The sequence below is a fragment of the Cytobacillus sp. T106 genome (assembly GCF_040492155.1).
Lineage (GTDB): Bacteria > Bacillota > Bacilli > Bacillales > Cytobacillaceae > Bacillus_AB > Bacillus_AB infantis.
On record NZ_JBEUMK010000001.1, the window covers coordinates 1 to 56,383 of the forward strand.

Here is a 56,383-nt window from a genome sequence, read left to right on the forward strand (position 1 = left end):
GATTGCCGGGGTGGCGGAACTGGCAGACGCACAGGACTTAAAATCCTGCGGTAGGTGACTACCGTACCGGTTCGATTCCGGTCCTCGGCACCATTAATTTTATTTTAACTATGCGCCCGTAGCTCAATTGGATAGAGCGTCTGACTACGGATCAGAAGGTTATGGGTTCGACTCCTTTCGGGCGCGCCATACTATTTATGTAATGAAAGCCAGAATATAAGCCAACGAGTGAACACCTGACTGCTATTGCAGGATGATGTGAATAAGGAAGCACTGAAGAGATTCGACGCTTATCATTTACATGACGGGGAGTAGCTCAGCTTGGTAGAGCACTTGGTTTGGGACCAAGGGGTCGCAGGTTCGAATCCTGTCTTCCCGACCATTTTAAAATTAATATGGGGCCTTAGCTCAGCTGGGAGAGCGCCTGCTTTGCACGCAGGAGGTCAGCGGTTCGATCCCGCTAGGCTCCACCATATAACCTTATAAAAAATACTTGATTTGGCGGTGTAGCTCAGCTGGCTAGAGCGTACGGTTCATACCCGTGAGGTCGGGGGTTCGATCCCCTCCGCCGCTACCAAATTAAGGACCTTTAGCTCAGCTGGTTAGAGCAGACGGCTCATAACCGTCCGGTCGTAGGTTCGAGTCCTACAAGGTCCACCATTTACTTGAAATATGGAGGTATACCCAAGTCTGGCTGAAGGGATCGGTCTTGAAAACCGACAGGCGGGTAACACCGCGCGGGGGTTCGAATCCCTCTACCTCCTCCATTATATTTTTGAATGATTTATATCGTCGCGGGGTGGAGCAGTCCGGTAGCTCGTCGGGCTCATAACCCGAAGGTCGCAGGTTCAAATCCTGCCCCCGCAATACTGGTCCCGTGGTGTAGCGGTTAACATGCCTGCCTGTCACGCAGGAGATCGCGGGTTCGATTCCCGTCGGGACCGCCATTTTCACTTGTACAATCCATATCCAGTATAGCTCAGTAGCTCAGTCGGTAGAGCAGTTTGATACCTTATCTGAAAAGCTTCTGCGGCAATCTGTGAGGAAGTCCGTGAGAATTGATGAACAAAGGACTTAAACCATACAAGGTTTAGGAAGTGAATTTTATTGTGGCTCAGTAGCTCAGTCGGTAGAGCAAAGGACTGAAAATCCTTGTGTCGGCGGTTCGATTCCGTCCTGAGCCACCATTTATTATTTTATCTAATAGCATTGAACAGTGGCGATTGTGGCGAAGTGGTTAACGCATCGGATTGTGGTTCCGACATTCGTGGGTTCGATTCCCATCAGTCGCCCCATAAAATTGCGGGTGTAGTTTAATGGTAAAACCTCAGCCTTCCAAGCTGATGTCGTGGGTTCGATTCCCATCACCCGCTCCAAAGTGGGCCTATAGCTCAGCTGGTTAGAGCGCACGCCTGATAAGCGTGAGGTCGATGGTTCGAGTCCATTTAGGCCCACCATTCCGCAGTAGCTCAGTGGTAGAGCATTCGGCTGTTAACCGAACGGTCGCAGGTTCGAGTCCTGCCTGCGGAGCCAATCTATGGGGAAGTACTCAAGTGGCTGAAGAGGCGCCCCTGCTAAGGGTGTAGGTCGGGCAACCGGCGCGAGGGTTCAAATCCCTCCTTCTCCGCCATAAGGCCCCTTGGTCAAGCGGTTAAGACACCGCCCTTTCACGGCGGTAACACGGGTTCGAATCCCGTAGGGGTCATACAAAAAAGCTGTCAGCATCATGCTGGCAGCTTTTTTGTATGCATTATTTTCTTTTAAGCATTTGCTTGATGCTTAATCTGGAAGCTCTTCATTGTTTTGCAGCCGGTTTCCCGGATTATTTAGATCTATATCCGAAACAACTCCTGTATAAGGCCCCCGGAACGTATCTCCTGTCGCCAGGATTTTTCCATCTGCAGGACCGAACAGCGGCAGTTTTTCTTCAGCAGCCTCTCTCTCCCGCAGGAGAAATTCTTCTTCCTGATTTGCCATCTTCATTCCACCCTTCATAAAAACATATGCTTATTATAGGCAATTCCCGCTAGAACCATTTCTATTTTACAAAAATAATCGAATTATAAGAGAAAATATCGAAAAATTTAAATTATTTTTACAAGGTATTTTTACATTGAACACGAATATAAAAAAGAATGTCAATGAACTAAAATCTGTTGGAAAGAAGGATGGCTGTGAAAACGATGTTACCCACCGACTATCAGATGCATTTATTTCATGAAGGCACCCTTTTTGACAGCCACCGTCTTTTTGGTGCCCACGTAATATTTGAAGATGGCAAGACCCTAACCAGGTTCGCTGTATGGGCTCCTAACGCCAAGGAAGTCAGGGTTGTAGGGGACTTTAACAGCTGGAATGGGGATGATTTCAAATTACATAGAATGAATAATGAAGGGGTATGGCACATAGTAATTGAGAAGGATTTGGCAGGCTGCCTCTATAAGTATGAAATATTGACACAAGAAGGCACCAGGCTGCACAAAGCTGATCCATATGCCTTCTATTCAGAGAAAAGGCCAGGCACAGCTTCAGTTGTATGGCCGCTTGAAGGCTATAAATGGAATGACCAGTCATGGCTGAAAGGAAGGATGAAGAAAAATACCTTTGCAGAACCGGCAGTCATCTATGAAATGCATGCCGGAACGTGGAAACGGAATAATGGCAACAGTCTGCTGAATTACAGGGAGCTGGCGGATGAAATTGTGCCTTATGTCCTTGAACATGGTTTCACACATGTAGAATTGCTCCCTCTTGTCGAGCATCCGCTCGATGCCTCCTGGGGCTATCAGGGGACAGGGTATTTTTCTCCGACCAGCCGGTATGGGAAGCCGCAGGATTTCATGTATTTTGTCGATCAATGCCACCAGCATAACATCGGTGTCATCCTGGACTGGGTTCCCGGCCACTTTTGCAAAGATGCCCATGGACTCTATAAATTCGACGGAACCCATCTCTTTGAATATAAGAACGAGAAGGATAGGGAGAATTATGTATGGGGCACTTCAAACTTTGACCTGGGCCGAAATGAAGTGCAGAGCTTTTTAATCTCCAATGCATTATTCTGGCTGGAAACCTATCATATAGACGGGTTCAGAATGGATGCAGTTTCTAATATTATTTATTGGCCCAATTCCCATGAACAGCATCAGAATCCGTATGGAATTGAATTCCTCCGCAAGCTCAACAGCACTATCAGGCAATATGATCCCTCCATTTTTTTAGCAGCTGAAGATTCATCCAATCTCCCTCAGGTGACCTCTCCTGCCCATTATGGCGGCCTGGGCTTTCATTACAAATGGAATATGGGCTGGATGAATGACGTACTGGCATATATGGAAACCAGTCCAGAGGCGAGGTCTGGAAAGCATGGCAATATTACATTTTCACTCTTATACGCTTTCAAGGAAAACTTTATATTGCCTCTCTCCCATGATGAAGTTGTACATGGAAAGAAGTCTCTCCTCAATAAAATGCCTGGAGATTATTGGAGAAAGTTTGCCCAGTTCCGGCTGCTCCTGGGCTATATGATGGCACATCCAGGTAAGAAACTGCTGTTTATGGGCTTTGAAATCGCCCAATTTTCAGAATGGAAAGATTCAGAAGAGCTTGACTGGAATCTGATGGATTATGAAATGCACCAGAAAGCAAACAGGTATACAAAGGATTTGATACGGCTTTACAGGAGGTCCAGGCCCCTATTTGAACTGGACCATGTCCAGGAAGGCTTTGAGTGGATTGATGCAGATAACCGGGAACAATCGATTTTCTCTTTCGTCCGCTTCAGTGCTGCCGAGGGTGAACACCTCATTGCAGTATGCAACTTTACAGCCGACCCGTATCGGAATTTCAGGATCGGAGTCCCGCATGCCGGAAGCTACAGGGAAATATTCAACAGCGATAAGGAAGAATATGGGGGATCCGGCTGGATCAACAAAAAAGTAGTCAAAACAGAAGAACTGGAATACCACGGCCGGCCTTATTCAATTCAAATGGCTATCCCGCCGTTTGGTATTACTATTCTGCGTCCTGTTAAACATAGAAAGGAGAGGAAAGGGAATGGCAAAGACAAAATGTGTGGCCATGCTGCTGGCAGGGGGAAAAGGATCAAGGCTTAACTCTCTGACTGAGAATCTTGCAAAGCCAGCTGTACCATTTGGAGGCAAATACAGGATCATTGATTTCACCTTGAGCAATTGCACAAATTCAGGGATTGATACAGTCGGGGTCCTGACCCAATATCAGCCTCTTGTACTTAATTCTTATATCGGCATAGGAAGCGCCTGGGATTTGGACAGAATGAACGGAGGGGTAACCGTTTTGCCGCCATATGCCGAATCTTCAGAGGTCAAGTGGTATACAGGCACGGCGAGCGCAATATTCCAAAATATAAACTATCTTAAACAGCATGAACCTGAGTATGTGCTCATCCTGTCAGGTGATCATATCTACAAAATGAATTATGACCTGATGCTTGATTATCACATTGAAAAGAACGCTGATGCTACCATTTCCGTCAAAGAAGTTCCCTGGGAGGAAGCCAGCCGCTTCGGAATCATGAATACGAACGATGATCTGAGCATTGCAGAGTTTGATGAGAAGCCGGAGAATCCGAGAAATAATATGGCTTCGATGGGAATTTATATATTTAAATGGGACGTACTTAAGGAGTATCTGGAACTGGACGATCTGGATAAGGACTCTTCACATGACTTCGGAAAGGATATTATTCCAAGGCTTCTGAATGACCGCAAAAGTCTCTATGCCTATCCTTTCAGCGGTTACTGGAAGGATGTGGGGACTGTGCAAAGTCTTTGGGAAGCCAATATGGACTTGCTGGATGACGATTGCCAGCTGGATCTGAATGACTATTCCTGGAGGATCTATTCTGTTAACCCCAACCATCCGCCGCAATATATCGCACCGATGGCGGAAGTGGATGAATCCATGATCAATGAAGGCTGTGTTATTGAGGGGGAAATTTATAAAACGGTCCTCTTTCAGGGAGTAGAGGTCAAAGCGGGTTCAATTATAAAAGAGTCGGTCATTATGCCGAATGCTGTCATCGGAAAAAATGTCTTTATTGAAAGAGCAATTGTTCCTTCTGATATGCACATACCGGACGGAACGGTTATCAGAGATGATGAAAATGAGGGTGAAATAATCCTTGTGACAGAGGAAATGATTAAGGAAATCCATTCATAGGAATATAAATCAGGAGGGGATATAGTTGAATAAGAGATTGCTGGGCGTTATAGATGCAACAACCTACCATGAAGGATTGGAAGAACTGATAGTCCACCGCTCTCTTGCGGCAGTGCCCTTTGCAGGCCGCTACCGGTTGATAGATTTTGTTCTCTCCAGCATGGTGAATTCAGGGATTGCCAGTGTGGCCATTTTCCCAAAATTTCAATACAGGTCACTGATGGACCATCTTGGATCAGGAAAGAACTGGGATTTGAACAGAAAGAGAGACGGCCTCTTTTTCTTTCCATCTCCGCTCCTTGATGGGCCTAGGCAGGGGGTAGGTTCCTTCAATCATTTTGCAGCCAACCTTGATTATTTCTACCGCAGCAATCAGGAATATTCTTTAATAGCAAATTGCTACACTGTTCTTAATATGGACTTTCGGCCGGCCCTTGAGAGGCATATCCAATCCGGATGTGACATTACGGAACTCAGGCATAACGGAAAATCCCTTGAAATGTATCTTGTGAAAACTTCCCAGCTGATCGAATTCATCGAAAACAGAAATGAAACAGGCTATTCCTGTATGAGCGATATAGCAGCCGACCTGAACCATGTTTATAAGGTCTGTGCGTACGAATATACAGGGCATGTTGCGAGGATCGACTCGATTGAAAGCTACTATCTGGCAAGCATGAGCATGCTTGAGCCCGAAACCTTCAACAAGCTGTTCCGTAAAGATCAGCCAGTTTATACGAAGGTAAAGGATGAGCCGCCTGCGAGGTACCTGAAAGGCGCAGGGGTGAAGAACAGCATGGTGGCAAACGGATGCCTTATAGAGGGAACGGTTGAAAACAGCATCATCTCCAGGGCTGTCAGGATTGGAAAAGGATCAGTTGTGAAAAATTGCATCATTATGCAAAAATGCCAGATCGGAGAAAACTGTATATTGGATTCAGTCATCATCGACAAAGATGTCAGAATTGAATCAGGGACTTTCATGGAAGGTTCTCCTGTGCAGCCAATCGTAATCCGGAAAGGAACTATACAAGGGGCGCTGATGAATTCATGAAAGTCTTATTCGCTGTATCTGAATGTGTGCCATTCGTTAAATCAGGGGGGCTTGCCGATGTGGCAGGCTCCTTGCCGAAAGAATTGAAAAAGCTGGGAACGGACGTAAGAATCATTCTGCCAAAGTATGGGAGCATACCGGAAACTTATAAGAAGAAAATGAAAAAGGTCAGGGAGTTCAGCGTTTCCGTGGGCTGGCGAAACCAGTACTGCGGAATCGAAGAGCTTGTCCATGACGGTGTCATTTTTTATTTTATCGATAACGAGTATTATTTTTTACGGGACCAGCTTTACGGATATTTTGATGATGGAGAAAGATTTGCTTACTTCAGCAGGGCTGTCCTGGAAAGCATGAGAGAGCTTGATTTCTATCCTGATATTATTCATTGCCATGACTGGCATACAGGCATGGTCCCCTTCTTGCTGAGTGTCCAATACAGACACATAAAGGAATATGCTTCTATAAAAAGCGTATTTACCATTCATAATCTTCAGTTCCAGGGCATCATGCCAAAAGAGGCGCTAGGTGACTTATTTGGCCTTGAAGAGTTTTGTTTTAATGCAGAGCAGCTCGAATTTTATGGCTGCATCAATTTTATGAAGGCGGCCCTTACATCTGCCGATAAAATAACAACCGTCAGTCCTACCTATAAAGCTGAAATTCAGAATGAATATTATGGAGAGAAGCTTGATGGGCTGCTTAGGATGCGGGACGGTGACCTGGCCGGCATACTTAATGGGATTGATGCTGATTTTTATGATCCGGAAAATGATCCGATGATTGCTGCGCCGTATAATGTGAATCTATTAACAAATAAAGGCAAAAATAAACGCAGCCTTCAAAAGATGGCCGGCCTCCCGGAACACCCGGAAGTACCCATTATTGCAATGATTACAAGACTGACGAGCCAAAAAGGCCTTGATCTTGTAAAGTGTGTCTTTCAAGAGCTGATGTCAGCGGAGGTACAATTCATTGTCCTTGGCACCGGAGAAGAGGAATTTGAACAATTCTTCGCCGGAATGGAGCAGGAATATCCGGAAAAGGTGAGAGCGTATCTACGCTTTAATGAGGATTTGGCCCATAAAATATACGCAGGCGCAGATTTATTCCTGATGCCTTCAAAGTTTGAGCCATGCGGCCTCGGACAGCTGATCGCCATGAGGTACGGGACGATACCGATTGTCAGGGAGACGGGGGGATTAAACGATACAGTCCATTCATATAATGGGGAGGCAGGAGAAGGAAACGGCTTCTCCTTTACTAATTTTAATGCCCACGATATGCTCTATACCATTAACCGGGCCATTTACTATTATAGCCGGAAAGAAGAGTGGAAAGAGCTGGTCAAGAGGACGATGAGCCTGGATTACAGCTGGGCCCAGTCTGCGTTCAAGTACAGCAAGCTTTACGAAGGGCTTGTTTCAGGGGAGTGAGAGGATGTTTTCGGATAAGGAAGAGTTCAAGGAGGTCTTTTTGACAAGGCTTGAAATGACCAGCGGGAAAAGCTTTCCTGACAGCACGAAGCGCGATCAGTACCAGACCCTCGGACATATGGTGAGGGAATATGTCAGTATGAACTGGATCAACACAAATGAGCGCAGCAGGATGATCAAGCAAAAACAGGTCTATTATTTATCCATTGAATTCCTTCTTGGACGGCTGCTGCGCAATAATCTGCTTAATCTCGGCATTCATAAAGTCGTTGAGGAGGGGCTGCAGGACCTTGGCATTGAACTGGGCGATCTTGAAGAGTCAGAGCCCGATGCGGGCCTGGGGAACGGGGGGCTTGGCAGGCTTGCGGCCTGTTTCCTTGATTCCCTTGCATCGCTCGATCTGCCAGGGCATGGGTGCGGTATACGCTATAAGCATGGGCTTTTTGAGCAGAAGATTGTCGACGGATATCAGGTCGAGCTGCCGGAACAGTGGCTGAGGCACGGAAACGTCTGGGAAATAAGAAAGGCTGATTCTGCAGTGGAAATCCCTTTTTGGGGAAGAGTGGAATGCAGCGAGGAGGAAGGCAGGCTGGTTTTCAGGCATCTGCCTGGTGAAACGGTTACTGCAGTTCCGTATGATATGCCGGTTGCAGGGTACCAAACTGAGACAGTCAATACATTGAGGCTCTGGAGTGCAGAGCCTTCTCCTTTTCCTCAGCATAAAAATATTATGCAATACAAAAGGGAAACTGAGCTGATTTCGGAATTCCTGTATCCGGATGACACACATGATGAAGGGAAAATCCTCCGTCTTAAGCAGCAGTATTTTCTTGTATCAGCGAGTATCCGGTCGATTATAGAGTCCTTTAAAAAGCAGCATGGAAATATGAAGGATTTTAATCAGTTTATCAGCATCCATATAAATGATACCCATCCGGTGCTTGCGATTCCGGAATTGATGAGAATTCTTGTAGATGAAGAAAAGATGGCCTGGGAGGAAGCGTGGGATATTACGGTTTCAACCATTTCCTATACAAATCATACGACGCTTTCCGAAGCATTGGAAAAATGGCCGATCCGTCTATTTCAGCCTCTTCTTCCGAGAATCTTTATGATTGCGGAAGAAATCAACAAGCGGTTCTGCCTGAAGCTGGAGGAAAAGTACCCCGGTGATTGGGAGCGGATCCGGTCAATGGCCATCATCTCCGATGGAGAAGTGAAAATGGCGCATCTAGCCCTTGCCGGAAGCCACAGTGTCAATGGAGTGGCGGCTCTTCATACAGAAATTCTTAAACACAGAGAAATGAAACAGTTTTACGAATTGTATCCCGAAAAATTCAACAATAAAACCAATGGCATTACACACAGACGGTGGCTGCTGAATTCCAACCCCCGCCTTGCGGGCCTGATCTCAGAAGCCATCGGTCCCGGCTGGATAAAGGAGCCCCAGCGCTTGGGAGAGATGGCCAAATTTGCTGAAGACAGCAGTATGCTCCTGGAGCTTGAGCTGATCAAAGAGGAAAATAAACAAAGGCTTGCCCGCCGGGTCAAGCAGCAGACAGGCCTTTCCATTGATACGTCATCTATTTTTGATATCCAGGTAAAGAGGCTTCATGCCTATAAAAGGCAGCTGTTGAATGTGCTTCATATTATGCATATGTATAATAGGATAAAAGAGGGGGATTCCCACATTCAGCCCCGGACTTTCATATTCGGTGCTAAGGCGTCTCCAGGCTATTATTATGCGAAAAAGATCATCAAACTCATCAATACAGTTGCTGAAAAAGTGAATAATGACCCGGCTGCGAATAAGCTGATTAAAGTCGTATTTCTTGAAAATTACCGGGTATCCCTTGCCGAAGAAATTTTCCCTGCTGCAGATATCAGTGAACAGATTTCCACGGCCAGCAAGGAGGCATCAGGAACGGGCAATATGAAATTTATGATGAATGGGGCACTGACCGTCGGTACTCTGGACGGCGCCAATGTAGAGATACTGGAGAGGGTTGGGGAAGAGAATATTTTCATTTTCGGGCTGGCTGCCGAAGAAGTTCTCCGTTATCAGCAGAATGGTGAATACCGGTCAATGGACTATTATCATCTTGATAAAAGGATCAGCACCATCATCAATCAGCTGACCAATGGATTTTTCCCTTATGCCGGGGATGAATTTGAAAGCATCGCGGATTCGCTGCTGATGCATAACGATCAATATTTTGTCCTCCGCGACTTCGATTCCTATGCAGCCATACAGAAACAGGCAGCTAATGCGTATGGAGACAGGCTTGGCTGGCAGCGGAAAAGCCTGATGAATATAGCCGCATCAGGTCATTTCTCCAGCGACCGGACCATTCGTGAATATGCCGAAGAAATTTGGCATATCCAGCCGGCAGCAAGCCATTCTAAATAAATTTTGCAGACGAAGCAAAAGGCCTGGTGGTTACCCACAGGCCTTTTGTTTGCCGTTTTTCAGCTGTCATTTGTTTTCCTTATCCTCCAGATAGCTGTCCCCTTTTTTATAAGGGACCTTGCCGAACGGCGCATCCAGATTTTCATCTTCCAATTCCTGCTGGTATTGCTCTTCTGTATCCGAGCGGACAACCCTTCGATTTTTCCCTTCTATATCAGTCGCACTGAAGGTTTCATATTCTTCTGTGAATCCTTCATCATTATGATCCGTATCATACAGACTGTTATAATCCTTATGCTGACCGTTGAAATCGGACGGTGTTTCGGAGGTGCCATAGCTGGCAGCCTGTTCAAAGCTGTCCTGTTCATCATTAATGTCTTTGTAATCATCAAAATTAAAATGGTTGTCATGATTGGGACTCAGCACGTCTTCCTCTGCAGGCCGGTCTGATGCAGGATGCTGAGAAGGAGCATGGTCAACACAATATAAAGCCGTTGGGACTGCCTCAAGTCTTTCAAAAGGAAGGTCCTTTCCACACTCCCTGCACTTTCCGTAAGTCCCATCCTCAATTGCCTGGAGGGCTTTGTTCACTTTATCCAATTCCTCGTTCTGATGCTCTTCGATTGCCTGATCTTTCTCTCTTTCAAAAAGCTCAGTGCCCGCATCACCGGGGTGGTTATCGTACATCGACAGTTCACCGACTGTATCCCTTGCGCTTTCATTGTCAAAGCGGCTGTTCGTATCACTGTCCAGCTGTTCTTCAATGGTCTTCTTATCTTCTTCCAGCATAGACTTCAAATCGTTGATCTGATCCTTTGTAATCATTGTTCCACATCCTGTTCCATTAGTAGTATTTATTAGAATAAAAGGCCGTTTCCGGCTAAAGAGACAGTTGCATGCAGGCCTATTTGCCTTGCTTAGAAATTACCCTTTATTCAGCCAATGAAACATGGCGGGAAGACCGCAAAAAAAGCCCTCTGCACAGTGCAGAAGGCTATAATATCAATTTTTTACAGCAGATATCCCAGAAACAGGCCGACAGACAGCAGAAAACCGAAAATGGTGTTCGTCTGAGCGGTAGCCACCATGGCAGGCATCATTTGGGCCGGCTTTGTTTTGCCGATGAAGCCCTTTGTTGCCTTCACAGCCTTTGGGGTGCTGAGAGCGACAATGGCCAGCCACGGAGAGATATAGCCTGCAGCTATCATTACGAATATCCATATATAAGAAATGGTGAACATGATCCCAAGGAAGTATATTGCCTTGTCCCTGCCGAGCAGAATTGCCAGGGTCTTCCTGCCAAATTCCTTGTCTCCATCCAGATCCCTGATATTGTTGGCCATCAGAATCAGTCCGACGAGGATGAAAATAGGAACTGAAATCATCACACTAAGCGTGGTAACTGTGCCTGTCTGGATAAAGAAGGATATGAGGATGATCATCATACCCATGAAGAAGCCTGCTACAATTTCCCCAAATGGCGTATAGGCAATCGGGAAAGGGCCTCCAGTATACAAATAGCCGGCTGCCATACAGACAAGTCCTACCGCGGCAAGCCACCAGCTGCTGTTCATGCAGATATAAACGCCAAGGAGCAGCGCGATGAAGTAAAGGGCAAAGGCAAGCTGAATCACTGTCTTAGGTTTAATCCCTTCACGCACGATGGCGCCGCCAATCCCAATGGATTCAGCTGTATCAAGGCCGCGCTTAAAGTCAAAATATTCATTGAACATATTCGTAGCCGCCTGGATCAGAAGGCTGGCCACGAGCATGGCCAAGAAAAGGCTGAAGCTGATATCTGTTGTATCTATTGCCAAAGCAGTGCCCAGCAGGACGGGCACAAAAGCTGCCGTCAAGGTGTGCGGCCTGGTTAATTGCCACCAGACTCTCCATCCGCCCGATTTCATGGCAGGCGAAGGATCGGGATGCGTTTGTGGTTGCATTTTTGACTCTCCCCTTAATATATTCTTTGTATAACAAACCTTTATATTTTAGCTTAAAATCAGCTGCAGGTCAAAAATGTCCTGACATACTCAAGTTTAGCAAAGATCAATGGGGTGTCAATGGATTTTTGCATACTGCCGAGGCGGGAATTACCTGATTTTCCGCCTTTTTTCAGGCATCGTGCTGCCAAACATAAGATATGGAAGGAAAACGTGAAGAGCGGCTTTTATAATATTGATGATACATGCATCCTCAGGCCGATGTTGTTGACATCATATAATCATGAGGTGTATCTTAAAATAAGCTGAAAAACGAAAGAATAACAGCGGTTAAGCTGTTATTGGAGGGATTTTCTTGGTTACGATACAGGATACGGAACTTAAGGAAGGAATCCTGGAAGCAATTAAAAGGGCCGGGGCTTTTTCGGAGCCTATCCTTGTCAGTGAAGTCCATAAACTGGACCATATTGACCCATTATCATTTTTTGCTTCAGGAAGACAGGCGTTTTTTGGTGAACGCTTTTACTGGAAAGATCCTTCGAATGAAACCATCCTAGCCGGTTTGGGAATATGCAAACTTATTCAGTCGGATATGGCTTCCGGCCGTTTTTCTCATGTAGAAAAAGAGTGGAAGCGCTTTATCCGCAATGCAGTCATATATAATGAATACTCTGCCGCCGCTGCAGGCCCTGCCCTGTTCGGGGGATTCTCTTTTGATCCGGAAAAGGAAAAGACCGCATTATGGTCCAAATATCCGGATTCTCTTTTTCATGTTCCGAGGTATTTGCTGACGCAGACTGGAGGACAAACATTCCTGACGACAAATGTTGTCTGCACGAAACATGATGATGTGTCGCTTGCTGAGAAAATCAGGGAAGAAAGGCGCCTCCTGCTCGAAGGGATTGGGGCATCTGTTCAGGAGGAGGAAAGCAGGCTTATCTCTGAAGAGGAAATTCACCCGCAGGAGTGGATGGATTCAGTCACTTCAGCGGTCGAAAATCTAAAGGCTGGAAAGCTTAAGAAAGTGGTGCTTGCAAGGGAACTCCGGCTTTCTTTTTCCGGGAAAATAAAAGCGGAGCAGGTACTGGGCAAGCTTCACAATGAACAGAATGAAAGCTTTATCTTTGCTTTTGAATCCCAAGGGGACTGTTTTATCGGGGCTTCCCCTGAACGGCTTGTTAAAAAGAAAGGAAAAAGCCTTTATTCGACCTGCCTTGCCGGGAGCATTCCGAGGGGAAAGACTCCTGCGGATGACCAGGCACTTGGGGAGGCATTATTATCGGATGAAAAAAATCTCATAGAACATCAGTATGTGGTTGAAATGATAAAAACGGCCATGGATGAAGCCTGCGAGGAGATTATAATTCCTTCAAAGCCCCGGCTAATGAAAATGAAGCATATCCAGCATTTGTACACACCAGTGGAGGGGATGACGAAAGAGGAAGCTTCATTGCTCCTGCTGGTTGACAAACTTCATCCGACCCCTGCACTCGGCGGACTGCCCAAGCAGGAAGCTGTGGATATGATCAGAGAGATTGAGGAACTTGACCGGGGCTATTATGCGGGGCCGCTGGGCTGGCTTGATTACAGCGGCAATGGAGAATTTGCTGTATCGATTCGTTCCGGCCTTCTTCAGGGAAATGAGGCTTCTTTATTTGCCGGATGCGGAATCGTGGAGAGTTCAAACGCTGAGAGCGAATTCATGGAAACCAAGATCAAATTCCGTCCTATGCGGTCAGCTCTGGGAGGACTAACAGAATGAATCATCAAGAAGCATTAACAACTTATATTGCTGCATTTGTCTCGGAGCTGGCCAAAACCGGTGTCCGGGACGTTGTTGTCAGCCCGGGATCCCGTTCTACGCCGATGGCCATGATTATGGCGGAACATCCGGAACTCAATGTTCATATTCACGTCGATGAGCGTTCGGCCGGCTTCTTTGCCCTCGGAATCGCCAAAGCATCAGGCAGACCGGCTGCACTGCTTTGTACTTCAGGGACAGCCGCGGCGAATTACTTTCCGGCTGTTGTTGAGGCAAAGATCTCGAGAGTCCCGCTCGTCGTCCTGACGGCAGACCGTCCTCATGAATTGAGGGATGTAGGAGCACCTCAGGCAATTGATCAGATCCACCTTTACGGCGGGCATGTTAAATGGTTTGCAGAAATGGCTCCGCCCGAGAGCTCACATGAAATGATCAGATATGCCAGGACAGTATGTGCCAGGGCATATGCAGAGTCAGTGAAGGCCCCTGCCGGTCCTGTCCACCTCAACTTTCCTTTTCGCGAGCCCCTTATACCTAAGCTCGATGAAAATCTGTTCGAAAGCCGGGAAAGGCCTGAGGGTTTTGTTTCCATCCAGCAGGGGGAGCTTGCTCTTCCGGATTCTGTTTTCAGAGAGATGGCAGACGACCTCTCATCCTTCCAAAAAGGCATCATCATTTGCGGACCCCATGAAGACAGCCGCTTTGCAGCTGAAGTGGTCAAGCTGGCAGAGACGCTGGATTTTCCGATTTTAGCGGATCCGCTCTCACAGCTGAGAAGCGGCAAGCATGATAAAGCGCTTGTTATTGACGGATATGACAGCTTCCTGAGGACAGATGCAGCGAAAGAAGCCCTGAATCCGGATGTGGTAATCCGCTTCGGATCGATGCCTGTCTCAAAGGCACTCACCATATTCTTAAAGGAAAACAAAGATAGCAGGCAAATTGTTGTCGATGGCGGTGCAGGCTGGCGTGACCCGTCCCTGCTTTCTTCAGAGATGGTCTATTGCAGTGAGGCCCTCTTTTGTGAGAAGGTACAAAGCTTTGCTGGTCGCAGGGAGCCTGGGGGCGAATATAGTGCGCTATGGAAAGAGGTTAATGAAAAAACGAAGCTGGTGCTTGCAGAGGCCGGCTCGGCTATAGAGATGAGCGAGGGGAAGCTGTTCCTCCAGCTTGCAGAACTACTGCCTGATGAGAGTACACTGTTTGTCGGAAACAGCATGCCGATCCGTGATCTCGACACCTTCTTCCATAATAATGACAAAAGCATTCGCGCGATGGGCAACAGGGGTGCTAACGGAATCGATGGAATCATTTCCACTGCACTGGGTGCCGGCTTATATTCTCAGCCGCTTTATCTGGTGCTGGGGGATTTGACATTTTTCCATGACCTTAATGGCCTGATTGCTTCAAAGCTCCACAATATCAATGTCCATATCCTGCTCATCAATAATAATGGCGGCGGTATATTCTCATTCCTGCCCCAGGCAGGCGAGAAAAAGAATTTTGAGCTCCTTTTTGGCACGCCTTTGGATTTAGATTTTGAGCATGCGGCAAAGCTTTACGGCGCGAAATACGACCGCGCTGAAACTTGGGAAGAATTTGAGCGTGCCATTAAAGAGGGCTATGGTGATCACAGCCTAAAGGTAACCGAAATAATGACAAACCGGGACAAAAACCTTGCTGAGCATCGAGAATTGTGGAATCGTGTTTCCCGGGAAATAAACCTGTTCCTAAAAGGAGAATAAGAATGAAATTTGTAAGCGGCGGAGGCTCCTACCATGTCGAAATAGAAGGCAGCGGTTTTCCTCTAATCCTGCTTCACGGGTTCACAGGCGACCGTTCCACCTGGGACCCATTCATTCCCTGCTGGAAATCAGAATACATGCTCATATCCATAGATATCGCCGGACACGGAGACACTGTTATGCCTGCTTCGGAAGAAAGCTATACTGTCACTGCAGCTGCCCGGATGATCCATGAGCTGATGAAATCGCTGCAGATACCAAAGGCCGATCTATTGGGCTACTCAATGGGCGGGCGTCTGGCTTTGTCATTTGCCGCCCTATATCCCGGCAAAGTCAGAAAGCTGATCCTTGAGAGTGCTTCGCCTGGATTAGAGACTGCTGAAGAAAGAAAGAATAGGCGTAATCAGGATGAGCGGCTTGGGGAATACATAAAAGAGAACGGAATTGAAGCATTCGTTGATTACTGGGAAAACATCCCTTTGTTCAAAACGCAGAAAATGCTGCCGGCTGATGTCCAAATGCAGATCAGGGAGCAGCGGCTTCAGAACAGCCCCGAAGGACTTGAATTCAGCCTGAGGGGGATGGGGACAGGGGCCCAGCCATCCTGGTGGGGCAAGCTCCCGCATATAAAGGCAGACACCCTTCTGGTCACAGGCACTGAGGATATAAAATTCTGCACCCTGGCTGAAAGGATGTCCAAGCTGATTCCAGTATGCCAATGGGAGACTGTATTTGGAGCCGGACATGCAATACATGTGGAAGAACCAGAAAAGTTTGGTACAATAGTAAGTGAGTTTTTGCAGAAATTATAAAAAGGAGGATTCCGTTATGACTGTAGAATGGATTGCTGGACGCAATTATGAAGATATTTTATACGAAACTTACAACGGAATTGCTAAAATCACAATTAACAGGCCAGAAGTACATAATGCCTTCCGTCCGAAAACCGTAATGGAGCTGATTGATGCTTTTGCTTATGCGCGCGATGATGCAAGCGTAGGTGTTATCATCCTGACTGGTGCAGGGGAGAAAGCATTCTGTTCCGGCGGCGACCAAAAGGTCCGCGGGCACGGCGGATATGTGGGCGAAGATGAAATCCCGCGCTTGAATGTCCTGGATTTGCAGCGACTTATCCGTGTCATTCCAAAGCCTGTCATTGCGATGGTAAAAGGCTATGCAATCGGTGGAGGCCATGTCCTTCATATCGTATGTGACCTGACTATTGCTGCTGATAATGCGGTCTTCGGACAGACAGGCCCTAAAGTCGGAAGCTTTGATGCAGGGTACGGATCAGGCTATCTGGCAAGAATCGTCGGCCATAAGAAAGCACGCGAAATCTGGTTCTTATGCCGTCAATACGGCGCACAGGAAGCTCTTGATATGGGGCTTGTCAATACAGTTGTGCCGCTTGAAAAAGTGGAAGAAGAAACAATTCAGTGGTGCGAGGAAATCCTTGAGAAGAGCCCGACAGCCATCCGCTTCCTGAAAGCAGCGTTCAATGCAGACACAGACGGACTGGCTGGAATTCAGCAGTTCGCCGGGGATGCTACGCTTCTTTACTATACAACAGATGAAGCGAAGGAAGGCCGCGATGCGTTCAAAGAAAAGCGCAAGCCGGACTTTGGGCAATTCCCGCGTTTCCCTTGATTAATAGGATAATAAAAACAGCTTGATGGCAAACCATCAGGCTGTTTTTCTATGGCATTTTAAAACGCTGGATATGCAAGGAAGGTGAAGCCAATGGGTGAATTTCTCCCGCAATTTTTAAAGAAAAGAGCCGATTTAACACCGGACAGGCACGCCCTCTATTTTGAAGGAAATGCCTATACTTTCAAACAATTATACGATGCAGCCTCCCAGGTGGCCGGAAAGCTGGCTGGTGCAGGGGCAGTCAGGGGCTCATATACCGGGGTGCTCCTGAAAAATCATTCTGATTCTGTCTTCATCCTGCTTGCCCTTCAGCTATTGGGAGCCACAGCGGTTATCCTGAATAACCGGCTGACTGCTGAGGAGATCGGCTGGCAGCTGGCAGATTCCAATGCTACGCTTCTGATTACAGAGGCAGCATTTACAGATAAAGCCCGGGAGCTGTCACTGGATGGCTGCAGCTTGGTGATGAAGGAGGTGCTCGCTGAACAGCCTTCAGCTGCCATTATGGCGGTGGAGGAAGTTTCGCTGGATCAGGTGTGCACCATCATGTACACCTCCGGGACGACCGGACATCCGAAAGGAGTTCTTCAGACATATGGAAACCACTGGTGGAGTGCCTCGGGATCAGCCTTCAATCTTGGCGTCAGGGAAGATGACTGCTGGCTGTGCGCCGTCCCTTTATTCCATATCAGCGGCTACTCCATCCTGATGAGAAGCCTGATCTACGGAATCCCCGTCGTTCTGCACGGATCTTTCAGCGAGGAGCAGATCATCACGGACATTCGGGAGAAAAAGGTGACGATCATGTCTGTCGTCAGCACAATGCTTTCAAGGTTTGCTGCTTCAATTGGAGATAACGGGCTGCCATCTCATTTTCGCTGCATGCTTCTTGGCGGCGGACCCGCTGCGCGCGATCTGCTCGAAAAATGCACGGCAAAGGGTCTGCCAGTCTATCAAAGCTATGGCATGACTGAAACTTCATCCCAAATCGTGACACTTGCTCCTGAATACAGCTTCTCAAAGCTCGGTTCGGCCGGGAAGCCGTTATTTCCTTCCCAACTGAGAATCATGGAGGGAGACAGGGAAGCAGAAAGAGGCCAGGCTGGTGAAATTGCCGTTAAAGGACCTAATGTCACACCTGGATATTTGAACAGGGAAGCGGAGACGGCCAAGGCGATGAAGGACGGCTGGTTTTACACAGGAGATATCGGCATGCTTGATGAGGAAGGTTTTCTTTATGTACTTGACAGGAGATCCGACTTGATCATTTCCGGCGGGGAAAATATATACCCGGCAGAAATCGAGGGAGTGCTCACTTCACATCCTGCAGTTGCTGATGCAGGTGTCATCGGTGTGAAGGACCCGGATTGGGGAGAAGTGCCGGCTGCTTTCATCCAGACCATGAATGGTGCAGAACTGTCATCTCAAGAAATCGAGGAATTCTGCCTCGGAAGGCTGGCAAAGTATAAAGTACCGAAAGCCTGCTATTTCGTTGAAGAAATTCCGAGGAATGCATCGCGAAAAATTTTGCGAAGAGAGCTGCGCACCATGCTGGGGAAGGGCGGAGAAGAATCATGAATATAAAAAAGGCTGTATTGCATGTGATCAGCATGCAGCTGAAAAAGCCTTTTTCCACCCATCTTGGCACTGTCAGCAGCAGGGAAGCCATTATTATCGAGCTGATAGACAGGGACGGATTGAGCGGATTTGGAGAAGCGGTTGCTTTTTCTTCTCCTTGGTACACGGAAGAGACTGTCAGGACATGCTATCATGTCATCAAGGATTTTCTCATTCCTTTGCTGAAGGAGAATCCCGGCCTGAAGGCGGAAGATGCTCACATCCTGTTCAGCTCTGTGAGGCGAAACCAGATGGCAAAGGCGGGACTGGAGTCAGCATTATGGGACCTCCAGGCCAAACAGGAAGGAACGCCGCTCCATTCTCTGCTGGGAGGAACGAGAAGCCTGATTGGCTCTGGTGTCGCTGTGGGTGCAAAAACCGTAAAGGAAAGTCTCCTGCAGATCGAAGGATTTCTTCAGCAAGGCTACAGGCGCATCAAGGTGAAAATCAGTCCGGAAAATGATCTGCAGCTGTTATCAGCTATCCGGAAAGAATATCCGGATATCGACCTGATGGCCGATGCCAATTCCGCTTATACGCTCAAGGATAAAGACAGGCTGAAGGCACTTGATGAATTCAGGCTGCTGATGATTGAACAGCCGCTTGCCCATGATGATATTATCGACCATAGTGTCCTGCAAAAAAGCATCAGCACCCCGATCTGCCTGGATGAAAGCATTGTCTCTTTCAGTGATGCGAGGAAGGCAGCTGAGCTTGGCAGCTGTAAAGTGATCAATATTAAACCCGGCCGGGTCGGCGGATTATCAGAGTCTAAGCAGATCCATGATTATTGCCTGCAGAATGGAATTCAGGTATGGTGCGGCGGCATGATTGAATTCGGCGTTTCAAGGGCCCATAATATCTCTCTCGCTTCACTGCCGGGTTTTGAGATACCAGGGGACATATCAGGCTCTGAGCGCTACTGGGAACAAGATATCATCACGCCCGGAGTCACTGTGGAGGATGGTTTTATAAATGTTCCTGAGGGGCCGGGAATAGGCTTTGAAATAAACAGGCGCAGGCTGGCGGAAGTGACATTGAAGAAAGAAGCTGTGTCATTCGTTTAAACCTCAAAAAACAGGCACTTGCTTAACAGCAGTGTCTGTTTTAAATATAAGGCTCTGTTAAGGTCTGTTGTTGATTTTTTGATTGGATGGAAAGATAAAAAAGGAAGTCTTATCCTTATTTGAGTGACCATAGAGCCTTAAAATAAGCGGAGATTCTCTGGTTAGGATGCTTAATATGGCACTGGTGGGTGTAAATAAGCGGAGAATTTCCGGTTATGGTGAGCGAAGTTGCCCACTTTCCTGTTTTTTGATCCGATAGCCGTAATTTCTCCGTCTATTTAAGCTATTTTTAGAGATTTTTTGAATTTAGGGGGAATTCTTCCGCTTATTTTTCAACCTGTCACCGGTTCCCTTATTCAGGTCCGGGAAGTCGCCCTTTTTTGGCTGGGCGGGGATTGCCCTTTTATAGATTTTGATTATAGGGCGGGTCAGTTTAACGCAAATATTAAAAAATTGAACTCCCGCAAATCAGGAATTGAACTTTGAATATAAAGGAATATTCACCGCAGGGTTATATATTAATACACTCCCCAATTCCTTTAGTCTGCTCCCCATTTTATCCTCAAACAACTCATGTTTACCATAACCCGGCATAGTGAATGAGAATAATATAGATAACAGAAAGGAGGTTAATCTATGGTGCATAAACTAACTGCTGCTGTTCTTCTTGCTGCCCTTTTAGCCGGATGTTCAGAAGGCGGGTCAGGGGATGGTACAAAGGAAGAAGCAGGTGCCGTGGAAGAAACAGCCAGTCCTGGGAATGTAAATGGACAGCAGCCAGAAGGCGGAAAGGAAGATCAGGTAGGAGAGCATGAAAAAAATGATGAGCCAATTGAACAATCGGCAGAAGAAATGGCAAAGAGCATTGTGAAGGCGCTGGAAAATGAAAACTACGGCGCAATCTCAGAATACGTCTCTAAAGAGAAGGGTCTGTTGATTTCACCATACGAATTTATTGAAAGCGATGCAGTCGTCTTGTCTAATGAAGAGATGGAGAATCTAAGCAGCATTGAAAAAGAATATTTGTGGGGATACCATGATGGAAGCGGCAAGCCCATCCGGTCGGTGCCGCAGGCTTATTTTGACCGGTATAAAGGATTTACAGAGCCGGATCAGATCATATTGGATGATGTGCAGCAGAGAGGCAACACGAAGAATAATATTAAAGAAGTCTTTCCTGATTCAAAAACGGTAGAGTTTTATCAGAATGGAACAGATAAATATGGAGGGATGGATTGGAGGAGTCTGTACTTGGTATTTCAGCAAGATGCAGAAGGCAAGCTGAAATTGTCTGCGCTGGTTACAGGAGAATGGACTATTTAAAAGCCAGGCCAGGACAAATTTCCCGGCTTGGCGTTTTACATTTCCTATTCATGCGGCTTGAAGGTTTTGCAGTCCGTTTCATGGCTGTTCTCGGCCTGTTCGCCATGATGGCTGACAACATAAATCTGGTCGGCGCCGCAGTTATTCCCTTTTTTCCAGTAGGTGCAGTTGTTTACTTCACATAGTACATCCTGTGCCATCTGTATCCACTCCTTAAAGTATTTGATACAGCATTAGCTTTTGCTGCCCGGCTGGTGGGAATACGTGACAGAAAAAGGGAAGCTTTAGTTCGGCTGTTTGCTGCCCTTTTGCCTCAGGTAGCGTTTGTCTTTCATAAAAAGGCTCCAGAAGTAGACAAAACCCGGGAAAAGAATGGCAAAGCCTGCAATATAGGTGGCAAACACGGCCCTGAATGAATTGGGGTCTGTAAACCCTGATTCAATGGTGACCTCAGGATAGACCATGTATGGGAGATGTGCCTTTCCGTAAACAAAACTGGCTGCCAAATATTGCAGTGTGACAGCGATGACAGCAAGCCTTGGGATTCCTTTCGTCCCTTTTTTTGTAACTGAAGGCAGGAGCAGCGCCAGGATTCCCAGTAGAAATAAACCTACTGACAGCATCAGAATGGGCATATCCTCGATCATTTTATTATACAGCCAGGCAGCTTCAAGGCTGAGGGTATGCATAATGACAACACCCATTAAGAGCGATACGGGCCCGATCATCAGGGCATCCCGGCGGTAAACATAGTAAGCATCCATTTCATCCGCTGCCTTGGAATAATCGGCCAGAAGAAGAGAAGAAAGAAACAGAGTGCTGCTGACGGCAAAGCCGAAAAAGGCATACTCGTTTTGGCTTGTGAAAAGCTTGGCCAGATTAAGCGACTGGCCGCCGTCTGAAAAGTCAATATAATCGCCGTGTGTAATCGGCAGCACACTGATCAATAGGCCGGGAATCAGAATCCCCGAAATCCCGGATATGATGGTGAGCGGCTTTTTATAGTCACTCGCAATGTTCGAGAACACAAGAAATGCGCTTCGGATGGCCAGCAATAAAAGGATCATGCTCCCAGGTACAAGCAGCACGGTGCCCAATGTGTAAGCTGCGCCTGGAAACAGGCTGTATATTGCAACGACGAGTGCCACAATGAAAGTGTTCGTCACTTCCCATGTCGGGGAAAGATAGCGGTTGGCGATGTTAGTGGCCTTTGTTTTGGTCCTTTTCATATAGACCATCGACCAAAAGCCGGCGCCGAAATCCATCGTTGCCATGACAGCATAGATGAATACAAATCCCCACAGGATTGTAATGGCTAATAGAGCATCTGACATGCTTTCTCACCCCTTATGTATTGGAGCCATACAGCGGGACTCCCTTTTCCTTGGTCCGGTTGATATCGTCGAGTACCGTATTTCTTTTGAAATAATACAGAAGCACCAGTACAACCGTCAGTCCGAGAATGACATAAACGGCAGCAAAAAGGACAAATAAGATGCCAAGGTTCCCGGCCGTCGTTACCGAATCCTCAGTTGACAGTACCCGGTAAATTGTCCAGGGCTGTCTGCCTGTGCAGGCGAAAATCCACCCGAATTCAATCCCGAGGACAGCGGCAGGGCCGGACAGCACAAACGCCCACATAAATATTTTTGGGAACCTGTCTTTTTTTAAGAATTTATTCCAGAAAAACGCTACAAAGGAAAGGAGGATCAGCAGACTGCCTATGGCCACCATCCCATTGAAGAGCGTATGGACAAAAAGCGGCGGCCACAATTCTTCCGGAAAATCGTTCAGGCCGATGACCACTGTGTCAAAGCTGTTTCCTGCCAGAAAGCTGAGCGCCCATGGAATTTCAATGCCCCATTTTACCTCCTGTGTCTCCCGGTCGGTAAAGCCTCCGACTGCAAGCGGGGCATGTGACTGCGTCTCAAAAAGCCCCTCCGCGGCAGCGAGTTTTTCCGGCTGGTACTCATGGAGATACTGGGCGGAAGCATGGCCGTTCAAGGCAGTCAGCAATGAGAAAATGCCGCCGACAATCAGGCTCAGCATGAGTGCTTTTTTATGAAAATCATATACCCTTGTCCCGAACTTATTGCGCAGCATCTTAAAAGCAGCCACAGACGCGACTACAAAGGCGCCTGTTGTATAGGCAGAAACAGCCACATGGCCTGCTGTCACGAGAAAGCTTGGATTGAAGAAGGCTGCCCAGGGATCAATGTCTACAATTTCTCCGTTTTCAATCCTGAAGCCCTGCGGTGTCCCTTCAAAGGCATGGACATTTGTTATCAGGACAGCAGAAGCAAATGCACCGAGTGCAACGAGGACAAGGCTCGAAATCCTCATCCACGGAGGGATCCGTTCAGCAGCATAGACATAAATGGACATAAACAATGCTTCAATGAAAAAGGCATAAATCTCAATCTGGAACGGAAGGGCCATGACCCGCCCAATCACTTCCATAAAGCCCGGCCAAAGCAGGGAGAGCTGAACGCCCGCAATGGTTCCTGTCGGAATGCCGACTCCGAGGAGGACAGCAAAGGCTTTTGTCCAGCGCTTTGCCATGATGACATAGTCATGGTCCTTTGTTTTCTGATAAATAAGCTCTGCTGTCAGCATCATCAGCGGCAGCCCAACGCCGATTGTCGCGAAAATAATATGGAAACCCATTGTTGTCCCAAACAGAGAGCGCGCAATTACCAAGTCATTCATATTTATCTTCCTTTCGCCAATTCTTCCATTTACATAGTGTCTGCGATTCATTCTGGAATATGTAAACATTTCCTTGAAAACAGAAAGAAAATGACAGGTGAATTTCGCTCATATAAAAAAGCAGCAGGAATATTACCTGCTGCTGTATCCTTAATTATTCAAGGCTTTCTCTATCCCTTTCAGGTTGTTTTCCATCAGGGTAAAGTAGGTTTCTTTATTATCGATATTTTCATCTGTCAGCACAGACAAATTATGAAGCTGCAGCGATTTGGCGCCAACTTCATTCTGGACGATTTCCGTCAGTTTTGAGCTTACATTCTGTTCAAAAAAGATATAGGTCAAGCCGTGCTCCCTGGCTGTTTTGATAATGTTTTCCAATTCCTTCTGTGTTGGTTCATTGGATGTGGAGAGACCTGAAACACTGATTTGCTCTAAACCATATCTTTTCTCCCAGTATCCGTATGCAGCATGGGAGACAATGATTTCTTTATGTTTTGCAGAATCAATAGTTTCCTTAAATTCATGGTGGAGGGAATCCAGTTCAGCGGCAAGCTTTTGGAAATTTTCTTCAAATTCCTTTTGGCGCTCCGGCATCTTCTCTGCCAGCTCATCTTTAATAGCTTCAGCCAGATCGGCAGCATAAAGAGGATCAAGCCATACGTGAGGATCAACATCGCCATGATTGTGTCCATCATCTTCATGGCTGTGTCCGTCATCTTCATGGCCTTCCGCTTCTGTTCCTTCTTCATGGGCGTGCCCATCTTCTGTACCGGTCATATCAATATTTTCTCCTGCCGCCAGCAATGTTACATTCTCATTCTCGAGGGTGCCTTCGGCTTTGCTCACAAATCCTTCAAGGCCAAGGCCGATGTAAATGAACAGATCTGAATCGGCAAGAGCCATCATATCCTTTTGCGAGGGTTCGAATGTGTGCTCGTCAGCTCCCGGAGGATAGATGGTTTGGGCATCTACATAGCTGCCGCCAATTCTTTCCGCAAAATATTGGAGCGGATATACCGTTGTATACACATTCAGCTGATTTTTTGTATTTTCCTCCGCCTGGTCTGCATTTCCGTCCCCGCAGCCCGCCAGAAAAAGGCTGACCGGCAGCAATAGGGTGAGGAGCATGATTAACTTTCTCATAATAACCGCCTTTCATAAGTAAACCGTATTTATTTCGATTTGATTGTGATACATGATCATATGTTCTTAATGTTGATTATATAATACGTAATCGTTACGATTTTACTAAGTAATCTTACAAAATTTTTCTGTGAAAAGCAAGGGAAAAATTTTGTCTAAGAGAACGGGATTATGTATGCTAGAAGGTAGTGAATCATTATAAAGCCTACAGGAGGATATTATGAAACTGTTACAGCAAATATTAGACCATAACAAGGATTTCGTTGAAAATAAGCGTTACGAGGAGTTTGCAACAACAAAGTTTCCCGATAAACGGATGGTGATCCTGACATGTATGGACACAAGGCTGCTTGAGTTATTGCCAAAAGCCATCAATGTTGCGAATGGGGATGTCAAAATCATCAAGAATGCAGGTGCGCTTGTGGCCCATCCGTTTGGCAGCATCATGCGAAGCATCCTGGTGGCTGTTTATCAGCTGCAGGCGGACGAAGTTTTCGTCATCGGCCATCATGACTGCGGAATGAGCGCCATCAAGCCGGAGCTTGTGATTGAAGAAATGAAGAAGAGAGGCGTGGACGAGTCTGCCTTTGAAACGCTGGCATATTCAGGGATCAATGTAGAAGAGTTCCTTAAGGGATTCAGCTCCGTAAGCGAAAGTGTCGCCCACAGCGCCGATATGATCAAAAAGCACCCGCTCATGCCGAAGGATGTACCGGTCCATGGCCTTGTCATCAATCCGGAAACAGGAAAACTGGACCTGGTGGTTGACGGGTACGGGCAATAGTCATTTCTCGTTTTTCTCAGGAACAGGATCAAAGCCTCCAGGATGGAATGGGTGGCATTTGGTTATTCTGCGCACAGCAAGCCAGCCTCCTTTAAAGGGGCCAAATCTTTTGACGGCCTCCAGACCATAATGGGAGCAGGTCGGGTAAAAACGGCAGGACGGCGGCTTAAGGGGCGAAATGGCAATCTGATAAAAACGGATCAGTCCGATCATCATCTTTTGAAGCATGTACTGCCTCATCCTTTCTACATCATAATTATTGATTATACTGTTTTGGAATCATAAGAGTCCATCTGCATGCATAGTTATGCTGGTAACGGACTGGGAATTTTATTCTATATTAATTTGATGAAAATAGTCGGCTTTTGCGTTATAATTGAAATTAAGACTTATAAGGAGTGATTACATGCCTTCAGTAGAAAGCTTTGAATTAGATCATAATGCCGTTAAAGCTCCATATGTAAGACATTGCGGTGTCCACAAAGTGGGAAGTGACGGAGTTGTTAATAAATTCGATATCCGCTTCTGCCAGCCAAACAAGCAGGCGATGAAGCCGGACACCATCCATACGCTTGAACATCTGCTTGCTTTTAATATCCGTACCCATGCAGAGAAATACGATCATTTCGATATTATTGATATTTCTCCAATGGGCTGCCAGACTGGCTACTATCTTGTTGTCAGCGGGGAGCCGACAGTGGAAGAAATCATTGATTTGCTTGAAGATACATTAAAGGATGCTCTTGAGATCACTGAAATTCCGGCTGCAAACGAAAAACAGTGCGGCCAGGCCAAGCTACATGACCTTGAAGGGGCAAAGCGTCTTATGCGCTTCTGGCTGGATCAAAGCAAGGAAGATCTGAAGCAAGTATTTGCTTAATAGAACGCAGTGCGCAAAAACCGGCATAATGCCGGTTTTTTTGCTGTCAGCTATTATAAAATGGGCGACAGCAGCCTCGATATGGATTCTTTAAGGCGGATGTAAAAACTTCTTTTGCTGTAGCGCTCTGCATCCATCAGGCTGGAAAGTTCAATATCATCACGGAATTTGCCGGCAAGCTGGCCGGATACCTCTTTATCATATATAAAGGCATTGACCTCAAAATTCAGCCGGAAGCTTCTTACATCTATGTTGGCTGTACCGACGGAAGAAATCTTTTCATCAACCACAATGGTTTTGGCGTGAATGAAACCATTATCATAAATATAAATTTCTGCTCCGGTTTTCAGCATTTCCCCGATGTATGAGTAAGTTGCCCAATAGACAAACATATGGTCCGGCTTATTCGGAATCATGATTTTTACTTTTACTCCAGAAAGTGAAGCAATCCGAAGTGCATCAAGCAGGCTCGCATCAGGGATGAAGTACGGCGTCTGGATCATAATGCTCTCCTTAGCCGAGCTGATCATCTTGATATAGCCATTTTTAATCTGTTCCCATTCTGAGTCAGGACCGCTGTTGACGATTTGGATCCCGATATTTCCGCTGCCGGCGCTTTCCGGAAAATACCGGGTATGATAATGGATATCATGGCGGTGTGACGCCTGGTTCCAGTCAAGGATGAATCTTGTCTGGATGGCGTGGACAGCCTCTCCGGTAATCCTCAGGTGGGTATCCCTCCAATAGCCGAAGGAAGGATCCAGTCCCAGATATTCATCTCCGACATTAAAGCCTCCCACATAGCCTACCTTGCCGTCTATGATGGCAAGCTTCCGGTGGTTGCGGTAATTGACCCTGATATTGATAAAAGGGAGCTTTGACGGGAAGAAAGCTTCCACTTCCCCTCCGGCTGCACGCAGCTCCCTGAAGAAACGTTTAGTCACGCCTCTGGAGCCCAATTCATCATACAGGACCCTGACCTTTACTCCTTCTTTTGCTTTTTCGGTTAAAAGGGAAACAAGCCCTCTGCCGAGGTTGTCCTTTTTAAAAATATAATACTGCAGATGGATATGATCCTGTGCCGATTTTATATCGCCGATTAAAGAATCGAATTTCTTCCTTCCGTCGGTAAATATCTCAACTTCGTTATCCTGGGTAAGGACGGCTTCATTATTGATCAAATGCATATAGATCAAATCATAGCTGTCCCTGATGGTTTCATTGCGAAAGGAAAACAATTGATTTTTAATTGATTGAACCTGCTGTCTGATCATTTCATCTATGCCGACCTTTTCCCGGTCCTCCCATTGAAACATCTTCCTTCGCGCAAGGTTCTGGCCAAACAGGAAATACATGATGAAACCAAGAATCGGTATGAAAAATAAGACCATCAGCCACGCCCAGGTGCCTCCTGCGTCCCTCCGCTCCAGGAAAATAACAATGATGGCAAAAATCACATTCAGCACAAAAATCAGACTGATAAATATCGAATAAACATCCATGAAAAAACACTCTCCCTGCTAAGGCAAAACCGCTTGCATCCAGCAGTCTGACGGCCGGCATCAATAATAGGATAGTGCCGGCCGCTTATGCACCGTTTCAAATGGCAATTAGAATAGGTGTTTAAGCCTTGTTTTCTGTCTCTGTTTGCTCTGCTTCTGTATTTTCCCCCTCTTCATTTTTCAGGTGGGGGTTGTTCTCAATTGGATCGACGGTATGTTTATACGTATAAGCCTTGGAGGTTGTGACAACACTCAGGAGCAGTACGACTAAAACAATAATGATGCTTATAATTAAAATGATATACATGATTTCCCTCCTTTTGAATAGACGGGAAGAACAGCTGCCCACATGCTTCTGTATTTTTCCCTTTAAATTGCCTGATAATCGCGGGTTTTCCAATATTCGTATTTTATCATGAAACATTGGCCTGGTGGGTTTTCATAAAAAAAGCAGCAGCATGTTTTTAAAAAACGGAGGGTGGGTACTATAAAGAAGGGAGGTTGATAGTATGTCAAATCAATTAGTACAAGCAGTTAATAAACAGGTGGCCAATTGGACGGTATTATATGTAAAGCTCCATAATTACCACTGGTACATAAAGGGCCGCCACTTCTTTACCCTTCATGAAAAATTTGAGGAGCTGTACAACGAGGCAAATGAACATATCGATGTTCTTGCTGAAAGGGTGCTTGCCCTGGAAGGCAGCCCTGTTGCTACGATGAGGGAATGCCTTGAAATGGCTTCTGTTGAAGAAGCGTCAGGCTCTGAAAAAGAAGAGGATATGGTCAGGAGCATCTGCAATGATTTCATCAAGATGGAGGATGAACTGCAAAGTGCCATCGAAATTGCTGAAGAGGCAAATGATGAGGGCACAGCGGATATGCTGCTGTCTGTGAAGCAGAGCTTGAAAAAGCATATTTGGATGTTCAAAGCATTCTTAGGATAAGGATAAAAAGCATCCGGCAGCTGCCGGATGCTTTTTTGGTATGCAAAAAAAGAAGAGAAAGGAGCAGCCTGGAATATGATACTGGCTTTTCCTTTCTCTATTTATGTATCAATTTAATGAATATTCCGCTGAGGAAATATCGGATGCCTTTCCTGGCCGTAGTCCTCATTGGCAAATTTGCCCTTCAGGCTTTCGATTAAATAAAGGCCCATCAGGCTGTAAAGCTCCTGCTTATCCATTTCCTTCAGGAGGGAAAGAAGGTCATCATAGCTCATTTCCTCAAGAAAAGCGAATGCAAGCATATCAATGTCTTCCTCATCCCCTGTCAGCTTTCCGCGGTACAATTCGTAGAGCTCGTCAACAATTTTCATATGGTACACCTCCTCAAGATGGATTGCTAATGTATATTCGCGGCGGCCAGGAAAAATCCTGCCCGCCAGTCTTTCTATATTATATTTAGTAAATACCCTTCATTATGAAAAGTATTCCCCGAGAATAAAATTGCCTTCCTTGAGGGAAACAAAGATAAGAAGGAAATAAAAAGGGGATGACCAGGATGGAAAATAGGAAAGTGTATTATATAAGCGTTGCCAGCGGAGAAATATCCCAGAGTTCAGACAGTTCGCCCTGGAATTTTAAAATAGAGGCCAATGACGAAGAAATCACCAGGCTTAGGGAGTATTTTGACCAGAATCACTCAACTGACTGGCAGAATTTCTTCCGTGCCCATGTTCCGTATGTCCAGTATCATTATGACCGGGAGAATGATGCCTATGATGAAGGCCTGGCCGGGGCATACAAAATGATTTATGAGCTTGGGGATGAAGAAGCCAGGAAGCATATTGATGAGATGGGTATTCTTGGGGGGAGAAATTAAAAAAGTTTCCTATACTTCGTTTCAGGCGAATGAGGAAGGTATAAGAAGTATCTTGTTACTACTGTGCTTTACGAATATATTTCTAACAGTCAAGTCTTTTCATTGGATCTGTTTTCCTGTCTGGCCTGCGGGGTACAGTTGCCCAATTTATTTCAAAGCCCTGTTGATTGGAGTGCAAGGCACGTAGACTCCTGCGGGATTGCAGCGGCAAAGCTGAGACCCCGCAGGAGGTACGACGAGGAGGCTCAGCGCCGCCCCGCGGAAAGCGAAGTGCCTGGAACGCAAATCAACAGCCCCATTAAAGGAAGGATTTTTTTAGTTGAACTTCAGCGCACGATGCCCTATGCAGGTAAAAAGACTTTTCACAATAAAATACATAATCGGGGCAAGGAAATCTTTCCCCGCCCCGATTATGTTTGCTATTTTACATCTCCATTTCAACTGCTGTGTCCAAAACCTCTTGAGGGATTGTGATTTCTTTTACCTCGTTGTAGTCTGAGTATTTGCCCTCGATTTTTTGATTGAGTGAGACTGTCTGCCCTTCAACTGCCATTTCCATAGTCATATCCATATTCAGTGATGAAGGATAGAAAGTTTCCTTATCAACCAGAATGGTGTACTCGACGTTTTCAATCTTCATATTGTTAAATACTTCTTCATCGGCAGCCATTTCCGGCGGCAGTGTATCAGCCATTGTTTCTTTCATAAGTTCAGTGAATTTTTCTCCTGATGCTTTCAGTTTGAGAATGAAATGATTGTCGTCCTGTTCAAATGTGAAGTCATCTGTAAATTCCTGCAGCTTTTTTAATTCTTCAGCCGGATTTGTCTGCTGACCGGACATTTGGATCAGCTGGTCTGACATTTCTTTGGGAAACTTCATCCATGTTTCTCCAGCGGGGTCATACATGAACATGCCTTCTTCAGTAAAATAGCTTTCAGTCTCATAAGTTTCACCGGACTGGTCCTGGGACATGGCCGTTTTTTGGTAAAAGGCCATTGGCTCTGTAACGACATCCATCTGGATATCAGAGCTGATATTCATGTTTTCTTCCTCCTGGCCGGCGCTGATCATCTGATCCATTGTCATATCGACCGAAAAGCTATTTAGGTTTTCTGAAGCCTCTGTCGTTTTATCCAAAACTTCCTCAAGCGTAAGGTCAGATTCATTCTCTGCTGTTTCGCCATTTTCTGCAGCCGTGCCATTTTCATCTGAGTTATTGCTCTCACTGACAGGGGCAGCCGTCTGGTTGCATGCTGCCAGCATGAATAAAAGGATGAGGCTAGCTGCTAATGATAGAATTTTTTTCAAAATATACACTCCTCTGTTAGTATTTGTTATCTTTTTTACGGACGGTTTGCCGAAAAGTTTCGAGAATTGCCTAATATGGTCCATTAAGCCTAAATATAAATATCCTGATTACGCTCCCTCCCTTTATAACACGCCCTATACAGGGATATTTATGTATCCACTGCGAGTTTCATAGGAAAATTGTATGGATTCACAGGTCCTTTCCCTATTTAGGAAGAGCTTAATCTGTTTTTATATGAAAAATTTACCTGTATGCGCTGCGAAAGTGGTTTCCTGCTGAAAGCTTCTTCTATAATAGAGAAAAAGGAAAACAGGAGTGGACTTGAATGGAAGTTTTCAAAGATTACAATGGGGGGACTGTCAGACTGTCTTTCCAGAAGGGATCATTCCTTGAAAAAGCAAAGCATGTCCTTGTCATATGCCGGTATGAAGATAGCTGGCTTTTGACGGATCACCAGGAGAGGGGCTGGGAGTTCCCGGGCGGAAAATGTGAAGCGGGAGAAACGATTGAAGAGGCAGCAAGGAGAGAGGTTCGGGAAGAGACAGGAGCCCTGCTTGATGATCTGCGGTTTATCGGCGAATATGAGGTAAAGCTGGATGGCCTGTCTTTTGTAAAGGCCATTTACTGGGGGCATGCAGCAGAGCTGGAGAAAAAGGATTCTTATCTGGAGACGGATGGACCGGTTCTATTTAAAGGGGATTTGCTGGCGGAGAGGATGGACAGCCGCTTCAGCTTCATCATGAAGGATGACGTGGTAAAAAGGAGCATTGAAATGCTGGAAGGAAAGCTTTGAAGGGCAACAGCCTTCCGATTGGCAAGTGCATCAAAATTGGCGGTCGGAGGGTACTCCCAAGCCGGCAAGTCGGTATCTGCTGCGGTGCTTTCCCGCTTCATTTTTTTAGTTTTTAACATAAACGTTTTACCAATAAATATAAGCAGACTGCAACCTTGACCCAATTTTTTTTAAAAACTTTGTTGATTGGAGTGGAAGGCACGTAGACTCCTGTGGGAGATAGCGGCAAGGCTGAGACCCCACAGGAGCGGCAGCGACGAGGAGGCTCAGCGCCGCCCCGCGGAAAGCGAAGTGCCTGGAACGCAAATCAACAGCCCCATTAAAGGGCAGGGGAAAATTGAAACGCCCAGGCTGGCAACATTCAGCTTTTAATCAGTTTTTTCTCGAGCAGATCCACAAGCTGGTACATAATAGTGGCAAAGACAGCGATGACGAGGAGCGACAGCATGACAAGCGTAAAATTGAACACCTGGAACCCGTAAATGATCATATAGCCAAGTCCTTTTGAAGAAACCAGGAATTCTCCGACAATCACTCCGACCCAGGACAGGCCGACATTGACCTTCAATGTGGAGATGATGACAGGGAAGGAAGCTGGAAGGATGGCTTCCTTAAAGCATTGGGCCCTGGTGGCGCCAAAGGTCTGGAGCACCTTCAGATAGTTGGGATCCACTTCCTTAAAGGATGTATAAACGACTATGGTTGTAATAATGACTGATATGATGGCGCCCATGGCGACGATGGATGTAAAGCTCGGACCGAGGGCAACAATCAGGATTGGCCCGAGAGCAACCTTGGGCATGGCATTCAGTATGACAAGATACGGATCCAGTATTTTCTGGATGATAGGAGACCACCAGAGAATGGCAGCCAGCAATGTACCAAGGAAGGTTCCCAGGACAAAGCCGAACACAGTTTCCGAAAGGGTGATTCCGAGGTTGGCCAGGAGAGAGCCGTCGCTCAGCTTGGACAGGAACAGCTCCCATACCTTTGATGGCGAGCTGAAAATCAGCGGATTGATCCATTCGTTCCTGCTGAATATCTCCCAGCCGGCAAAAAAGAAAGCGAATATGACCAGCTGAAAAAAGCGGACCCGCCTTTTCTCGCTTCTCAGCCCCTTCTTGTATTCAAGATGCAGGGCTTCAATCCTGTTATTCTGACTCAAGGGACTCCATCTCCTTCCATACAGTCTGGAACAATGTAGAATATAAAGAATGGCTTCTGGCCTGAAAAGGGCTGAGATTCCGCAGTTCATCCGGGATGTGGAAGGTTTTATGGAGCCTTCCGGGGCGAGGGGAAAACATGAATATCCTATCGCTCATCGCAATGGCCTCGCCGATATCATGTGTCACAAGGATGGCCGTTTTTCCGAAAGCTTTCAGCGTGCCTGAGACAAGGTCTTCAAGCTTCAGTTTAGTCTGATAGTCAAGGGCGGAGAAGGGCTCGTCGAGCATCAGCAGCTTTGGTTCTGCAGCAAGGGTGCGCACCAGGGCCACCCGCTGGCGCATGCCTCCCGACAGCTGTTTGGGGAACTGTTTTTCAACACCGGATAATCCCATTTCAGCAAGCAGGCTGAAAGCATAATCCCTTTTGCTTCCGGTGTCTTCTCCTGCAAGCTTTAAGCCGATCAAGATGTTCTCCCCGATTGTTTTCCAGGGGAACAGATAGTCCTGCTGGAGCATATAACCGATCTTCCGTTCAGAAACATTGACTGGGCGCCCCTCAAGAGAGACCTTGCCCTCTGAGGGTTCTATAAGGCCTGCAATAATGGACAGAAGCGTAGTCTTTCCGCAGCCGCTTGGGCCAAGGAAGGAGACAAATTCCCCTTCCTTAATGCTTAAGGTAATATCAGAGAGGGCCGTGTTTGCAGTGTTTTTGGTAAAATAAGTATGATTGATCTGTTCAATCTCGAGAAAGTCCATTTTTTCACCCTCCGTTTCTTTAAATTCAGAGCCTTGCCTACTTCATCACTTTTTCGGCAATTTCTGTATTAACTAATGTTTCATGATCAATCCGTTTTGGAAGTTCGCCGGCCTCATCCATAATATCCTGGAGGTTTTTCCATTCCTCTTCATCCAATATAGGATCAGCTGCAAACGAGCCTTGGCTTCTGTAGCGGTCCACTACCATTTCGATGATGTCAAGGTCAGTGTCCTCGAAATATTTCTGGATTACTTCAGCAGTTTCCTGGGGCTCATGCGAATCAACCCACTGCTGTGCCTTATAGATTGCACGGGCAAATTTCTCAACCGTTTCACTGTTTTCTTTCATATAGCTTTCTTTTGCCATAAAGGTGGTATAAGGTACATGACCGGATTCTGTGCCAAAGGAGGCGACAATATGCCCTTTGCCTTCTTTTTCAAACACGCTGGCAGTCGGTTCGAAAAGCTGAACGAATTCACCTGTGCCTGAAGCGAAGGCTGGAGCGATATTGGCATAATCTACATTTTGGATCAGGTTTAAATCTTCCTGGGGATCAATTCCATGCTTCTTCAATACAAACTCCCCTACCATCTGAGGCATTCCGCCTTTGCGCTGGCCAAGGAAGGTTTTCCCCTTCAGCTGATCCCATGTAAAGTCGTCGATCTTTTCCCGGGATACGAGGAAGGTTCCATCTGTCTGTGTCAGCTGCGCGAAATTGATGACAGGATCATTTGTGCCCTGGCCGTATACATAGATGGAGGTTTCCGATCCGACAAGCGCCACATCTGCTCCATCCGAAAGAAGGGCTGTCATCGTTTTATCTCCGCCAGGGGTGGTTGTCAGTTTGACATCAAGGCCTTCTTCTTTGAAAAATCCCTTTTCAATGGCAACATATTGGGGAGCATAGAAGATGGAACGGGTAACTTCCGCAATCCTGACAGTCTGGACTTCGTCTTTGCCGCAAGCCGCCAGCGGCACCAGCAGTACAAATACAGCCAGCAAAGAAAAACCTATTTTTAAAGCTCTTTTCATGCTATTGCCTCCCGTGTGTAAAGGTGTGTGTTCTTATCTAAGCTATCGTATGATTTGGGCAAAAAATGTGTGAATGCCCAGGAACGGAAATTTAAAGGAAGGCTTTGTGCCTATTATTCTGCAGGGTTAAGGAGATGAGAATTGATGGAAGAAATGATTATAGACAGGCAGCGCTATCCTTCCCCAAACCCTGCCATTGAATTGAGCCTTATCACTTATACAGCCGGGGGATTAAAGATTAAAGGCCTGCTGGCAGAGCCGAAGGATGGGGAGATATATGATGGATTCCTTTATTTGCGGGGCGGAATCAAAAATGTGGGGAAAGTCAGGCCGGGGCGGATTGTCCAATTTGCTTCAGAAGGTTTCATTGTATTTGCGCCATTTTACCGGGGAAACCAGGGAGGGGAAGGGAATGAAGATTTTGCAGGTGAAGACAGGGAAGATGCATTTTCAGGCTTCCGCCTTCTTCAGAATCATCCCCGTGTAGATAAAGTCCATATTTTTGGCTTTTCCAGGGGAGGAGTCATGGCGCTCCTTGCAGCCATCCATCATCCTGAAGCGGCATCTGTCGTTACATGGGGCGGAGTCAGCGATATGGCATTGACGTATGTGGAGAGGAAGGATTTGCGGAGAATGATGAAGCGGGTAATTGGGGGAACACCGGTTAAATATCCTGAACGGTACGAAAGCAGGACCCCCCTCTACCATCTTGAGGATATGGGGCCTCCCGTGCTGATCATTCATGGAGCTAAGGACCACAATGTTTCTGTCGAGCACGCCTACAGGCTTGAAAAGCGGCTGAAGGCATTGGGGAAGCCGGTCGAGAGCTGGTATTTCAACGAATATACCCACTACTTCCCGCCGGCTGTCAACCGCAGGGTGGTTTCCGATTTAACTGCATGGATGAAAAAACAGGCTGAATACTGTACTATAAGAGTAGATTAGAGAATGAAGGAGAGATATCCTATGGGAATGCCTTTGGAATTAAATACAATGATTGTGACAAAGGGCAGGGAAACCAGGCTTGAAGACAATTATTTTACTCTTGAAAAAGAAGGCTACAGGATTTATCCGCTGGACATCCCCGTAGAAGTCCGCAAAACAAAAGAAGCTGATCTAAGCGGAACTGCCCTGATCAGGAAGCTTGAAATGCAAGATGGAAAAACACGCATCACCTATCAGCTGGTAGCACTGAATTCGACTAACTAAAAAGGCAGGCCCCTGTGATGGAGGCCTGTTCATTTTTTGTAAACGGCCGAAGAGGAAAGATTAGTGAAGCGGACCGATATACAGCGATTCTGGACGAAAGATCGCATTGTTGTCGGCCTGTTCAATTACGTGTGCTGTCCAGCCTGCTATCCGGGCAGCAGTGAATGTAGGTGTAAAGAGGGAGGAATCCATCTTCAGGGCTTTCATGATGGCTGCTGCGTAATATTCGACATTTGTATATAATGACCGGCCCGGCTTATATTCCCCCAGAAGCCTCAATGCTGTTTTTTCCGTTTCCAGCGCCATATCAAGCCATGTATCATGGCCGGCAAACTGCTGAAGCTTATCCTTTAATGCTGCTGCCCGCGGATCCAGCGTTTTGTATATGCGATGGCCAAACCCCATCAGCTTTTCCCCCCGCACCAATTTCTCCCTGATGACAGCTTCTGCATCTCCCCGCTCCATTATTTCATCCAGCAGCTCTATCACTCCTGATGGAGCCCCTCCGTGAAGCGGGCCTTTCATTGTGCCGATTGCTGAAGTAATGGCTGAAATAAGGTCTGATTCTGTGGATGCAGTCACTCTTGCTGAAAAAGTCGAAGCATTCATCCCATGTTCCATTGTAAGAAGCAGATACGTTTCCAAAGCCTCTGAATGGGCCTTTTCAGGGATTTGTCCCTTCAGCATATAAAGATAATTGGCAGCATGGCCCAAAGAGGGTTCAGGATCTACCGGCTGCTTCCCTTCCAGCAGCCGGCTCCTGAAAGCGATCATCACTGGTATGAGAGCGGTCAGCTGGACAGCCTGCCTTACTGCAGGCTTTTCCAGGCTTCCTCCAAGTGAGGATACAGCGGTTCTTAACACGTCCATCATGCTGAAAGACACGGGCATGGCTGTTATAATGCTGGCCACATGCGGAGGAATCGCCCTGAATGAGTGGAGTTCAGTCTTCAAATCGTCCAGTTCCCCGCGGGCGGGCAGGCGGCCATGCCAAAGCAGGAAAGCTGCTTCTTCAAAAGAGCACTTCCTGGTCAGTTCTCCGATTTCATAGCCCCGGTAAATCAGCTGTCCCTTCAATCCATCCACATGGCCAACGGAGGTTTCAGCAGCAATGATTCCTTTTAATCCTTTAGCAATCATTCTCATTCTCCTTTCCTTATCTGCTTTCATTGTATAAAATATTAATTATTAAGAAAATTAATTATTTTTAATTGAAATGATTAAGAAAATTAATCAGGAAGGGTGGAGCTATGGATTTAAGCTGGGTGACAACATTTATTGCAGCGGCAGAGACTTGCAGCTTCCGGAGAGCGGCAGACCTGCTTTATATCTCACAGCCTACTGTTACAGTTCATATAAGGCAGCTGGAAAAAGAGACCGGGGCATCTCTTTTTGAACGGGGAGGCAGAAAGGTGGAACTGACCGAAGAAGGCAGAAGATATCTGGAACACTGCCGGAAGCTGATGGCTGTCCATCAGGAAAGTCTCGAAGATTTGCAGTCCATTTCACAGGGGTTCACTTCATCGCTGAATATTGCTATTTCCCCGCTGGTTGCTGATACCATCCTTCCATATGTACTGAAAAGCTATATAAAACAGCATCCAGAGGTCGAGATTTCAGTCGTCATCGCTGATTCTTCCGATATAGAAGGAGCTGTCAGCAAGGGGGTTGTGGATATTGGCCTTTCATGTCTTCCGGCCGCTGACCCGCAAATGATATCAGAGCTTCTATACAATGACAGGGTAATGCTTGTCGCCGGACATGACGGGAGAGATTCGGAAAGTGCCCCGCCCCTTGATGAAGAAGAGGTTCTCTTGTCTGCCTATCTTCTGACACATAACCACCCAGGCTATTGGGACCAGCTTTGCAGGGCGGTAAAGATTCGTTATCCCCGCGTGAAAATGATGCGGGTGTCGCAGACGCATATAACCAAGCGCTTTATAGCCGAAGGCCTTGGTGTATCTTTCCTGCCTGAGTCGACTGTGAGGCGGGAGCTTCTGGAAGGACGGCTTTTGGAGGTAGAGTGCAGGAATATACAGCTGCCGGAAGCAGCTGCCTATGCAATCATGCGGTACAGCCATTCAAAGCAGAGGGAATTTTTAAGCTTTCTATCCAATTACAGAATCTAAAAGAGGGCAAACTGCTGCATGTTGTTTTGAAGCCTGGCTGAAAAGGAATGGATAAGCAGGGAGATGATAACAGTGGCATTTGATTATAAAATGGACTTTGAACAGATCGATTTCCGCAAAAATCCGGAGAAATACAGGGTTGGGAGAGGGGAGCAGGGGGTGCTGCTGGTCGAACCATATAAAAGTGAAATTCTTCCCCATTGGCGTTTCCGGACGCCGGAGATTGCAAAGGAGTCATCGGAAAAGATTTATCAGCTTTATTTGGAGTATAAGAAAAAAGGAGATTTTCCCGGCATGGACATGAGCCGTAAATTCATTCAGATGGGTTATACGCGTGCAAGGCGGTATGCGAATTATAAAGGCGGACGCAAGTATGATGATGATGGGGAGGTAAAGGAAAGGACCCTTGATGAGGAAAAAGCGGAGTCGGCACGTATTTTTAAGGAAAAATGGAACCTGATCAGAGAGGACCAGGAGTACCTGGAACTAAAAAAAGCCCATCAAAAGAAATATGGATAGAACAGCAAGCCGTGCCAGGATTCCGGGCACGGCTTGCTGCTTTTACCTATTCACTGTTAAAAGAATCTCAGCTTTAATCAATAGTCAGGCCTCTGAAGGACCGCCTTTTTCCTCGATTTCAGCCGGTACGTCTGTGAATTTTTTGAAATTGGCCCTGAATTGGGCGGCAAGCTCTTTTGCTTTTTCGGCATATGCTTCCGGATCTGCCCATGTTTTTACTGGCTGAAGGACATCATCAGGAACACCAGGCACGTGAAGCGGAATCTCAAGGCCAAAGATTTCATCTTTTGCTGTCTCAGCATGATTCAGTTCACCGATCAAAGCAGATTGAACCATTGCGCGTGTGTAGGCAAGCTTCATGCGGCTGCCTGTTCCGTACTCCCCGCCTGTCCAGCCTGTATTGACAAGGAAGACGTTGGCATTATGCTCGCTGATTTTCTCGCCGAGCATTTGAGCATACCTCATTGCCGGCAAAGGCAGGAACGGTGACCCGAAGCAGGTTGAGAATGTGGCCTGCGGGGAAGTGATGCCGCGCTCAGTTCCGGCAAGCTTTGACGTATAGCCGCTTAAGAAATGGTACATGGCCTGCTCTTTAGAAAGCTTGGAGATTGGAGGCAGTACCCCAAACGCATCCGCCGTCAGGAAAATAATCGTATTCGGATGGCCGGCGACGCTAGGATCGACGATATTGTCGACAGCCTGGAGCGGATAGGCCGCACGGGTATTTTCAGTCAATGTATTATCGTCATAATCCGGAAGGCGTGACTCCTGATTGACGATGACATTTTCCAGGACAGATCCGAAGCGGATGGCGTCAAAAATCTGCGGCTCCTTCTCGCGTGTCAGGCCGATGCATTTTGCATAGCATCCACCCTCGACATTGAAAACTCCTGTTGATGACCAGCCGTGCTCATCATCTCCGATCAGGCGGCGGTTTGGATCAGCGGAAAGTGTCGTTTTCCCTGTTCCGGACAGCCCGAAGAAAAGGGCCACATCGCCTTCTGTGCCGACGTTTGCCGAACAGTGCATAGACAGGATGCCGTTTTCCGGAAGGACATAATTCATGATAGAGAATATCGACTTCTTGATTTCCCCGGCATATTCCGTGCCGCCAATCAATATAGTCCTGCGCTCGAAGGATACAATGATGAACGTCTCGGACTGTGTCCCGTCAATAGCCGGATCTGCTTTAAAATCAGGGGCGGAAATGACAGTGAAGGCAGCTTCATGTTCGAGCAGCTCTTCTTCAGAAGGACGTATGAAAAGCTGATGGGCAAAAAGATTGTGCCATGCATATTCATTGATTACTTGAATAGGAAACCTGTGCTTTGTGTCGGCTCCTGCAAAACCTTTAAACACGTAAACTTCTTCTTTATCTTTTAAATGATCGATCACTTTAGTATAAAGACTGGAAAAGATCTCTTCGGAAATAGGCTGGTTCACTGGTCCCCAGTCGATCTTATCCTTCACGGATGCTTCTTCAACAATATATTTATCCTTTGGCGACCGGCCGGTATATTTTCCGGTTGTGGCGCAGATTGCACCAGTTGCCGTCAGGACGCCTTCCTGTTTATTCAGTACTTTTTCCACAAGCTGGGGTACAGACAATTGCATTTGAATATTCTGGCCTTGCAATAGGGTGCTGAGTTCGTTTGGGATGCTTACAGAATTCATCTGATGAATACCTTCCTTTGCCAATTTGTTTTTGAAAGTGATTACATCTCAAAAATAGTATAACACATTTAAATTATTAATCTATACTATTTAACTTTTTTCCTTGTGTTAACAAGAAATTGTAACAATTCACCTATTCTGAGAGGAAAGCTGCATAATTTTTTGTTGTTAAGGGTAAAAAAATAACAAAGTCAAGGGATATTTCGTGAATATATATTGACAATATGGTGAACGAAGAGGGATAATAAGGAAAAAAGGGGAGCGATAAGCATGAACAGCAATCAAAAGGTTATAATCTTCACCAAAAATATCGGCGGAGCCATCCTGGCAGCTGGAATTCTCACTTTTCTGGCTGGATTTTTTGCAAACGGTTCCAGCTTACTGACTCCTATCGGAATCGGAATGGTCATCGGAGCAGTTTTCATTTTCCTCATGGGCATCTTCTTTAAAGCAACAGAAGAAATGCTCGAAAAAACAGAAGGCTGCAGACTGACAGTACAGCACAAAAAATAGGAGCGTCGGATGACGCTCCTTTTATTTTGCAGGAAAAAGGGGACTGAGAAAGCTTTTCAGTCCCCTTTTTGATTTCTAGGTGCCACATAAGATCTGATGTTCTGATTTCCTTATCTCTCTTAGGTATAGTAATGGCAATAAATCGCCGGAACCCGAAAGCACAAAAAGTTAAGTAAGCCTGTTGATTGGAGTGGAAGGCACGAAGACCCCTGCGGGATTGCAGCGAAAATGTTGAGACCCCACAGCGCGGAGCGCGAGGGGGGTCAACTTCGCCCCGCGGAAAGCGAAGTGCCTGGAACGCAAATCAGCAGTCCTCATTTATACGGGGGGCGTTCAAAAGAGCAGACCTTCCCGGACCTGAATGTGGGAATCAGTGACAGGTTGTAAAATAAGTGGATGAATTCCCCCTACTTTCTAAAAAGCTTTAAAAATAGCTCAAATAGACGGAGAAATTCCGGCTATCAACTCAAAAAACAGGAAAAAGGGCAACTTCGCTTCCCTTAACCGGAAAATCTCCGCTTATTTATGCCCGCCATCCCATATTCAGCAGCCTAGCCAGAAAATCTCCGCTTATTTTATGGCTTGCTGGCCACTCAAGTAAGGGGAAGACTTCCAGATTTTTATAAACAATCCTTCACTAAACTGCTCAATCATTCGAATAAGTCTCTCATAAAGTGATACCACAAAATGTAAACTGTTCTTGGTTATAAGAATAAGCAACGACCCTTTACGAAATGAGCCAATCTTTATTCTGAGGTACAGTAATGGATTAATGAAATGCCGGAATCAAACCTGCAAAAAAGTTAATTAGTCCTGTTGATTGGAGTGCAAGGCACGTAGACTCCTCATAAAATGCATGCGCATTTTTCTCGTGCGAAGAAACATCGAGGAAGAGGATTCAACGTCCTGCGGGATTGCAGCGGCAAAGCTGAGACCCCGCAAGAGCATGCTCTGAGGAGGCTCAGCGCCGCCCCGCGGAAAGCGAAGTGCCTGGAACGCAAATCAACAGCCTTCATTTATAAGGCAAAAAAAAATAGGAGCGCCATTTTGACGCTCCTATTTTTTATGGTTAAAGCAAGGCGCTTCCGCTTTTAGTCTTACATATAACCCCAAATCATGGTAAGCAATGTACCAAACACAGTCACCAGGGCTATAAAGATCGAATAATAAATATTGGTGAAAATCGTTCCTTTGTCATCTGATTCTCCTGCGTGCATGAATACGACCAGCTGCAGTGCAGCCTGTATGAATGCCGTAATAACAAGGATCGTCAGCCCGACTGCATAGGACATGTCAAAGAAGTAAACCATGAGGGCCACTGCTGTCAGGATTAGTGAGAATACAAAGCCCATCACTTGTTTGCGAGGAAATAATTCGCTCATTGTTTACATCAGTCCTTTCAGGTAAATGAAGCTGAAGATGAAGATCCACACAACATCAAGGAAGTGCCAATACAGTGAAAAGATGAATGACTTATTGGCAGTGTGGGGATTCAATCCGCGTTTTTTCACCTGCAGCATGATTGCCAGTCCCCAGAAAATCCCGAACGTAACGTGGAGTCCGTGAGTCCCCAGTGTAGTGAGCAGGATCGCTGTAAAGGCGCTTGTCTGAAGTCCTGCACCGATATGGACATAGTGTATGAACTCGTATATTTCTACACTCAGGAATCCAAGTCCAAGAAGGATGGTAATCCCAAAGAATGCAAGCATCGCTTTTTTATTGCCGAGCCTCATGGCATGAATCGCCAGCCCGATCGTAAAGCTGCTCGTCAAAAGAACAAATGTCTCTATCAAAACAGGTGAGATCTCAAAGATTTCACCGGCAGACGGACCGCTTCCGGTCCTGTCCACCAAGGTAAAATATCCGGCAAAGAGTGTTGCGAAAAGCATGATTTCCGCACCAAGGAAAATCCAGAATCCCAATATCTTTGTCTTATTTTCTTCAGTACTAAATTCAAGCGGCAGCGAGTGATCTATTTTCATTAGTTAGCACCCCGCATATTAGTTTCATTTTCAGTTTTTTCGATTTCCTTAACCGGGATATGGTAGCCATAATCCTTTTGGAACGACCATACTGCCATGCAGGCAAAGATTCCGATCGTTGTGATGATGACTGGAATCCACATAGCAAAGATGAAGGAGAAGCCCCATGCAAAGAAGATGCAGCTTAAGATAAATGGCAAGCCGCTGTTATTCGGCATATGGATTTCTTCATATTTGCCAGGGAATAGGTTGTGTCCGTGTTTCTTCGCATCCCAGAGGCCTTCAGAAGTCTTCACCTCAGGCAGTACGGCAAAGTTATATACCGGCACCGGTGTGTTTGTCGCCCACTCAAGGGAACGTGCATCCCAAGGATCTGAACCGATATCTCTTGAAGCATAGCGTGTGCTGTAATACACATTGTATACAATCAGGGCGAATCCGACAGCAAGCCCTGCAGCTCCAATAAAGGAAAGCATATTCCAGATGCCGTATCCAGTAGCTTCAGAATAAGTGTACGCGCGGCGCGCCTGTCCGTCCAATCCTGAGAAGAACATCGGCATGAAAGCAAGGAGTGTACTCATGGAGATAATCCATGCAGTCAGCTTCCCGATCTTTTCGTTCAGGATGTAGCCGAACATTTTCGGCCAGTAGAAATGGAAACCGGCAAGCATCGCGAAAACTACACCCGGAATAATAACCATATGGAAGTGGGCAACCAGGAACATTGTATTATGATACTGGTAATCCGCAGCCGACATTCCGAGCATGACACCTGTTACCCCGCCGATTGTGAAAATCGGGATGAAGAGAAGGGAATAAAGCATTGGCGTCGTAATCGTAATTTTCCCTTTCCAGAGCGTCAGGAGCCAGTTGAAGATCTTAACTCCGGTCGGCACGGCAATCGCCATGGTTGTAATAGAGAAAATACTGTTTGTCAAAGCTCCCTGGCCCATTGTAAAGAAGTGGTGGGTCCAGACAAGGAAGGACAAGAGTGAAATGATCACCATGGATCCTACCATTGATTTATAGCCATAAAGGTTCCTGCGTGCGAACGTTGAGATGATCTCGCTGTATATACCGAAAGCAGGAAGTATCAGAATGTATACCTCAGGGTGTCCCCATACCCAGAAGAAGTTTGCCCACAGCATATCCATACCGCCATTGCTGGTCGTAAAGAAGTTGGTGGCAAATAATCTGTCAAGAGATCCCATTGCAAGAGCAACAGTCAGTACAGGGAAAGCAAATACGATAATGATGCTGGCAACAAGTGATGACCATGTGAACATTGGCATTTTCATCAATGTCATGCCAGGAGCACGCATCCTGAGGATGGTGGTTACCATATTGATACCGGTCATCAATGTACCCAAACCAGCGATTTGCAGTGAGAACATATAATAGTTGGTTCCGACTGATTCGCTGAACTCAGTCCCTGCAAGAGGGAAGTAGGAAGTCCAGCCGGCATCAGGCGAACCGCCGATTACGAATGAGATGTTCAGCAGCATGGCACCCATGAAGAAGAGCCAGAAGCTGAGTGCATTAAGTTTAGGGAAAGCAACGTCGCGTGCCCCGATTTGGAGCGGCACAACAAAGTTCATGAAAGCCATGATGAATGGCATTGCCATGAACAGAATCATAACTGTTCCGTGCGTTGTGAAAATTTCATTATAGTGCTGTGCGTCAAGGAGGGTATTGTCCGGCACAGCCAGCTGGGCACGCATCATGATGGCATCTGCGCCGCCTCGGAAAAGCATGAGCAGGGCAGAAATCAGATACATGATCCCAATCCGTTTATGATCGACTGTTGTCAGCCATTCTCTCCACAGATAGCCCCATTTTTTAAAATAAGTCAAGCCTGCAATGATGGCAATAACCGTTAAACCTATAGCAACCATTGACGCATAGATTACAGGGCTGGGATGCGGAATGGCAAAACGTTCAAAGAATTCCATAGGATTTTAAACTCCTTTCTAGGGTAGCGGGTCTGTTCTTATTAATGGCCTTCATGTTCTGAGTGGCCATTGTCGCCAGATCCGTCCTCTTCCATATCCATATGTTCATGATCTGAGTCAGCATCATGGCTGTCAGAGCTGGAACCATGGTTATGGCCGCCATGCTCGCCTTCAGGTGCGGGCATGAAATCAAGATGTGTTCCGGTATAAGTCGACTGTCCAAGATGCCCCGGTTCAAGCAGTTCATTGAATTTTTCTTCCGTAAGAGGCTCAGCCGTATCTTTCACGTCATCAACCCATTGGTCAAACTCTTCCTGCGGCATGGCTGTTACATTGAATGTATTTTCAGCAAAGCCTTTTCCGTTAAAGTTGGCATTGCGCCCCATATATTCACCGGGTTCATCTGCTCCCAGGTGCAATGTGTTGACCATATCAGCCATGGCATATTTTTGTCCGCCAAGCTGAGGGATCCAGAAGCTTGTGATCGGTCCGTATGAATAGAGCTTAAATTCAAGCGGGCGGTCAGTCGGTACATATAGATAGTTGACTGTTTCGATATCTTCTTCTGGATAGCTGAAATGCCATTTCCAGTTAGAAGATGATGCATATACGACTAAAGGCTCTTTGTCGCCGTATCCTGTAGGTGCTGATTCCACTTTATAGTTGCTTTGTGTGGATACAACCGAAAGGAAGATGACGATCAGGACGGGGATACCGACACAGACCGCTTCGACCAGAAGATTTCCTTTAATATGCGGCGGTTCATAATCCTTGCTTTGCTTTGAAGAGCGGTATTTATAGAGCATATAAGCAAGCATGGCAAAAACCACAAGGACGATGACAGACATGATTGCCGTTGACAGGATGATGTCTTTTGCCTGGACGGCGGCCTGAGGCCCCTTGGGATCCAGCACCATCAGCGGCTCACAGCCTGATAGAATAGTAATGATTGTAAATATTCCTAAAAGCAAAGAATATTTCTTTTTCATGGATAAGCCCCTTTCTCAATGGCTGAAAGTTTAATAACATAATAATAGTGTATATGTTACATAGTTCACAATCTGTTATCATCATAAGCAATTTTAAAGGGTAATTCAATAGAATGTGAAAGGTGTCACAAATTGTTCAAGAAGATAGAAATTCTTTCCGAACTTTGCGGCATATTATTTGCACAACAGAAATTAAGGGGGCTTGCCAAGGCGGGGGAAACTCCTGCAGCTAAGCAGAAGAGGCATTATTTATAATGAAACATATATTATATAGATATAAGTTTACACTGCTTCTATATTGATTGAAAGGTATGGTAAAATTTAATAAAAAGCACGATTTTACAGGCGGGAGATGGTAATGTGAAAACGATGGCCCTTTACGACAATACTTGCCAGCTTTGCCAGATGACAAAAAAATCTTTCCAAAAGCTTGACCTGCTCCACAGGGTAGACTGGGTTTCACTCCAGAAATATGAACAGGAGCATGGAGAAATTCAGTTCAGCAGCAGGGAGCTGAGGAAAGAGCTTCATATTATAACTCCTGAAAAAAAGGTCCTGAAAGGTTTCTATGCAGTAAGAAGGCTGCTGCTGCTGTTCCCCCTGACCTTCGTTCTCGGGCTCTTTATGCACCTTCCTTTCGCATCTGCTGCCGGGGTTCCGGTATACCGGTGGATTGCACGGAACAGACACAAACTGCTTAGGAAGAAATGCAAGGACGGCAGCTGTTCCCTGTGATTAATTTCCATATCAGATTTTCTGCAGGTGCAGGATGAATTTCTTCTTGCTATAGCGGAGAAAATGATTGACGCCGCTACATCTGTACGTTATGATTTTACCTTGAACGGATACTCTCTTATCCCGAGCTGGTGGAGGGACAGGCCCGATGAAACCCAGCAACCTGCTAATGATGCTTTTGAAAACGGATATATGCTGAAAAGAGCATAACGGTTCAAATTACCAGCCAGCAATGGTCTGTTTTTAGCAAAGGTGCTAACCTGACGCAAGGAAGATTCCTTGAACGATAAGAGTGAAAGGCGCGAATCATTTTGCTTTCAACCTTTTCACTTTGGGAAGGTTTTTTATTTTGCATTTTGAGGGATGTCTTTTAATTGCATATTATGGAAGTTTTTGCATAAAGCTGATTTACAAGGGCTATGCATTTAACAGGATAAAATCATACAATTTCTATTGTGCCTGGCTTATATATAATGCCTTTGACCGGTTTTCTGCATCGGCGGTGACCTGCCTTTTCAGCACTTGCCTGAGAATGCACGTACCGGGGGATGGAACCAGCCGGTTATGCAGATTGTGAAGCAATGCATACGCGAGAGCGGGATAAAAACTCCATGTTTATTCAATACTACTTAGGGAATGAGTACCGTATCAATCCGAGGGGAAGAATAAGGTGTAGCGCCGGATAAGAACCTCACTCTATTCTTATAAATAAGGAGGAAATCAGATGTCAAATAAACGCCGTTTGTTTACTTCTGAATCAGTTACTGAAGGTCATCCGGATAAAATCTGTGACCAGATTTCTGATGCAATTTTAGACGCTATCTTAGCAAAAGACGCAAATGCCCGCGTTGCTGCTGAAACATCTGTTACAACAGGGTTAGTCCTTGTTGCAGGTGAAATTACAACATCTACATATGTTGATATTCCTAAGCTTGTCCGCGAAACAATCAAGGAAATCGGCTATACCCGTGCTAAATACGGCTTTGATTCCGAAACATGTGCTGTCTTGACTTCCATTGATGAGCAGTCAGCTGACATTGCAATGGGTGTAGACCAGGCGCTTGAAGCGCGTGAAGGCCAAATGTCAGATGAAGAAATCGAAGCGATCGGCGCAGGGGACCAGGGCCTTATGTTCGGCTTTGCCTGCAATGAAACGAAAGAGCTTATGCCTCTTCCGATTTCCCTGGCGCACAAATTATCACGCCGCCTGACAGAAGTGCGCAAAGAAGAAATTCTTCCGTATCTGCGTCCGGATGGCAAGACACAGGTGACTGTTGAGTATGATGAGAACGACAAGCCGGTACGCATCGATACCATTGTCATCTCCACACAGCACCATCCTGAAATCAGCCTGGAGCAAATCCAGCGCAACCTGAAAGAACATGTCATCAATCCGGTCGTTCCAAAAGAACTGATCGATGAAAATACAAAATACTTCATCAACCCTACTGGCCGTTTTGTTATCGGCGGACCTCAAGGGGATGCAGGTTTGACTGGCCGCAAAATCATTGTTGATACTTACGGCGGATATGCACGCCACGGCGGTGGCGCATTCTCCGGCAAGGATCCTACAAAGGTTGACCGCTCAGCAGCTTATGCAGCCCGCTATGTAGCGAAGAATATCGTCGCTGCCGGCCTTGCTGATAAGGTTGAAGTGCAGCTTGCCTACGCCATCGGGGTAGCGCAGCCGGTTTCCATTTCTGTTGATACATTCGGAACAGGAACTGTGAGCGAAGATACGCTTGTCGACCTTGTCCGCGATAACTTTGATCTTCGCCCGGCAGGCATCATCAATATGCTGAACCTGCGCCGCCCTATCTACAAGCAGACTGCAGCTTACGGACATTTCGGCCGTACAGATGTTGATCTTCCTTGGGAGCGCACTGACAAAGCAGATACACTGCGCCAGCAGGCTGGAAAATAATCCTTATAAGAACAAAAAAGCGGGAGTGCTGAAATATGCAGCTCCCGCTTTTATATTTCGTCTAAGGGGATAGAGCGTTTAACGGTCTGCTGATCTGTGAATAATTCTTGTAAATGCCTAATTTTTCCCCTGCCTGTTTTTCATGTTGATAGTGCCATTTTTTCAGGTTTAGTGGTAGTATTAGAGAGTATGTTTTTTGGGATTAATGTGTGATATAGCAGATTATGGCTGGCCGGGCAAACACTGCACCGGCATGAATGCCTTCCGCTGTTTTTTTCAGACGGAATGGGATTTTGACTAAATTGAAGAAGGTGAACTACATAATGTGCGGTTTTATCGGCTGTGTCCATGAAAATGCGCAAGTTCTGAACGATGCGCAAAAGCAGCAGTTTGAAAATATGAATAATATCATTACCCACAGGGGGCCTGATGATGCAGGCTATTACAATGATGAACATATCCAGTTCGGCTTCCGCCGCCTGAGCATCATTGACATCGAATGCGGCCATCAGCCGCTGACCTATGAAAATGAGAGATACTGGATCATTTTCAATGGCGAAGTCTATAACTATGTGGAGCTTCGCGAAGAGCTCATAAAAGAAGGCCTTACATTTGAGACCAATTCAGATACAGAAGTAATCATCGCGCTATACAGCCACCTGAAGGAAAAAGCGGTTGAAAAACTCCGCGGCATGTTCTCATTTGTGATCTGGGATAAACAGGAGCAGTCCTTATACGGGGCTAGAGACCATTTCGGAATCAAGCCTTTCTTCTACCTCGAAAATGATGGGAAAACATTTTTTGCTTCTGAAAAGAAAAGTATCCTGATGGCGCTGGAAAATGACGTCCTTAACTATGAGTCCCTTCAGCATTATTTGACTTACCAGTTTGTTCCGGAGCCGGAAACAATGTCCGCTGGCATCCATAAACTTGAACCGGGCCATTATTTCACAAAGAAAATCGGTTCTCCGATGGACATCAAACGCTATTGGAAAGCTTCCTTCCAGCCTGTCCAAAAGTCTGAGCCGGAATTTGTGAAAGAAATAAAAGACGTCCTGTTCGATTCTGTTAAAATGCATATGCGAAGCGATGTACCGGTTGGTTCATTCCTGTCCGGCGGCATCGATTCTTCCATCATTGCATCCATTGCAAAACAATACCATCCGAATATCAAGACATTTTCTGTCGGCTTTGAGCGGAACGGATTCAGCGAAATTGATGTAGCCAAAGAAACAGCGGATAAGCTGGGTGTTGAAAACATCAGCTATGTGATCACACCGCAGGAGTATATGGATGAACTGCCTAGGATCATGTGGCATATGGATGATCCGCTCGCAGATCCGGCATGTGTGCCTTTATATTTCGTTGCCCGTGAAGCACGCAAGCATGTAACGGTTGTCCTTTCAGGCGAAGGTGCGGATGAGCTGTTCGGCGGCTACAATATTTACCGTGAGCCCCAGTCGCTTGAAATGTTCAATAAAATACCGCAGGTCGGGAAAGCTTTCCTGAGGCTGATTGCCAGGATGATGCCTGAGGGCATGAAAGGCAAAAGCTTCATTGAACGCGGCGTGACTCCGATGGAAGAAAGATATATCGGAAATGCAAAAATGTTCACTGAAGAAGAAAAGCGCAGGCTGCTTGGCGTCTACCAGAACGGCATCGATTATAAAGATATCACAAGGCCTTTATATGCGGAGAGCCAGGGCTATGATCCTGTGGACCGTATGCAGTATATCGACATCCACACCTGGATGCGCGGCGACATTCTATTGAAGGCTGATAAAATGACCATGGCCCATTCCCTTGAGCTTCGCGTGCCATTCCTTGATAAAGAGGTATTCAATGTAGCTTCAAGGATTCCGACAAACCTGAAAACGGCCAATGGAACGACCAAATATATTTTGAGAAAAGCGGCGGAGGGCGTTGTGCCTGACCATGTGCTAACCCGCAAAAAGCTTGGCTTCCCTGTCCCGATCCGCCACTGGCTGAAGGACGAGATGAACGGATGGGCAAAAAAAATAATCCGCGAAAGCAGCACGGATCATTTGCTTAATAAAGACTATATTCTGAAGCTTCTTGAAGACCACTGCCAGGATAAAGCAGACAACAGCAGGAAAATCTGGACTGTGCTCATGTTTATGCTCTGGCATGATGTGTATGTCGAAAAGAAATATTCATTTGAAAAGGAACTGATCAGCGAACCATCCTTTCAGCCTATGAAAGGCTAGCGGGAAAGATAGGTAATTGCCTGTCTTCCCATCTGCACCCAGGCTTCTTCAAAGCCATCAATGGGTGCTTTTTTATTTTTCTCTCCTGTGAGCGGATCGTTAAAATATACGTATCCAGAATCATATCCTGTAATCAGGACAGAATGCTCTTTATAAGTGATCTTAACCGGCCCGCTAGGCGTCTCCCATGTCTGAAAATAATCCGGAGCCAATTTCTGATAGGCCGTGTTCGTAATCACCCAGACAGGCTGTCCATCTGATAGATGCGTTTTCAGCTCTGTAAAATCAGAACCGGTCAAATCAATTATTTCGCCGGGCAGGTACTTTTCGGCCAGATCCTTGACCGGCTTGTGGTATACACCAAGACCTGGCCCATCAAGGGAATACATGTCACCGATGAAGCCGTCGTTCGGATGGCCGTAATATACTTTGCCATTCTCCTTTTTGTAGGGAGTCGGTTCTTTTTCTATTTCCTTTGCGAGCGTCATTTTATCTGCCTGAACCCCGGCATGCTGCAGCAGCATGCTGAGACTAGTAACCTCGCAGCCCCGCGGAAGCTCAGGGAGCTGATGCAGAACAGGGGCGTCAAGCAGCACCTCATCCTTGATTTTTATGATAGGCCGGTCAAGTGTCTTGTCCAAAAAGGAACTCGCCGATGTCAAAGGAGATTTGATCCAGGACTTGATCCGGTCTGCAATACCGCCTGGCGAACCTGGCTGATTATGGTCAATGGCTATTGCCCCTGCAAGGAGTACAGCGATGAAGATAAATAGAATAAAAGGGCTGAAGAGACGCTTTCCTTTCTTTGCTTTTAAAAGAAGTGAAAGAAAAAAGATCAGCAGCAATAGAATAACAATAAAGAGATAATTCATTTGCACCACCTTGTGTTATCGTGTTCCAGCCCATTCAGCCGCTTTTGGCTGATAAGCATAAGTTTTTTCCAATAGGGTAACTATAAAGTAACTAGCCTGTCCGTTATGCAGCCGCCTTCTAGTCTTTGAGCGACTTATAATACTGGCCCTTTTCGGCATATTCGCGGCTGATCCGTTCCATATCCTTAATATCCTCTTCTGTCAGTTCCCTGATTACCTTTGCTGGCCTTCCGAATGCAAGTGTATTGGGCGGGATCTTCTTGCCTTGAGCTACCAGGCTGCCGGCCCCGATAAAGGCGCCTTCCCCGATTTCGGCATTGTCGAGGATGATAGACCCCATGCCGACCAGCGCTTTTTTGCGGATGATGCAGCTGTGAAGGATGACCTGGTGTCCGATGGTCGCTTCATCTTCAATGATTAACGGGTTGCCAGGACTTTGGTGAAGGACGGAATTGTCCTGCACATTTACTTTTTTGCCGATGATTGTCGGGGCTACGTCGCCGCGGATAACCGTATTGAACCAGATGCTGGATTCGTCGCCAATTTCAACATCCCCGGTGATGGTCGCATAATCAGCGATATACGCTGTCGGCGAAATGCGGGGGAATTTCCCTTTATATGGGTAGATCATTTTATACACTCCCTAGTTGTAATAGTTAGATTTTATCATTTTTTGTCAGAGCAAGCCGCCATTTTTTTCAGAAGATTGTACTTTCTGGCGAAGCTGCCATTTGGCAAACAGCTTCAGATTATAGGATAATGCTAGTAGAAAATTTGTGTACTAACAGGAGGAAGACTATGTGGAAATGGGAAGCTGAAGGTGAAGCTAAAGCGGTGATCGTTATGGTCCATGGTGCTATGGAGCATCATCGCCGATACGGCTGGCTTATCGAAATGTGGCGTTTATCCGGTTTTCATGTAATTATGGGCGATCTTCCCGGCCAGGGCATGACAACCAGATCAAGAAGAGGCCATATCGACTCCTTTGATGAATACATATTTGAGATTAAGGACTGGATCCAGGCTGCCTATCAGTTTGAACTGCCGGTATTTCTGCTCGGGCACAGCATGGGAGGCCTGGCGTCAATCAGGCTGCTTCAGGAAGAACGGATGAATCTGGCAGGGATCATCTTGTCCTCGCCATGTCTAGGGCTCATTCAAAAGCCATCCGGTATGCTGAATCTTTTATCTTACGGACTTAATAGAGTGGCGCCGAGCCTCAGGATGAGTTCCGGACTGACGATTGAAATGGCCACAAGAAACAAGGATGTCCAGGAGGCAGATCTGAATGACAGCCTTTATGTGACAAAGGTGTCTGTCAGATGGTACAGGGAGCTGGTCCATGCCATTAAGCTCGCTTTTGAAAATCAGGAAAAGACACAGGATATCCCCATGCTTGTTATGCAGGGAGGGGAGGACAAGATTGTCAATAAAGCGACGGTTAAAAACTGGTTCAATCAGGCGCCCTTGTCTGAAAAAAGGTTCAAGGAATGGCCTAAATGCTATCATGAAATCTTCAATGAACCGGAACGGGAAGAAATTTTCGAATATGCCAAGGACTTTGTCGACAGCCAGCTGAAAACGCTCGGCTACCTTGTATAAGAGGTGTTGAAATGACTGTACCTTCCATGCCAATCCCTTTAATGACAAAGGTATATAAAAAAATCATCCCTGAAGTCCACCGCGAGCTGGCGTACTGGAGGGAAAGGGCCGGGAACATCCCTGATCCTGAGCTTAGAAAGCAGGCGCTGGCAAGCATCGGCCATAAAGCCTTCCACTGCGAGGGAGGCGCCATCATGGCCCTTTTGGCCAAGGACCGGTATAAGGAGGCTGTCCGGTTCATTGTCGCCTATCAGACGGTAAGCGATTATCTGGACAATCTTTGTGACAGAAGCACCTCCCAGGATCCTGCTGATTTCTCCGCCCTTCATGAGGCTATGGAAGATGCCCTTTCCCTGGAGCCGGGATCAGGTGATTACTACCGGGAGCGGCAGGAGAAAGAGGACGGCGGTTATCTCGCAGAATTGGCCGGAGCCTGCCGGGGGATGCTGAGGGGCTGCAGGCATTATGAAAGCATCCGCTCTTATTTGAAGGAGCTTTGCCGCTATTACTCCGATCTGCAGATCCATAAACATGTCTGTCCCGAAGAACGGGTCAATAGGCTGCAAAATTGGCATGCAGAATACAGAGGAATTGTTCCTGAAATGGAGTGGTATGAATTTTCAGCCTGTTCAGGCTCTACACTCGGGATTTTCAGTCTTGTGTCCTGCGCCCTGTCTGATGAATTTGCCGAGGAGGATGCAGCAAAAATCCGCCGCGGCTATTTTCCTTATATCCAGGGACTTCATATCCTCCTCGATTACCTGATCGACCAGGAGGAAGACCTGGAGGGAGGAGATTTGAATTTCTGCTTCTATTATCAGGATGAACAGCAGCTTTTTGCACGATTGCAGCACTTTATTGCCGAGGCGGATAAGCATATTGAAGGCCTGCCGCACAAAAGCTTCCACCGGCTCATCAACAGGGGGCTGCTCGGCATTTATCTCTCCGATGAAAAAGTGCGCAGGCAAAAGCATGTGCGCCGCCTGGCCCGCCATATCATAAAAACAGGCGGTCCGGTCAGCTATTTCTTTTATGTGAATGGAAGGGCCTATCGGACTGTGCAAAAATGGGTGCCCGCTGGATTAGCCAGGCTGCTTTTTTAAAAATTGCATTGTAAAGCGCTGTCTCAGGTCAGCGCTTTTTTTATTGGATAAAAGAGGCATTAAAACCTGCCCGGCCTGCACCCCGAAGTCTTTCCTCCCGTCATTGCAGCGCTAAAACAAAGAAGCCTGCACAGCGGCAGGCTTTCATCTTTTTTCGATGGCTATAATAAAAGGCGGTTTATTGGCCTGGTTGATAAATTGGTATTGCAGGACATGAGCGCGCTCCTGCTCAATGGTTTTAACATATCGCAGGAGATAGTCCCTTTCAACCGCCCCTTCAAAATGTCCATGGTAGATCACCAGGACGATGACAGCTTCTGCTGGCATGACTTCCAGGAGCTGTTCAATTGCAGAAATGGTTGTGCGCGGCCGGGTAACCACAGTTTTGTCGCTTCCCGGCAGATAGCCCAGATTGAAGATGGCCGCAGCAATCTTCTTATGATGGACAGGCGGTATGCATTCCAGGAGCTGTTCGTGGCCGCTGTGGAAAAGGGTTGCGCGCTCTTCCATGCCATGTCCGGATAAGCGGATTCTGCTATTATGTATAGCCTGTTCCTGGATGTCAAACCCATATACCCGCCCATTCGGCCCGACCAGATTGGCCAGGTAAAGGGCATCATGGCCATTGCCAAGAGTGGCGTCTACAACAATATCCCCGGGACTTACCGCTTTCTCAAGGATGGTCCGGGCATAGGGAAGAATTCTCTCAAGTTTCATGACAAACCTCCAATTGCATAACTGTATGTATTATAGGTATAAGCTATTAAGACAAAACAGGCTGCACCGATCGTTTCCGGTGCAGCTGATGCGGACATGACTTACTGTAAAGCACCGGTTTCAGAAGGCTGTGTATAATATTTTCCCTGCCAGCTGCCGCGGCGCTTCATCTCTGCATCAATGGAATTGAGGACATCCCATTTATTGACGCTCCACATAGGGCCAATCATAAGATTGATCGGTCCGTCCCCCGTTATCCGGTGGATAATCATTTCTGGAGGAAGGATTTCAAGCTGATCGCAGACGAGGCGGACATAGTCTTCCTGGGAGAGAAATTCAAGCATCCCTTTCTCATACTGCTTGACCATCGGTGTTCCTTTCAGGAGGTGAAGAAGGTGAATCTTTATTCCCTGAACATCAAGCTTGGACACCTCACGGGCCGTCTCCATCATCATGTCCGGCGTTTCAAGCGGAAGGCCATTGATGATATGCGAACAGACGCGGATGCCATGCCTGCGGAGTTTGCTGACACCGTCAGTATAGCACTGATAATCATGCGCCCTGTTGATCAGCCGGGCAGTACCCTCATGCACTGTCTGCAGGCCAAGCTCTACCCATAGATAAGTTCTTTCGTTCAGTTCAGCCAGATATTCGATAACATCATCTGGAAGGCAGTCCGGGCGTGTCGCTATCGACAGGCCGACAACATCTTCCTGGGCAAGCACCTTTTCGTAGCGCTCCCTCAATACTTCGACAGGTGCATGTGTGTTGGTGAAGGCCTGGAAGTAAGCCATATACTTGCCATCTTTCCATTTATGATGCATCTTCTGCTTGATTTCATTAAATTGGTTTTCCAGATCATCAGCCCGGTTGCCGGCAAAGTCGCCTGAGCCGGCAGCACTGCAGAAAGTACAGCCGCCAAAGGCACGTGTACCGTCCCGGTTCGGGCAGTCAAAACCTCCATCAAGAGCCACTTTGAAGACTTTATGGCCAAAAACCTGGCGAAGATGGTAATTCCACGTATGGTATCTTTTATTGTCTGAGGCAAATGAAAAAGGATTGGCCTGATTCATGTCAGACACCTCCTTTAATGGACGCGGGGCATCCGCTTTTCTATTATGGATTTTAC

General features: G+C 46.5%; 52 protein-coding genes, 16 tRNA genes and 1 riboswitch. Of the genes, 43 read left to right on the plus strand and 25 right to left on the minus strand.

Going from position 1 to position 56,383, the window contains the following annotated elements; translation table 11 throughout:
- The first annotated feature begins 4 nt into the window (after window positions 1-4).
- The 16 genes from ABU165_RS00005 to ABU165_RS00080 all read left to right on the plus strand — a co-directional run bounded on the left by ABU165_RS00005 (window position 5) and on the right by ABU165_RS00080 (window position 1,705).
- A tRNA-Leu gene (locus ABU165_RS00005) sits at window positions 5-93 on the plus strand.
- A 19-nt stretch (window positions 94-112) separates the two neighbouring features.
- Window positions 113-189: transfer RNA gene (locus tag ABU165_RS00010), tRNA-Arg, on the plus strand.
- 116 nt (window positions 190-305) lie between these two features.
- Window positions 306-382 (plus strand) — tRNA-Pro (locus ABU165_RS00015).
- A 15-nt stretch (window positions 383-397) separates the two neighbouring features.
- Window positions 398-473 (plus strand) — tRNA-Ala (locus ABU165_RS00020).
- A 27-nt stretch (window positions 474-500) separates the two neighbouring features.
- Window positions 501-577, plus strand: a tRNA-Met gene (locus ABU165_RS00025).
- Between the two features lie 6 nt (window positions 578-583).
- Window positions 584-660, plus strand: a tRNA-Ile gene (locus ABU165_RS00030).
- A gap of 14 nt (window positions 661-674) precedes the next feature.
- Window positions 675-767: transfer RNA gene (locus ABU165_RS00035), tRNA-Ser, on the plus strand.
- Between the two features lie 26 nt (window positions 768-793).
- A tRNA-Met gene (locus ABU165_RS00040) sits at window positions 794-867 on the plus strand.
- 4 nt (window positions 868-871) lie between these two features.
- Window positions 872-947, plus strand: a tRNA-Asp gene (locus tag ABU165_RS00045).
- Between the two features lie 164 nt (window positions 948-1,111).
- A tRNA-Phe gene (locus tag ABU165_RS00050) sits at window positions 1,112-1,187 on the plus strand.
- A gap of 32 nt (window positions 1,188-1,219) precedes the next feature.
- Window positions 1,220-1,295: transfer RNA gene (locus tag ABU165_RS00055), tRNA-His, on the plus strand.
- Window positions 1,296-1,302: 7 nt separating this feature from the next.
- Window positions 1,303-1,376 (plus strand) — tRNA-Gly (locus ABU165_RS00060).
- A 4-nt stretch (window positions 1,377-1,380) separates the two neighbouring features.
- Window positions 1,381-1,457: transfer RNA gene (locus ABU165_RS00065), tRNA-Ile, on the plus strand.
- Window position 1,458: 1 nt separating this feature from the next.
- Window positions 1,459-1,533 (plus strand) — tRNA-Asn (locus ABU165_RS00070).
- A gap of 6 nt (window positions 1,534-1,539) precedes the next feature.
- Window positions 1,540-1,630 (plus strand) — tRNA-Ser (locus ABU165_RS00075).
- 3 nt (window positions 1,631-1,633) lie between these two features.
- Window positions 1,634-1,705 (plus strand) — tRNA-Glu (locus ABU165_RS00080).
- A 74-nt stretch (window positions 1,706-1,779) separates the two neighbouring features.
- Here the strand turns inward: ABU165_RS00080 and ABU165_RS00085 are convergent.
- Entirely contained in the window at window positions 1,780-1,977 is a 198-nt protein-coding gene (locus ABU165_RS00085) for a hypothetical protein (RefSeq protein WP_318059628.1), read from the minus strand.
- Between the two features lie 191 nt (window positions 1,978-2,168).
- Here ABU165_RS00085 and glgB point away from each other — a divergent pair, with 191 nt between their 5' ends.
- From glgB to ABU165_RS00110, 5 genes are read left to right on the plus strand one after another with little or no spacing between them, the layout of a single operon-like run.
- Window positions 2,169-4,115: a 1,4-alpha-glucan branching protein GlgB gene (gene glgB / locus ABU165_RS00090; RefSeq protein ID WP_101552943.1), complete on the plus strand. Its 1,947-nt coding sequence runs from the start codon at window positions 2,169-2,171 to the stop codon at window positions 4,113-4,115.
- Window positions 4,057-5,202 (plus strand): glucose-1-phosphate adenylyltransferase, encoded by a 1,146-nt coding sequence (locus ABU165_RS00095; protein WP_022544316.1) that lies wholly within the window; start codon window positions 4,057-4,059, stop codon window positions 5,200-5,202. The genes glgB and ABU165_RS00095 overlap by 59 nt, the downstream gene beginning before the upstream one ends.
- A gap of 25 nt (window positions 5,203-5,227) precedes the next feature.
- Complete coding sequence (locus ABU165_RS00100; protein WP_253618248.1) at window positions 5,228-6,256, plus strand: GlgC family sugar phosphate nucleotidyltransferase; 1,029 nt, start codon at window positions 5,228-5,230, stop codon at window positions 6,254-6,256.
- Complete coding sequence (gene glgA, locus ABU165_RS00105; protein ID WP_094769598.1) at window positions 6,253-7,689, plus strand: glycogen synthase GlgA; 1,437 nt, start codon at window positions 6,253-6,255, stop codon at window positions 7,687-7,689. Before ABU165_RS00100 ends, glgA begins: the two co-directional genes overlap by 4 nt.
- Window positions 7,690-7,693: 4 nt before the next feature.
- A complete protein-coding gene (locus ABU165_RS00110) occupies window positions 7,694-10,099 on the plus strand; it encodes a glycogen/starch/alpha-glucan phosphorylase (RefSeq protein WP_009795320.1) in 2,406 nt (801 codons plus the stop codon).
- 66 nt (window positions 10,100-10,165) lie between these two features.
- Here ABU165_RS00110 and ABU165_RS00115 read toward each other — a convergent pair whose 3' ends face one another.
- Window positions 10,166-10,924, minus strand: a complete 759-nt coding sequence (locus tag ABU165_RS00115) for a TraR/DksA C4-type zinc finger protein (RefSeq protein ID WP_009795318.1) — start codon at window positions 10,922-10,924, stop codon at window positions 10,166-10,168.
- A gap of 185 nt (window positions 10,925-11,109) precedes the next feature.
- A complete protein-coding gene (locus ABU165_RS00120; protein ID WP_318059627.1) occupies window positions 11,110-12,042 on the minus strand; it encodes a 1,4-dihydroxy-2-naphthoate polyprenyltransferase in 933 nt (310 codons plus the stop codon).
- A 355-nt stretch (window positions 12,043-12,397) separates the two neighbouring features.
- On the opposite strand from ABU165_RS00120, the gene ABU165_RS00125 reads away from it, so the two are divergent.
- The 7 genes from ABU165_RS00125 to ABU165_RS00155 all read left to right on the plus strand — a co-directional run bounded on the left by ABU165_RS00125 (window position 12,398) and on the right by ABU165_RS00155 (window position 21,206).
- A complete protein-coding gene (locus ABU165_RS00125) occupies window positions 12,398-13,804 on the plus strand; it encodes an isochorismate synthase (RefSeq protein ID WP_009795315.1) in 1,407 nt (468 codons plus the stop codon).
- Complete coding sequence (gene menD, locus ABU165_RS00130) at window positions 13,801-15,549, plus strand: 2-succinyl-5-enolpyruvyl-6-hydroxy-3-cyclohexene-1-carboxylic-acid synthase (RefSeq protein WP_009795314.1); 1,749 nt, start codon at window positions 13,801-13,803, stop codon at window positions 15,547-15,549. Before ABU165_RS00125 ends, menD begins: the two co-directional genes overlap by 4 nt.
- A 2-nt stretch (window positions 15,550-15,551) precedes the next feature.
- Complete coding sequence (menH, locus tag ABU165_RS00135; RefSeq protein WP_318059626.1) at window positions 15,552-16,361, plus strand: 2-succinyl-6-hydroxy-2,4-cyclohexadiene-1-carboxylate synthase; 810 nt, start codon at window positions 15,552-15,554, stop codon at window positions 16,359-16,361.
- Between the two features lie 16 nt (window positions 16,362-16,377).
- Window positions 16,378-17,196, plus strand: coding sequence for a 1,4-dihydroxy-2-naphthoyl-CoA synthase (gene menB, locus ABU165_RS00140; RefSeq protein WP_009795312.1), 819 nt, complete (start codon window positions 16,378-16,380; stop codon window positions 17,194-17,196).
- 93 nt (window positions 17,197-17,289) lie between these two features.
- A complete protein-coding gene (locus tag ABU165_RS00145; protein ID WP_306010399.1) occupies window positions 17,290-18,777 on the plus strand; it encodes an o-succinylbenzoate--CoA ligase in 1,488 nt (495 codons plus the stop codon).
- On the plus strand, window positions 18,774-19,883 hold the full coding sequence (gene menC, locus ABU165_RS00150) for an o-succinylbenzoate synthase (RefSeq protein ID WP_318059625.1): 1,110 nt from the start codon (window positions 18,774-18,776) through the stop codon (window positions 19,881-19,883). The genes ABU165_RS00145 and menC overlap by 4 nt, the downstream gene beginning before the upstream one ends.
- Before the next feature lie 636 nt (window positions 19,884-20,519).
- Window positions 20,520-21,206 (plus strand): hypothetical protein, encoded by a 687-nt coding sequence (locus ABU165_RS00155; RefSeq protein WP_224952356.1) that lies wholly within the window; start codon window positions 20,520-20,522, stop codon window positions 21,204-21,206.
- Between the two features lie 44 nt (window positions 21,207-21,250).
- Here ABU165_RS00155 and ABU165_RS00160 read toward each other — a convergent pair whose 3' ends face one another.
- From ABU165_RS00160 to ABU165_RS00175, 4 genes are all read right to left on the minus strand, one after another.
- Complete coding sequence (locus ABU165_RS00160; RefSeq protein WP_009795307.1) at window positions 21,251-21,406, minus strand: DUF1540 domain-containing protein; 156 nt, start codon at window positions 21,404-21,406, stop codon at window positions 21,251-21,253.
- Between the two features lie 84 nt (window positions 21,407-21,490).
- Window positions 21,491-22,540, minus strand: coding sequence for a cytochrome d ubiquinol oxidase subunit II (locus ABU165_RS00165; RefSeq protein WP_101552960.1), 1,050 nt, complete (start codon window positions 22,538-22,540; stop codon window positions 21,491-21,493).
- Between the two features lie 13 nt (window positions 22,541-22,553).
- Complete coding sequence (locus ABU165_RS00170) at window positions 22,554-23,915, minus strand: cytochrome ubiquinol oxidase subunit I (RefSeq protein ID WP_022544313.1); 1,362 nt, start codon at window positions 23,913-23,915, stop codon at window positions 22,554-22,556.
- A 150-nt stretch (window positions 23,916-24,065) separates the two neighbouring features.
- Complete coding sequence (locus ABU165_RS00175) at window positions 24,066-25,058, minus strand: metal ABC transporter solute-binding protein, Zn/Mn family (protein ID WP_318059624.1); 993 nt, start codon at window positions 25,056-25,058, stop codon at window positions 24,066-24,068.
- Window positions 25,059-25,278: 220 nt separating this feature from the next.
- On the opposite strand from ABU165_RS00175, the gene ABU165_RS00180 reads away from it, so the two are divergent.
- The gene (locus ABU165_RS00180) at window positions 25,279-25,842 is read left to right on the plus strand and encodes a beta-class carbonic anhydrase (protein ID WP_009795303.1); all 564 of its coding nucleotides are present in this window, start codon (window positions 25,279-25,281) and stop codon (window positions 25,840-25,842) included.
- Here ABU165_RS00180 and yidD read toward each other — a convergent pair whose 3' ends face one another.
- Window positions 25,843-26,070, minus strand: coding sequence for a membrane protein insertion efficiency factor YidD (gene yidD, locus ABU165_RS00185; protein WP_022544312.1), 228 nt, complete (start codon window positions 26,068-26,070; stop codon window positions 25,843-25,845).
- Window positions 26,071-26,248: 178 nt separating this feature from the next.
- Here yidD and ABU165_RS00190 point away from each other — a divergent pair, with 178 nt between their 5' ends.
- Window positions 26,249-26,722, plus strand: coding sequence for an S-ribosylhomocysteine lyase (locus tag ABU165_RS00190; RefSeq protein WP_009795301.1), 474 nt, complete (start codon window positions 26,249-26,251; stop codon window positions 26,720-26,722).
- A gap of 53 nt (window positions 26,723-26,775) precedes the next feature.
- Here the strand turns inward: ABU165_RS00190 and cls are convergent, their stop codons facing one another.
- Both cls and ytzI read right to left on the minus strand, forming a co-directional pair.
- Window positions 26,776-28,224, minus strand: coding sequence for a cardiolipin synthase (cls, locus tag ABU165_RS00195; protein WP_224952354.1), 1,449 nt, complete (start codon window positions 28,222-28,224; stop codon window positions 26,776-26,778).
- 121 nt (window positions 28,225-28,345) lie between these two features.
- The gene (gene ytzI / locus ABU165_RS00200) at window positions 28,346-28,531 is read right to left on the minus strand and encodes a YtzI protein (RefSeq protein ID WP_022544311.1); all 186 of its coding nucleotides are present in this window, start codon (window positions 28,529-28,531) and stop codon (window positions 28,346-28,348) included.
- A 202-nt stretch (window positions 28,532-28,733) separates the two neighbouring features.
- Between ytzI and ABU165_RS00205 the strand changes: the two genes are divergently transcribed.
- Complete coding sequence (locus ABU165_RS00205) at window positions 28,734-29,171, plus strand: Dps family protein (protein ID WP_009795298.1); 438 nt, start codon at window positions 28,734-28,736, stop codon at window positions 29,169-29,171.
- A gap of 113 nt (window positions 29,172-29,284) precedes the next feature.
- Here the strand turns inward: ABU165_RS00205 and ABU165_RS00210 are convergent, their stop codons facing one another.
- Window positions 29,285-29,542 carry a DUF6154 family protein gene (locus ABU165_RS00210; RefSeq protein ID WP_009795296.1) on the minus strand — a complete coding sequence of 86 codons (258 nt, stop codon included), beginning with the start codon at window positions 29,540-29,542 and terminating at the stop codon, window positions 29,285-29,287.
- Window positions 29,543-29,718: 176 nt separating this feature from the next.
- Here ABU165_RS00210 and ABU165_RS00215 point away from each other — a divergent pair, with 176 nt between their 5' ends.
- The gene (locus tag ABU165_RS00215; protein ID WP_009795295.1) at window positions 29,719-30,048 is read left to right on the plus strand and encodes a hypothetical protein; all 330 of its coding nucleotides are present in this window, start codon (window positions 29,719-29,721) and stop codon (window positions 30,046-30,048) included.
- 424 nt (window positions 30,049-30,472) lie between these two features.
- On the opposite strand, the gene ABU165_RS00220 is transcribed toward ABU165_RS00215, so the two are convergent.
- Window positions 30,473-31,357, minus strand: a complete 885-nt coding sequence (locus ABU165_RS00220) for a DUF6612 family protein (protein ID WP_353762478.1) — start codon at window positions 31,355-31,357, stop codon at window positions 30,473-30,475.
- A gap of 326 nt (window positions 31,358-31,683) precedes the next feature.
- On the opposite strand from ABU165_RS00220, the gene ytkD reads away from it, so the two are divergent.
- A complete protein-coding gene (gene ytkD / locus ABU165_RS00225; protein WP_224952352.1) occupies window positions 31,684-32,151 on the plus strand; it encodes an RNA deprotection pyrophosphohydrolase in 468 nt (155 codons plus the stop codon).
- A gap of 361 nt (window positions 32,152-32,512) precedes the next feature.
- Here ytkD and ABU165_RS00230 read toward each other — a convergent pair whose 3' ends face one another.
- From ABU165_RS00230 to ABU165_RS00240, 3 genes are read right to left on the minus strand one after another with little or no spacing between them, the layout of a single operon-like run.
- Complete coding sequence (locus ABU165_RS00230; RefSeq protein ID WP_224952351.1) at window positions 32,513-33,316, minus strand: ABC transporter permease; 804 nt, start codon at window positions 33,314-33,316, stop codon at window positions 32,513-32,515.
- Entirely contained in the window at window positions 33,303-34,073 is a 771-nt protein-coding gene (locus ABU165_RS00235) for an ABC transporter ATP-binding protein (RefSeq protein ID WP_224952350.1), read from the minus strand. Before ABU165_RS00235 ends, ABU165_RS00230 begins: the two co-directional genes overlap by 14 nt.
- Window positions 34,074-34,110: 37 nt before the next feature.
- A complete protein-coding gene (locus ABU165_RS00240) occupies window positions 34,111-35,106 on the minus strand; it encodes an ABC transporter substrate-binding protein (protein WP_009795289.1) in 996 nt (331 codons plus the stop codon).
- A 144-nt stretch (window positions 35,107-35,250) separates the two neighbouring features.
- Here ABU165_RS00240 and ABU165_RS00245 point away from each other — a divergent pair, with 144 nt between their 5' ends.
- Together ABU165_RS00245 and ABU165_RS00250 are read left to right on the plus strand one after the other, a co-directional pair.
- On the plus strand, window positions 35,251-36,051 hold the full coding sequence (locus tag ABU165_RS00245; RefSeq protein WP_009795288.1) for an alpha/beta hydrolase family protein: 801 nt from the start codon (window positions 35,251-35,253) through the stop codon (window positions 36,049-36,051).
- Between the two features lie 21 nt (window positions 36,052-36,072).
- Window positions 36,073-36,315 carry a DUF2584 domain-containing protein gene (locus tag ABU165_RS00250; protein ID WP_094769585.1) on the plus strand — a complete coding sequence of 81 codons (243 nt, stop codon included), beginning with the start codon at window positions 36,073-36,075 and terminating at the stop codon, window positions 36,313-36,315.
- A 60-nt stretch (window positions 36,316-36,375) separates the two neighbouring features.
- Here the strand turns inward: ABU165_RS00250 and ABU165_RS00255 are convergent, their stop codons facing one another.
- The gene (locus tag ABU165_RS00255; protein WP_318059623.1) at window positions 36,376-37,455 is read right to left on the minus strand and encodes a citrate synthase/methylcitrate synthase; all 1,080 of its coding nucleotides are present in this window, start codon (window positions 37,453-37,455) and stop codon (window positions 36,376-36,378) included.
- A gap of 110 nt (window positions 37,456-37,565) precedes the next feature.
- On the opposite strand from ABU165_RS00255, the gene ABU165_RS00260 reads away from it, so the two are divergent.
- A complete protein-coding gene (locus tag ABU165_RS00260; protein WP_318059622.1) occupies window positions 37,566-38,444 on the plus strand; it encodes a LysR family transcriptional regulator in 879 nt (292 codons plus the stop codon).
- A gap of 72 nt (window positions 38,445-38,516) precedes the next feature.
- A complete protein-coding gene (locus tag ABU165_RS00265; RefSeq protein ID WP_094769582.1) occupies window positions 38,517-38,963 on the plus strand; it encodes a DUF4385 domain-containing protein in 447 nt (148 codons plus the stop codon).
- Window positions 38,964-39,047: 84 nt separating this feature from the next.
- Here ABU165_RS00265 and pckA read toward each other — a convergent pair whose 3' ends face one another.
- Complete coding sequence (gene pckA / locus ABU165_RS00270) at window positions 39,048-40,637, minus strand: phosphoenolpyruvate carboxykinase (ATP) (protein WP_318059621.1); 1,590 nt, start codon at window positions 40,635-40,637, stop codon at window positions 39,048-39,050.
- Between the two features lie 270 nt (window positions 40,638-40,907).
- Here pckA and ABU165_RS00275 point away from each other — a divergent pair, with 270 nt between their 5' ends.
- Entirely contained in the window at window positions 40,908-41,150 is a 243-nt protein-coding gene (locus ABU165_RS00275; protein ID WP_009795282.1) for a hypothetical protein, read from the plus strand.
- Window positions 41,151-42,247: 1,097 nt separating this feature from the next.
- On the opposite strand, the gene qoxD is transcribed toward ABU165_RS00275, so the two are convergent.
- From qoxD to qoxA, 4 genes are read right to left on the minus strand one after another with little or no spacing between them, the layout of a single operon-like run.
- Complete coding sequence (qoxD, locus tag ABU165_RS00280) at window positions 42,248-42,532, minus strand: cytochrome aa3 quinol oxidase subunit IV (protein WP_035403236.1); 285 nt, start codon at window positions 42,530-42,532, stop codon at window positions 42,248-42,250.
- Between the two features lie 3 nt (window positions 42,533-42,535).
- Window positions 42,536-43,132 (minus strand): cytochrome aa3 quinol oxidase subunit III, encoded by a 597-nt coding sequence (gene qoxC, locus ABU165_RS00285; protein WP_009795279.1) that lies wholly within the window; start codon window positions 43,130-43,132, stop codon window positions 42,536-42,538.
- Entirely contained in the window at window positions 43,132-45,084 is a 1,953-nt protein-coding gene (gene qoxB / locus ABU165_RS00290) for a cytochrome aa3 quinol oxidase subunit I (protein WP_009795278.1), read from the minus strand. Before qoxB ends, qoxC begins: the two co-directional genes overlap by 1 nt.
- Window positions 45,085-45,125: 41 nt before the next feature.
- Window positions 45,126-46,073 carry a cytochrome aa3 quinol oxidase subunit II gene (gene qoxA, locus ABU165_RS00295; protein ID WP_009795277.1) on the minus strand — a complete coding sequence of 316 codons (948 nt, stop codon included), beginning with the start codon at window positions 46,071-46,073 and terminating at the stop codon, window positions 45,126-45,128.
- Window positions 46,074-46,442: 369 nt separating this feature from the next.
- Between qoxA and ABU165_RS00300 the strand changes: the two genes are divergently transcribed.
- The 3 genes from ABU165_RS00300 (at window position 46,443) to asnB (ending at window position 50,960) form a co-directional block, all read left to right on the plus strand.
- Window positions 46,443-46,808, plus strand: a complete 366-nt coding sequence (locus tag ABU165_RS00300) for a thiol-disulfide oxidoreductase DCC family protein (protein ID WP_009795275.1) — start codon at window positions 46,443-46,445, stop codon at window positions 46,806-46,808.
- A 115-nt stretch (window positions 46,809-46,923) separates the two neighbouring features.
- A riboswitch (SAM riboswitch) is annotated at window positions 46,924-47,101 on the plus strand.
- Window positions 47,102-47,532: 431 nt separating this feature from the next.
- Entirely contained in the window at window positions 47,533-48,732 is a 1,200-nt protein-coding gene (metK, locus tag ABU165_RS00305; RefSeq protein ID WP_094769578.1) for a methionine adenosyltransferase, read from the plus strand.
- 323 nt (window positions 48,733-49,055) lie between these two features.
- On the plus strand, window positions 49,056-50,960 hold the full coding sequence (gene asnB, locus ABU165_RS00310; protein WP_009795271.1) for an asparagine synthase (glutamine-hydrolyzing): 1,905 nt from the start codon (window positions 49,056-49,058) through the stop codon (window positions 50,958-50,960).
- On the opposite strand, the gene ABU165_RS00315 is transcribed toward asnB, so the two are convergent.
- Window positions 50,957-51,832 (minus strand): C39 family peptidase, encoded by an 876-nt coding sequence (locus ABU165_RS00315; RefSeq protein ID WP_009795270.1) that lies wholly within the window; start codon window positions 51,830-51,832, stop codon window positions 50,957-50,959. The two genes, asnB and ABU165_RS00315, sit on opposite strands and share 4 nt — an antisense overlap.
- 118 nt (window positions 51,833-51,950) lie before the next feature.
- Window positions 51,951-52,463, minus strand: coding sequence for a gamma carbonic anhydrase (locus tag ABU165_RS00320; RefSeq protein ID WP_009795269.1), 513 nt, complete (start codon window positions 52,461-52,463; stop codon window positions 51,951-51,953).
- Between the two features lie 167 nt (window positions 52,464-52,630).
- On the opposite strand from ABU165_RS00320, the gene ABU165_RS00325 reads away from it, so the two are divergent.
- Both ABU165_RS00325 and ABU165_RS00330 read left to right on the plus strand, forming a co-directional pair.
- Window positions 52,631-53,434 carry an alpha/beta hydrolase gene (locus ABU165_RS00325; protein ID WP_009795268.1) on the plus strand — a complete coding sequence of 268 codons (804 nt, stop codon included), beginning with the start codon at window positions 52,631-52,633 and terminating at the stop codon, window positions 53,432-53,434.
- Between the two features lie 11 nt (window positions 53,435-53,445).
- On the plus strand, window positions 53,446-54,537 hold the full coding sequence (locus ABU165_RS00330; protein WP_318059620.1) for a tetraprenyl-beta-curcumene synthase family protein: 1,092 nt from the start codon (window positions 53,446-53,448) through the stop codon (window positions 54,535-54,537).
- Window positions 54,538-54,681: 144 nt separating this feature from the next.
- Here the strand turns inward: ABU165_RS00330 and mnmM are convergent, their stop codons facing one another.
- Together mnmM and mnmL are read right to left on the minus strand one after the other, a co-directional pair.
- Window positions 54,682-55,254 carry a tRNA 5-(aminomethyl)-2-thiouridylate-methyltransferase MnmM gene (gene mnmM / locus ABU165_RS00335; protein WP_009795266.1) on the minus strand — a complete coding sequence of 191 codons (573 nt, stop codon included), beginning with the start codon at window positions 55,252-55,254 and terminating at the stop codon, window positions 54,682-54,684.
- A gap of 101 nt (window positions 55,255-55,355) precedes the next feature.
- Window positions 55,356-56,327: a tRNA modification radical SAM protein MnmL/YtqA gene (gene mnmL / locus ABU165_RS00340; RefSeq protein ID WP_009795265.1), complete on the minus strand. Its 972-nt coding sequence runs from the start codon at window positions 56,325-56,327 to the stop codon at window positions 55,356-55,358.
- Between the last annotated feature and the right edge of the window lie 56 nt (window positions 56,328-56,383).

Coding starts and splice junctions, on each gene's coding strand:
- asnB (WP_009795271.1), top strand. CDS start 49,056: ATGTGCGGTTTTATCGGCTGTGTCCATGAAAATGCGCAAGTTCTGAAC.
- yidD (WP_022544312.1), bottom strand. CDS start 26,070: ATGCTTCAAAAGATGATGATCGGACTGATCCGTTTTTATCAGATTGCC.
- ABU165_RS00255 (WP_318059623.1), bottom strand. CDS start 37,455: ATGATTGCTAAAGGATTAAAAGGAATCATTGCTGCTGAAACCTCCGTT.
- menC (WP_318059625.1), top strand. CDS start 18,774: ATGAATATAAAAAAGGCTGTATTGCATGTGATCAGCATGCAGCTGAAA.
- ABU165_RS00160 (WP_009795307.1), bottom strand. CDS start 21,406: ATGGCACAGGATGTACTATGTGAAGTAAACAACTGCACCTACTGGAAA.
- ABU165_RS00190 (WP_009795301.1), top strand. CDS start 26,249: ATGCCTTCAGTAGAAAGCTTTGAATTAGATCATAATGCCGTTAAAGCT.
- glgB (WP_101552943.1), top strand. CDS start 2,169: ATGGCTGTGAAAACGATGTTACCCACCGACTATCAGATGCATTTATTT.
- ABU165_RS00155 (WP_224952356.1), top strand. CDS start 20,520: ATGGTGCATAAACTAACTGCTGCTGTTCTTCTTGCTGCCCTTTTAGCC.
- ABU165_RS00165 (WP_101552960.1), bottom strand. CDS start 22,540: ATGTCAGATGCTCTATTAGCCATTACAATCCTGTGGGGATTTGTATTC.
- glgA (WP_094769598.1), top strand. CDS start 6,253: ATGAAAGTCTTATTCGCTGTATCTGAATGTGTGCCATTCGTTAAATCA.
- ABU165_RS00275 (WP_009795282.1), top strand. CDS start 40,908: ATGAACAGCAATCAAAAGGTTATAATCTTCACCAAAAATATCGGCGGA.
- ABU165_RS00145 (WP_306010399.1), top strand. CDS start 17,290: ATGGGTGAATTTCTCCCGCAATTTTTAAAGAAAAGAGCCGATTTAACA.
- ABU165_RS00245 (WP_009795288.1), top strand. CDS start 35,251: ATGGAAGAAATGATTATAGACAGGCAGCGCTATCCTTCCCCAAACCCT.
- ytzI (WP_022544311.1), bottom strand. CDS start 28,531: ATGTATATCATTTTAATTATAAGCATCATTATTGTTTTAGTCGTACTG.
- ABU165_RS00320 (WP_009795269.1), bottom strand. CDS start 52,463: ATGATCTACCCATATAAAGGGAAATTCCCCCGCATTTCGCCGACAGCG.
- ABU165_RS00325 (WP_009795268.1), top strand. CDS start 52,631: ATGTGGAAATGGGAAGCTGAAGGTGAAGCTAAAGCGGTGATCGTTATG.
- mnmM (WP_009795266.1), bottom strand. CDS start 55,254: ATGAAACTTGAGAGAATTCTTCCCTATGCCCGGACCATCCTTGAGAAA.
- ABU165_RS00095 (WP_022544316.1), top strand. CDS start 4,057: ATGGCAAAGACAAAATGTGTGGCCATGCTGCTGGCAGGGGGAAAAGGA.
- metK (WP_094769578.1), top strand. CDS start 47,533: ATGTCAAATAAACGCCGTTTGTTTACTTCTGAATCAGTTACTGAAGGT.
- qoxA (WP_009795277.1), bottom strand. CDS start 46,073: ATGAAAAAGAAATATTCTTTGCTTTTAGGAATATTTACAATCATTACT.
- ABU165_RS00205 (WP_009795298.1), top strand. CDS start 28,734: ATGTCAAATCAATTAGTACAAGCAGTTAATAAACAGGTGGCCAATTGG.
- ABU165_RS00210 (WP_009795296.1), bottom strand. CDS start 29,542: ATGAAAATTGTTGACGAGCTCTACGAATTGTACCGCGGAAAGCTGACA.
- qoxC (WP_009795279.1), bottom strand. CDS start 43,132: ATGAAAATAGATCACTCGCTGCCGCTTGAATTTAGTACTGAAGAAAAT.
- cls (WP_224952354.1), bottom strand. CDS start 28,224: ATGGATGTTTATTCGATATTTATCAGTCTGATTTTTGTGCTGAATGTG.
- ABU165_RS00120 (WP_318059627.1), bottom strand. CDS start 12,042: ATGCAACCACAAACGCATCCCGATCCTTCGCCTGCCATGAAATCGGGC.
- ABU165_RS00315 (WP_009795270.1), bottom strand. CDS start 51,832: ATGAATTATCTCTTTATTGTTATTCTATTGCTGCTGATCTTTTTTCTT.
- ABU165_RS00180 (WP_009795303.1), top strand. CDS start 25,279: ATGAAACTGTTACAGCAAATATTAGACCATAACAAGGATTTCGTTGAA.
- ytkD (WP_224952352.1), top strand. CDS start 31,684: ATGGAAGTTTTCAAAGATTACAATGGGGGGACTGTCAGACTGTCTTTC.
- menB (WP_009795312.1), top strand. CDS start 16,378: ATGACTGTAGAATGGATTGCTGGACGCAATTATGAAGATATTTTATAC.
- ABU165_RS00250 (WP_094769585.1), top strand. CDS start 36,073: ATGGGAATGCCTTTGGAATTAAATACAATGATTGTGACAAAGGGCAGG.
- ABU165_RS00085 (WP_318059628.1), bottom strand. CDS start 1,977: ATGGCAAATCAGGAAGAAGAATTTCTCCTGCGGGAGAGAGAGGCTGCT.
- ABU165_RS00300 (WP_009795275.1), top strand. CDS start 46,443: ATGGCCCTTTACGACAATACTTGCCAGCTTTGCCAGATGACAAAAAAA.
- ABU165_RS00235 (WP_224952350.1), bottom strand. CDS start 34,073: ATGGACTTTCTCGAGATTGAACAGATCAATCATACTTATTTTACCAAA.
- ABU165_RS00170 (WP_022544313.1), bottom strand. CDS start 23,915: ATGAATGACTTGGTAATTGCGCGCTCTCTGTTTGGGACAACAATGGGT.
- qoxB (WP_009795278.1), bottom strand. CDS start 45,084: ATGGAATTCTTTGAACGTTTTGCCATTCCGCATCCCAGCCCTGTAATC.
- ABU165_RS00260 (WP_318059622.1), top strand. CDS start 37,566: ATGGATTTAAGCTGGGTGACAACATTTATTGCAGCGGCAGAGACTTGC.
- ABU165_RS00175 (WP_318059624.1), bottom strand. CDS start 25,058: ATGAGAAAGTTAATCATGCTCCTCACCCTATTGCTGCCGGTCAGCCTT.
- ABU165_RS00110 (WP_009795320.1), top strand. CDS start 7,694: ATGTTTTCGGATAAGGAAGAGTTCAAGGAGGTCTTTTTGACAAGGCTT.
- mnmL (WP_009795265.1), bottom strand. CDS start 56,327: ATGAATCAGGCCAATCCTTTTTCATTTGCCTCAGACAATAAAAGATAC.
- pckA (WP_318059621.1), bottom strand. CDS start 40,637: ATGAATTCTGTAAGCATCCCAAACGAACTCAGCACCCTATTGCAAGGC.
- ABU165_RS00240 (WP_009795289.1), bottom strand. CDS start 35,106: ATGAAAAGAGCTTTAAAAATAGGTTTTTCTTTGCTGGCTGTATTTGTA.
- ABU165_RS00330 (WP_318059620.1), top strand. CDS start 53,446: ATGACTGTACCTTCCATGCCAATCCCTTTAATGACAAAGGTATATAAA.
- ABU165_RS00215 (WP_009795295.1), top strand. CDS start 29,719: ATGACCAGGATGGAAAATAGGAAAGTGTATTATATAAGCGTTGCCAGC.
- menH (WP_318059626.1), top strand. CDS start 15,552: ATGAAATTTGTAAGCGGCGGAGGCTCCTACCATGTCGAAATAGAAGGC.
- menD (WP_009795314.1), top strand. CDS start 13,801: ATGAATCATCAAGAAGCATTAACAACTTATATTGCTGCATTTGTCTCG.
- ABU165_RS00115 (WP_009795318.1), bottom strand. CDS start 10,924: ATGATTACAAAGGATCAGATCAACGATTTGAAGTCTATGCTGGAAGAA.
- qoxD (WP_035403236.1), bottom strand. CDS start 42,532: ATGAGCGAATTATTTCCTCGCAAACAAGTGATGGGCTTTGTATTCTCA.